This window comes from Angustibacter luteus (assembly GCF_039541115.1).
In the GTDB taxonomy this organism is placed as follows: Bacteria; Actinomycetota; Actinomycetes; order Actinomycetales; family Angustibacteraceae; genus Angustibacter; species Angustibacter luteus.
On sequence record NZ_BAABFP010000005.1, the window covers coordinates 228118 to 285604 of the forward strand.

46 protein-coding genes and 3 tRNA genes (2 of these 49 running past the window's edge) are annotated in these 57487 nt (G+C 72.5%); 25 read left to right on the forward strand and 24 right to left on the reverse strand.

From position 1 onward, the window contains the following. From acnA to ABEB17_RS10240, 5 genes are all read left to right on the forward strand, one after another. A protein-coding gene (acnA, locus tag ABEB17_RS10220) for an aconitate hydratase AcnA (protein WP_345716592.1) crosses the window boundary here: on the forward strand, window positions 1–2020 show its 3' portion. Its footprint begins 773 nt before the window's first position; the window shows 2020 of its 2793 coding nt (coding positions 774–2793); its start codon lies beyond the left edge, outside the window; the stop codon is at window positions 2018–2020. 398 nt (window positions 2021–2418) lie between these two features. Beyond that, the gene (locus tag ABEB17_RS10225) at window positions 2419–3486 is read left to right on the forward strand and encodes a sugar ABC transporter substrate-binding protein (RefSeq protein WP_345716593.1); all 1068 of its coding nucleotides are present in this window, start codon (window positions 2419–2421) and stop codon (window positions 3484–3486) included. 93 nt (window positions 3487–3579) lie between these two features. After that, window positions 3580–4452 carry an ATP-binding cassette domain-containing protein gene (locus ABEB17_RS10230; RefSeq protein WP_345716594.1) on the forward strand — a complete coding sequence of 291 codons (873 nt, stop codon included), beginning with the start codon at window positions 3580–3582 and terminating at the stop codon, window positions 4450–4452. 45 nt (window positions 4453–4497) lie between these two features. Then, entirely contained in the window at window positions 4498–5769 is a 1272-nt protein-coding gene (locus ABEB17_RS10235; RefSeq protein ID WP_345716595.1) for a sugar ABC transporter permease, read from the forward strand. Between the two features lie 49 nt (window positions 5770–5818). Next, window positions 5819–7138, forward strand: a complete 1320-nt coding sequence (locus ABEB17_RS10240) for an ROK family protein (protein WP_345716596.1) — start codon at window positions 5819–5821, stop codon at window positions 7136–7138. On the opposite strand, the gene ABEB17_RS10245 is transcribed toward ABEB17_RS10240, so the two are convergent. From ABEB17_RS10245 to xylB, 3 genes are read right to left on the reverse strand one after another with little or no spacing between them, the layout of a single operon-like run. Next, window positions 7111–8307 carry an ROK family protein gene (locus tag ABEB17_RS10245; protein ID WP_345716597.1) on the reverse strand — a complete coding sequence of 399 codons (1197 nt, stop codon included), beginning with the start codon at window positions 8305–8307 and terminating at the stop codon, window positions 7111–7113. The genes ABEB17_RS10240 and ABEB17_RS10245 overlap by 28 nt on opposite strands. A 16-nt stretch (window positions 8308–8323) precedes the next feature. Continuing rightward, window positions 8324–9487 (reverse strand): xylose isomerase, encoded by a 1164-nt coding sequence (gene xylA / locus ABEB17_RS10250; RefSeq protein ID WP_345716598.1) that lies wholly within the window; start codon window positions 9485–9487, stop codon window positions 8324–8326. Continuing rightward, window positions 9487–10890: a xylulokinase gene (gene xylB, locus ABEB17_RS10255; protein ID WP_345716599.1), complete on the reverse strand. Its 1404-nt coding sequence runs from the start codon at window positions 10888–10890 to the stop codon at window positions 9487–9489. Before xylB ends, xylA begins: the two co-directional genes overlap by 1 nt. 141 nt (window positions 10891–11031) lie before the next feature. Between xylB and ABEB17_RS10260 the strand changes: the two genes are divergently transcribed. From ABEB17_RS10260 to dxs, 3 genes are all read left to right on the forward strand, one after another. After that, window positions 11032–11331, forward strand: a complete 300-nt coding sequence (locus ABEB17_RS10260) for a hypothetical protein (protein ID WP_345716600.1) — start codon at window positions 11032–11034, stop codon at window positions 11329–11331. Next, entirely contained in the window at window positions 11328–11699 is a 372-nt protein-coding gene (locus tag ABEB17_RS10265; protein WP_345716601.1) for a hypothetical protein, read from the forward strand. Before ABEB17_RS10260 ends, ABEB17_RS10265 begins: the two co-directional genes overlap by 4 nt. Window positions 11700–11761: 62 nt before the next feature. Then, window positions 11762–13672, forward strand: a complete 1911-nt coding sequence (dxs, locus tag ABEB17_RS10270) for a 1-deoxy-D-xylulose-5-phosphate synthase (protein ID WP_345716602.1) — start codon at window positions 11762–11764, stop codon at window positions 13670–13672. 17 nt (window positions 13673–13689) lie between these two features. On the opposite strand, the gene ABEB17_RS10275 is transcribed toward dxs, so the two are convergent. The 6 genes from ABEB17_RS10275 to ABEB17_RS10300 all read right to left on the reverse strand — a co-directional run bounded on the left by ABEB17_RS10275 (window position 13690) and on the right by ABEB17_RS10300 (window position 21668). Next, entirely contained in the window at window positions 13690–14205 is a 516-nt protein-coding gene (locus ABEB17_RS10275; protein WP_345716603.1) for a putative immunity protein, read from the reverse strand. Between the two features lie 8 nt (window positions 14206–14213). After that, window positions 14214–15113 carry a hypothetical protein gene (locus ABEB17_RS10280; RefSeq protein WP_345716604.1) on the reverse strand — a complete coding sequence of 300 codons (900 nt, stop codon included), beginning with the start codon at window positions 15111–15113 and terminating at the stop codon, window positions 14214–14216. Between the two features lie 148 nt (window positions 15114–15261). Continuing rightward, window positions 15262–17307 (reverse strand): MDR family MFS transporter, encoded by a 2046-nt coding sequence (locus tag ABEB17_RS10285; protein ID WP_345716605.1) that lies wholly within the window; start codon window positions 17305–17307, stop codon window positions 15262–15264. A gap of 110 nt (window positions 17308–17417) precedes the next feature. Beyond that, a complete protein-coding gene (locus ABEB17_RS10290; protein ID WP_345716606.1) occupies window positions 17418–18167 on the reverse strand; it encodes a 3-hydroxybutyrate dehydrogenase in 750 nt (249 codons plus the stop codon). Window positions 18168–18267: 100 nt separating this feature from the next. Next, the gene (locus ABEB17_RS10295; protein ID WP_345716607.1) at window positions 18268–20424 is read right to left on the reverse strand and encodes a 3-hydroxyacyl-CoA dehydrogenase NAD-binding domain-containing protein; all 2157 of its coding nucleotides are present in this window, start codon (window positions 20422–20424) and stop codon (window positions 18268–18270) included. After that, window positions 20424–21668: a thiolase family protein gene (locus ABEB17_RS10300; protein ID WP_345716608.1), complete on the reverse strand. Its 1245-nt coding sequence runs from the start codon at window positions 21666–21668 to the stop codon at window positions 20424–20426. The genes ABEB17_RS10295 and ABEB17_RS10300 overlap by 1 nt, the downstream gene beginning before the upstream one ends. Window positions 21669–21811: 143 nt before the next feature. Between ABEB17_RS10300 and ABEB17_RS10305 the strand changes: the two genes are divergently transcribed. Then, window positions 21812–23260, forward strand: a complete 1449-nt coding sequence (locus ABEB17_RS10305) for a protoporphyrinogen/coproporphyrinogen oxidase (protein WP_345716609.1) — start codon at window positions 21812–21814, stop codon at window positions 23258–23260. A gap of 3 nt (window positions 23261–23263) precedes the next feature. Here ABEB17_RS10305 and ABEB17_RS10310 read toward each other — a convergent pair whose 3' ends face one another. The 3 genes from ABEB17_RS10310 to ABEB17_RS10320 form a co-directional block, all read right to left on the reverse strand. Then, window positions 23264–24502, reverse strand: a complete 1239-nt coding sequence (locus tag ABEB17_RS10310) for a ribonuclease D (RefSeq protein WP_345716610.1) — start codon at window positions 24500–24502, stop codon at window positions 23264–23266. An 81-nt stretch (window positions 24503–24583) separates the two neighbouring features. Continuing rightward, window positions 24584–25186, reverse strand: a complete 603-nt coding sequence (locus ABEB17_RS10315) for a response regulator transcription factor (protein ID WP_345716611.1) — start codon at window positions 25184–25186, stop codon at window positions 24584–24586. Between the two features lie 126 nt (window positions 25187–25312). Further along, on the reverse strand, window positions 25313–25903 hold the full coding sequence (locus ABEB17_RS10320) for a DUF3000 domain-containing protein (protein ID WP_345716612.1): 591 nt from the start codon (window positions 25901–25903) through the stop codon (window positions 25313–25315). Window positions 25904–25969: 66 nt separating this feature from the next. On the opposite strand from ABEB17_RS10320, the gene ABEB17_RS10325 reads away from it, so the two are divergent. Both ABEB17_RS10325 and hemE read left to right on the forward strand, forming a co-directional pair. After that, window positions 25970–26803: a DMT family transporter gene (locus ABEB17_RS10325; RefSeq protein ID WP_345716613.1), complete on the forward strand. Its 834-nt coding sequence runs from the start codon at window positions 25970–25972 to the stop codon at window positions 26801–26803. Window positions 26804–26845: 42 nt separating this feature from the next. Then, complete coding sequence (hemE, locus tag ABEB17_RS10330) at window positions 26846–27919, forward strand: uroporphyrinogen decarboxylase (RefSeq protein WP_378226935.1); 1074 nt, start codon at window positions 26846–26848, stop codon at window positions 27917–27919. Here the strand turns inward: hemE and ABEB17_RS10335 are convergent. Beyond that, window positions 27904–28881: a DUF4349 domain-containing protein gene (locus tag ABEB17_RS10335; RefSeq protein WP_345716615.1), complete on the reverse strand. Its 978-nt coding sequence runs from the start codon at window positions 28879–28881 to the stop codon at window positions 27904–27906. The genes hemE and ABEB17_RS10335 overlap by 16 nt on opposite strands. Window positions 28882–28989: 108 nt before the next feature. Between ABEB17_RS10335 and hemG the strand changes: the two genes are divergently transcribed. Beyond that, a complete protein-coding gene (gene hemG / locus ABEB17_RS10340; protein ID WP_345716616.1) occupies window positions 28990–30435 on the forward strand; it encodes a protoporphyrinogen oxidase in 1446 nt (481 codons plus the stop codon). Beyond that, entirely contained in the window at window positions 30432–31136 is a 705-nt protein-coding gene (gene hemQ / locus ABEB17_RS10345) for a hydrogen peroxide-dependent heme synthase (protein WP_345716617.1), read from the forward strand. The genes hemG and hemQ overlap by 4 nt, the downstream gene beginning before the upstream one ends. 115 nt (window positions 31137–31251) lie before the next feature. Here hemQ and msrB read toward each other — a convergent pair whose 3' ends face one another. The 3 genes from msrB to ABEB17_RS10360 all read right to left on the reverse strand — a co-directional run bounded on the left by msrB (window position 31252) and on the right by ABEB17_RS10360 (window position 36205). Further along, complete coding sequence (gene msrB, locus ABEB17_RS10350) at window positions 31252–31671, reverse strand: peptide-methionine (R)-S-oxide reductase MsrB (RefSeq protein WP_345716618.1); 420 nt, start codon at window positions 31669–31671, stop codon at window positions 31252–31254. A 108-nt stretch (window positions 31672–31779) separates the two neighbouring features. After that, window positions 31780–34152, reverse strand: a complete 2373-nt coding sequence (locus tag ABEB17_RS10355) for a lamin tail domain-containing protein (RefSeq protein ID WP_345716619.1) — start codon at window positions 34150–34152, stop codon at window positions 31780–31782. Window positions 34153–34297: 145 nt separating this feature from the next. Then, a complete protein-coding gene (locus ABEB17_RS10360) occupies window positions 34298–36205 on the reverse strand; it encodes an adenylyl cyclase (protein ID WP_345716620.1) in 1908 nt (635 codons plus the stop codon). A gap of 154 nt (window positions 36206–36359) precedes the next feature. On the opposite strand from ABEB17_RS10360, the gene ligD reads away from it, so the two are divergent. Both ligD and ABEB17_RS10370 read left to right on the forward strand, forming a co-directional pair. Beyond that, complete coding sequence (ligD, locus tag ABEB17_RS10365) at window positions 36360–37400, forward strand: non-homologous end-joining DNA ligase (protein WP_345716621.1); 1041 nt, start codon at window positions 36360–36362, stop codon at window positions 37398–37400. After that, window positions 37397–37996 carry a DUF1801 domain-containing protein gene (locus ABEB17_RS10370; RefSeq protein ID WP_345716622.1) on the forward strand — a complete coding sequence of 200 codons (600 nt, stop codon included), beginning with the start codon at window positions 37397–37399 and terminating at the stop codon, window positions 37994–37996. The genes ligD and ABEB17_RS10370 overlap by 4 nt, the downstream gene beginning before the upstream one ends. On the opposite strand, the gene ABEB17_RS10375 is transcribed toward ABEB17_RS10370, so the two are convergent. Continuing rightward, on the reverse strand, window positions 37997–38857 hold the full coding sequence (locus ABEB17_RS10375) for an amidohydrolase family protein (protein WP_345716623.1): 861 nt from the start codon (window positions 38855–38857) through the stop codon (window positions 37997–37999). After that, window positions 38854–39339 (reverse strand): hypothetical protein, encoded by a 486-nt coding sequence (locus tag ABEB17_RS10380; RefSeq protein ID WP_345716624.1) that lies wholly within the window; start codon window positions 39337–39339, stop codon window positions 38854–38856. Before ABEB17_RS10380 ends, ABEB17_RS10375 begins: the two co-directional genes overlap by 4 nt. A gap of 94 nt (window positions 39340–39433) precedes the next feature. Between ABEB17_RS10380 and ABEB17_RS10385 the strand changes: the two genes are divergently transcribed. From ABEB17_RS10385 to ABEB17_RS10395, 3 genes are read left to right on the forward strand one after another with little or no spacing between them, the layout of a single operon-like run. Then, the gene (locus ABEB17_RS10385) at window positions 39434–40507 is read left to right on the forward strand and encodes an ATP-dependent DNA ligase (protein WP_345716625.1); all 1074 of its coding nucleotides are present in this window, start codon (window positions 39434–39436) and stop codon (window positions 40505–40507) included. A 52-nt stretch (window positions 40508–40559) separates the two neighbouring features. Continuing rightward, window positions 40560–40949, forward strand: a complete 390-nt coding sequence (locus ABEB17_RS10390; protein ID WP_345716626.1) for a DoxX family protein — start codon at window positions 40560–40562, stop codon at window positions 40947–40949. Then, the gene (locus ABEB17_RS10395) at window positions 40946–42169 is read left to right on the forward strand and encodes an alpha/beta hydrolase (RefSeq protein WP_345716627.1); all 1224 of its coding nucleotides are present in this window, start codon (window positions 40946–40948) and stop codon (window positions 42167–42169) included. The genes ABEB17_RS10390 and ABEB17_RS10395 overlap by 4 nt, the downstream gene beginning before the upstream one ends. Here ABEB17_RS10395 and ABEB17_RS10400 read toward each other — a convergent pair. After that, a complete protein-coding gene (locus ABEB17_RS10400; protein ID WP_345716628.1) occupies window positions 42147–42878 on the reverse strand; it encodes a pyrimidine reductase family protein in 732 nt (243 codons plus the stop codon). The two genes, ABEB17_RS10395 and ABEB17_RS10400, sit on opposite strands and share 23 nt — an antisense overlap. Before the next feature lie 91 nt (window positions 42879–42969). On the opposite strand from ABEB17_RS10400, the gene zapE reads away from it, so the two are divergent. Continuing rightward, entirely contained in the window at window positions 42970–43941 is a 972-nt protein-coding gene (zapE, locus tag ABEB17_RS10405; protein ID WP_345717326.1) for a cell division protein ZapE, read from the forward strand. On the opposite strand, the gene treZ is transcribed toward zapE, so the two are convergent. Beyond that, the gene (gene treZ, locus ABEB17_RS10410) at window positions 43907–45694 is read right to left on the reverse strand and encodes a malto-oligosyltrehalose trehalohydrolase (protein ID WP_345716629.1); all 1788 of its coding nucleotides are present in this window, start codon (window positions 45692–45694) and stop codon (window positions 43907–43909) included. The two genes, zapE and treZ, sit on opposite strands and share 35 nt — an antisense overlap. Before the next feature lie 65 nt (window positions 45695–45759). Between treZ and ABEB17_RS10415 the strand changes: the two genes are divergently transcribed. Further along, window positions 45760–46710: a polyphosphate kinase 2 family protein gene (locus ABEB17_RS10415; protein WP_345716630.1), complete on the forward strand. Its 951-nt coding sequence runs from the start codon at window positions 45760–45762 to the stop codon at window positions 46708–46710. Between the two features lie 42 nt (window positions 46711–46752). Here ABEB17_RS10415 and treY read toward each other — a convergent pair whose 3' ends face one another. Together treY and glgX are read right to left on the reverse strand one after the other, a co-directional pair. Next, window positions 46753–49233: a malto-oligosyltrehalose synthase gene (gene treY / locus ABEB17_RS10420; RefSeq protein WP_345716631.1), complete on the reverse strand. Its 2481-nt coding sequence runs from the start codon at window positions 49231–49233 to the stop codon at window positions 46753–46755. Further along, a complete protein-coding gene (glgX, locus tag ABEB17_RS10425) occupies window positions 49230–51395 on the reverse strand; it encodes a glycogen debranching protein GlgX (RefSeq protein ID WP_345716632.1) in 2166 nt (721 codons plus the stop codon). Before glgX ends, treY begins: the two co-directional genes overlap by 4 nt. Window positions 51396–51614: 219 nt before the next feature. Here glgX and ABEB17_RS10430 point away from each other — a divergent pair, with 219 nt between their 5' ends. The 5 genes from ABEB17_RS10430 to ABEB17_RS10450 all read left to right on the forward strand — a co-directional run bounded on the left by ABEB17_RS10430 (window position 51615) and on the right by ABEB17_RS10450 (window position 54427). Next, window positions 51615–52769, forward strand: coding sequence for a YihY/virulence factor BrkB family protein (locus ABEB17_RS10430; protein WP_345716633.1), 1155 nt, complete (start codon window positions 51615–51617; stop codon window positions 52767–52769). Window positions 52770–52945: 176 nt separating this feature from the next. Further along, window positions 52946–54079: a ribosome small subunit-dependent GTPase A gene (gene rsgA / locus ABEB17_RS10435; RefSeq protein ID WP_345716634.1), complete on the forward strand. Its 1134-nt coding sequence runs from the start codon at window positions 52946–52948 to the stop codon at window positions 54077–54079. Between the two features lie 85 nt (window positions 54080–54164). Then, window positions 54165–54237: transfer RNA gene (locus ABEB17_RS10440), tRNA-Gly, on the forward strand. A 43-nt stretch (window positions 54238–54280) separates the two neighbouring features. Beyond that, window positions 54281–54351, forward strand: a tRNA-Cys gene (locus ABEB17_RS10445). Between the two features lies 1 nt (window position 54352). Continuing rightward, a tRNA-Val gene (locus tag ABEB17_RS10450) sits at window positions 54353–54427 on the forward strand. 79 nt (window positions 54428–54506) lie between these two features. Here ABEB17_RS10450 and ABEB17_RS10455 read toward each other — a convergent pair. Continuing rightward, window positions 54507–56549 carry a hypothetical protein gene (locus ABEB17_RS10455; protein WP_345716635.1) on the reverse strand — a complete coding sequence of 681 codons (2043 nt, stop codon included), beginning with the start codon at window positions 56547–56549 and terminating at the stop codon, window positions 54507–54509. Window positions 56550–56587: 38 nt separating this feature from the next. Then, window positions 56588–57487: the 3' portion of a glycoside hydrolase family 130 protein gene (locus ABEB17_RS10460; RefSeq protein ID WP_345716636.1), read on the reverse strand. 66 nt of this gene lie beyond the right edge of the window; only the last 900 of its 966 coding nucleotides appear in the window; its start codon lies off the right edge, out of view; its stop codon occupies window positions 56588–56590.

A 57487-nucleotide genomic window follows, 5' to 3' on the forward strand; every position in this document is an offset into this window, starting at 1 on the left:
CCCGGCCGGCGCGACCGCCACGGACGTCGTCCTGACCATCACCGAGCAGCTGCGCGAGCACGGCGTGGTCGGCAAGTTCGTCGAGTTCTACGGCGAGGGCGTCGCGGCCGTGCCGCTGGCGAACCGCGCGACCATCGGCAACATGAGCCCCGAGTTCGGTTCCACCTGCGCGATCTTCCCGATCGACGAGGTCACGCTGGACTACCTGCGGCTGACGGGCCGGGACGACGCCCAGGTGGCGCTCGTCGAGGCCTACGCCAAGGAGCAGGGCCTGTGGCACGACGCGTCCGTCGAGCCGCGGTTCAGCGAGCACCTCGAGCTGGACCTGTCCACCGTGGTGCCGAGCATCGCCGGCCCGAAGCGTCCGCAGGACCGCGTCGAGCTGTCCGCGGCCAAGGCCGGCTTCCGCGAGGTGCTGCCGGCGTACGTGTCGCAGCAGGCCGGCGACTCGGTCCTCGGCGACTCGTTCCCGGCGTCCGACCCGCCCACCCCGGACTCCGCGCAGCCGCAGAACGGCGCCCCGGTGCACGACGGCGACGTGGCGAACCGCGCATCGCGGCCGACCACCATCTCGCTGGACGGCCAGGACGTCGAGATCGACCACGGCGCGGTCGCGATCGCCTCGATCACCAGCTGCACCAACACCTCCAACCCGTCGGTGATGGTCGGCGCCGGCCTGCTGGCGAAGAAGGCCGTCGAGGCGGGCCTGGAGCGCAAGCCCTGGGTCAAGACGTCGCTGGCCCCCGGCAGCAAGGTCGTCACCGGCTACTACGACAAGTCCGGCCTGACGCCGTACCTGGAGAAGCTCGGCTTCCACCTGGTTGGCTACGGGTGCACCACCTGCATCGGCAACTCGGGCCCGATCATCGACGAGGTGTCGGCCGCGGTGAACGAGCAGGACCTGGCCGTGGTCTCGGTGCTGTCCGGCAACCGCAACTTCGAGGGCCGGATCAACCCGGACGTGAAGATGAACTACCTCGCGTCCCCGCCGCTGGTCATCGCCTACGCGCTGGCCGGCACGATGGACTTCGACTTCGAGACCGACGCCCTGGGCCAGGACCACGACGGCAACGACGTGTACCTGCGCGACATCTGGCCCGAGCCGGCCGAGGTCGACCGGGTCATCGCGAGCTCGCTGAACAAGGAGATGTTCACCCGGGACTACGCGGACGTGTTCGCCGGCGACGAGCGGTGGCAGTCGCTGCCGACGCCCACCGGCGACACCTTCGACTGGGACGGCGAGTCGACCTACGTGCGCAAGCCGCCGTACTTCGACGGCATGCAGGCCGAGCCGGATGCCGTCACCGACGTGTCCGGGGCCCGGGTGCTGGCGGTGCTCGGCGACTCGGTGACGACCGACCACATCAGCCCGGCCGGCTCGATCAAGGCGGACAGCCCGGCCGGTCGGTACCTGGCCGACCACGGCGTCGAGCGTCGGGACTTCAACTCCTACGGCTCGCGCCGCGGCAACCACGAGGTGATGATCCGCGGCACGTTCGCGAACATCCGGCTGAAGAACCTGCTGCTGGACGGCGTCGAAGGCGGCTTCACCAAGAACCTGCTGACGGGTGAGCAGGCGTCCATCTACGACGCCGCGCAGGCCTACGCGGAGCAGCAGATCCCGCTGGTGATCCTGGCGGGCAAGGAGTACGGCTCCGGCTCCAGCCGGGACTGGGCCGCCAAGGGCACCGCGCTGCTCGGCGTCCGCGTGGTCATCGCCCAGTCCTACGAGCGGATCCACCGGTCGAACCTGATCGGGATGGGCGTCCTGCCGTTGCAGTTCCCGGACGGCGAGTCGGCGCAGTCGCTCGGCCTGGACGGCACGGAGACCTTCGACGTCTCGGGGGTCACCGAGCTGAACGACGGCAGCACCCCGCGCACCGTGAAGGTCGTGGCCCGCAAGGAGTCGGGCGAGGACGTCGAGTTCGACGCGCGCGTGCGGATCGACACGCCGGGGGAGGCGGACTACTACCGCAACGGCGGCATCCTCCAGTACGTCCTGCGCTCGCTGGTGGGCTGAGCCAGGGAGTCGTTGCGGCACGGGGCCCGTGAGCGGACGCGCACGTCCGCTCACGGGCCTCGTGGTGTCGACGTGACACGCCGGCGCTGCCTGGTCTCGCGTTGAGACGCCAGCGAGACCGGATCGATACGGAGCACGAATGTGCGCTTGTGTCCCTGTATGCGCCCACGCTGAGTGAGTGGGAGCAGCGGTGCGTGATCGGGTTGTCCGATCTGCGCGTTCCATCATTACCGTGATCGGTCCGAGACCTATTTGTTGTCCCGAACCACTGGACGACACGACCTCCGGCCCATACGTTGTCGCTCACAACAATTACGCCCACGTAGCGTCAACGTGTCTAACACGTGACGGACGTGCGCCGGTCGAGGAGGCGGTCTGGAGTGGTAGGCAAGCGCTACGTGGCAGCGATTGGGGCCCTGGGTGTGGCTCTCGCGCTGACGGCATGTGGAAGCAGTGACGACAACGCATCGGGTGGCTCGAGCACCGCTGCGTCGAAGGGCAAGATCGGGGTCATCCTCCCCGACACCAAGTCGTCGGCTCGCTGGGAGTCGTCGGACCGTCCCGCGCTGGAGAAGGCGTTCAAGGACGCCGGGATCCCCGCGGTCATCGACAACGCCCAGGGTGACGCGACCAAGATGCAGACGATCGCGGACCAGATGCTGACCCAGGGCGTCACCGTCCTGGCGATCGTCAACCTGGACTCCGACTCCGGTGCGGCGATCGAGGCCAAGGCGAAGAAGCAGGGCGTCGCGACGATCGACTACGACCGTCTGACCCTCGGTGGCAGCGCGGACTACTACGTGTCGTTCGACAACTCGAAGGTCGGCACCCTGCAGGGTGAGGCCCTCGCGAAGTGCCTCGGCGACAAGCCGGCGAACATCGTCTACCTGAACGGCTCGCCGACGGACAACAACGCCACGCTGTTCGCAGCCGGTGCGCACAAGGTCCTCGACGCGAAGACCGAGTACAAGCAGGTTGCCGAGCAGGCCGTTCCCAAGTGGGACAACCTGCAGGCGGGCACGATCTTCGAGCAGATGTTCACGCAGCAGAAGGGCAAGATCGACGGCGTGCTCGCGGCCAACGACGGCCTGGGCAACGCGGCGATCGCCATCCTGAAGAAGAACCACCTCGAGGGCAAGGTCCCGGTGACGGGTCAGGACGCAACCGTCCAGGGTCTGCAGAACGTCCTCGACGGCAGCCAGTGCATGACGGTCTACAAGTCCGCGAAGGAAGAGGTCGGCGCTCTGGCTGACCTGGCCATCGCGATCACCAAGGGCCAGAAGGGCACCACGACCGGCACCGTTCACGACGACACGGGCAACCGCGACGTCCCCTCGGTGCTGCTGGACCCGAAGTCGATCACCGCTGACTCGGTGAAGGACGTCGTGTCCGACGGTGGCGCGAGCGCTGCTGAGGTCTGCACCGGCGCTTACGCCGAGCTCTGCACGAAGTACGGCGTCTCCTGACGCGCTGATCGAGATGGCTCCGGTGCCGACACCCGTGTCGGCACCGGAGCCGTTCGGTGGCACGATGCGTCCTGGTACTACAAAGGAGAGGTCATGACCGAGTCCGACGCGACCGACCAGCCAGCTCAGCCGGCTCAGCCCGCCCCTGCGGACCGTCCGTCCTCCCCGGGCAGCGCGAAGAGCGCCGAGCCAGGGACCCCGTTGCTCGAGCTGCGCGGGATCAACAAGAGCTTCGGTGCCGTGCAGGTGCTGCACGACGTCGATCTCAAGATCTACCCGGGGCAGGTCACGGCGCTGGTCGGTGACAACGGCGCGGGGAAGTCGACGCTGGTGAAGACCATCGCTGGCATCTACTCCGCGGACTCCGGCGAGTACCTGTTCGACGGCAAGCCGGTTGCCGTGCACGGACCCAAGGACGCTGCGGCGCTGGGGATCGAGATCGTCTACCAGGACCTCGCGCTGTGCGACAACCTGGACATCGTCGAGAACATGTTCCTCGGCCGCGAGACCCGGTCGGGCGTGCTGCTCGACGAGGCCTCGATGGAGGACCAGGCCCGCAAGACGCTGGCCTCGCTGTCCGTCCGCACCGTGAAGTCGGTGCGCCAGTCCGTCGCCAGCCTCTCCGGCGGCCAGCGACAGACCGTCGCCATCGCCAAGGCGGTGCTGTGGAACTCCAAGGTCGTGCTGCTGGACGAGCCGACCGCCGCCCTGGGCGTGGCCCAGACCCGTCAGGTGCTCGACCTGGTCCGCCGGCTGGCCGACCACGGTCTGGGCGTCCTCCTGATCTCGCACAACATGGTCGACGTGTTCGAGGTGGCGGACCGCATCACCGCGCTGTACCTCGGCCGCGTGGCGGCCGACGTCCCGGCCGCCGACGTCAACCACAGCCGAGTGGTGGAGCTCATCACTGCCGGGCGTTCCGGTGACCTGGGGATCTCCAAGGCCACGGCTGCCCAGTCGGCCTAACGCGCGACGCCCTTCAACTCAGCCCCACCCTGCGAGGAGCAGACGATGACGACGACGTCCAGCGACGAGGCCAGCGTCGCAGGCACCGACTTCAGCGGTGACCAGCGCGCGACGACGGTGGCGGGTGCGACCCGCGAGTACGTCGACAAGCTGCGCGGCGGTGACATGGGAGCCCTGCCGGCCGTGCTGGGCCTCATCGTGCTGTTCCTGGTGTTCACCATCCTGCGCCCGGACACCTTCCCGTCGTTCGGCAACCTGGCGAACCTGACGGTCCAGGCCGGCCCCATCTGCGTGCTCGCGATGGGCCTGGTGTTCGTCCTGCTGCTGGGCGAGATCGACCTGTCCGCGGGTGTGGCAGGTGGTGTGGCCGCCTGTGTGATGGCGATCCTGATCAACGACAAGGGCTGGAGCTGGCCGCTGGCCGTCGTCGGTGGCGTGGCGACCGGCCTGGCGATCGGTCTGGTCATCGGTCTGCTGGTGGCCCGCCTCGGCATCCCGTCGTTCGTCGTGACGCTCGCGTTCTTCCTGGGCCTGCAGGGCATCACGCTGCGGCTGATCGGTGAGGGCGGGACGGTCCCGGTGCGCAACGACGTCATCGTGGGGATCGCCAACAGCAACCTGCCCGTCGTGTGGGGCTGGATCCTCGCGGTCTTCGTGTCGCTGGCCTACGCCGCGATCCAGCTGCTGCGCCTGCGCATGCAGATCCGGCGTCAGCTCCAGCACCCGCCGTTCGCGCTCGTGCTGGCGCGGGTGATCTCGCTGGCGGTCGTCCTCCTGGCCTTCACCTACGTGCTGAGCGCCAACCGCGCGCGGGTGCCCACGGTCACGGTGGCGGGCATCCCCTACGTCGTCCCGATCGTCGGCATCCTGCTGGTGGTCTGGACCCTGGTCCTGGGGCGCACTGGGTACGGCCGGCACATCTACGCCGTCGGTGGGAACTCCGAGGCAGCCCGCCGCGCCGGTATCGACGTGCGCCGGATCCGCATCTCGGTCTTCGTGGTGTGCTCCTCGATGGCTGCCCTGTCGGGCATCATCGCCGCCTCGCGGCTGAACTCGGTGACGCCCGACGCCGGTGCGGGCAACACGCTGCTGTACGCGGTGGGGGCCGCCGTCATCGGCGGCACGAGCCTCTTCGGTGGCAAGGGCAAGGCGCGGGACGCCGTGATCGGTGGCCTGGTGATCGCGACCATCGACAACGGGCTCGGTCTGCTGGGTCTGCAGGCGTACGTCAACTACCTGGTGACCGCCGGGGTCCTGCTGCTCGCCGCCTCGGTCGACGCGATCTCGCGCCGCCGCCGCAGCGCGAGCGGTATCTGACCGGGGGCGGGCAGTGACGCGGGTCTACCTGCTGAGGGGGGTGTGAGACGTGGCGTCAGCTCGTCGTCCGGGAACGGGCACGAACCAGGAGGCGGTGCGTCGGCACAACCTGGGCACGGTGCTCGCGCACCTGCACCACGACGGTGAGCTCTCGCGGGCCGAGCTGACGTCGCGGATGGGTCTGAACCGCAGCACCATCGGCGCGCTGGTCGGCGAGCTCGTCGAGCTCGGTGCCGTCGTCGAGGCGACGCCGGGCGAGCGGCACGGCGGGCGTCGCCCCGCGGGCCGGCCTTCCCTGGACGTGCGGCCGAGCAGCGACTCCGTGTACGTCATCGCGGTGGACGTCGGGGTCAAGGTCCTGCAGGTGGCGCGGATCGGCCTCGGTGGCGAGGTGCTGCAGCGGGCCAGCGGCCGGACGCCGGTCTCGCACAGCCCCGCCGCTGTGGCCACCGCGGTCGTCCGGCTGATCCGGCAGATCGTGGCGTCGGCACCGGCTGACGGCGCCCTGCTGGGCATCGGTCTGGGCGTCCCGGGGGTGGTTCGCGAGCGGGACGGTGTGGTGCGGTTCGCGCCGAACCTGGGCTGGCACGACGTGCCGTTCGCCCAGCTGCTGCGCGAGCGCATGTCCCACTCGGTCCCGCTGCTGGTCGGGAACGACGCCGACCTGGGTGTCCTGGCGGAGCACACCCGCGGCGCGGGCGTCGGCTTCGACAACCTGGTCTTCCTGATGGGCGACGTCGGCCTCGGTGGTGGCGTCATCGTCGACGCCCACCCGCTGCAGGGCATCGGCGGCTACGCCGGCGAGCTCGGGCACCTCATCGTGAACACCCGGGGTCGGGTCTGTCGCTGCGGCAGTACGGGGTGCTGGGAGACCGAGGTCTGCCTGCCCGCCATCGCCCGGGCGCTGAGGGTGGACGACACCGAGCTCGACCGGGTGATGGACCGGCTGGAGCAGGTCGACCGGCCGTCGGCGGCGCTGCGCGAGGTGGGGCGCTACCTGGGGATCGGGTTGGGCAGCGTGGTGAACGTGCTCAACCCCGAGGTGATCGTCCTTGGCGGGATCTTCCGCGCGCTGTTCCCGGTGATCCAGGACCAGGCGCTGCAGGCGCTCACGGATGCGGCGCTCGAGGCACCGCGCGAGCAGGTGCACGTCGTCGTGCCGATGCTCGGCGGTGACGCCGTGCTGATCGGTGCCGCCGAGAAGGCCTTCGAGGAGCTGCTCGCCGACCCGGCGCGCGCGCTGTCCGACGTGTGCCGGGACGCCGTCGCGGCCACTGCCGCACCGGAGAACCGTTCCCGGGCCCGCGACGGACTCGTCGGCCAGGGCAGCGCGCCCGGCGATCAGGCCAGGGCGAGCGTCCCCGCGTAGACCTCGCCGAGGACGGCGGCGGCCGCGCCGGTGGATGCTGCGTGCAGTCCGAGCGTGCTGAGCGCGACCCGCGAGCTGCTGACCGCCGCGACCTGCTCGTCGACGACCGGCAGCAGCCAGTCCCCGAGCGGGACGAACGAGCCACCGAGCACGATGACCTCCGGGTCGAGGGTGGCCGCCAGCACGGCCAGACCCGTTGCGAGAGAACGCCCGAAGCGCAGGACGCCGGCCCGGACCGGTTCGTCGTCGGGGCACCGTTCCGCGATCCGCGACGCCACGGTGACCGGGTCGTGGCTGCCCAGCTCGGCGAAGGACGTGCCGGTCTCGCGCAGCAGCGCCAGCAGCCCGACGGCCGTCTCCCAGCAGCCGGTGCGGCCGCAGGCACAGGGTGCACCGGCCGCACCCAGGGGGGCGTGGCCGACCTCGCCGGCCAGCCCGTGCGCCCCCCGACGCAGCTCCCCGGCCACCACGACGCCGGCGCCGACGCCGACGGTCCCGGTGAGGTACAGCAGGTCCGAGCAGCCGCGGCCGGCCCCGAACGCGGCCTCGCCGGCTGCGGCGCAGTTCGCGTCGTTGTCCACCCGTACCGTGAGCTCGCCCAGGGCATGGTCGAGGTCGGCGGCGACGTCCCGGTCGTGCCAGTGCAGGTTGGGCGCCTCGATGACGCGCCCGGTGTCCAGCTCGACCTGGCCCGGGACCGCGAGGGTCAGCCCGAGCACCCGGTGCCCGTCCGCGGTGAGCCGGGCCAGGCTGTCCTCGGCCAGGGCCAGGACGCCGTCGAGTCCAGCTCGGTCGGACTCGAGCGGGACTTGGCTGCTCAGCACCACCCGGCCGGACAGGTCGAGTGCGGTCGCGGCGAGGTAGCCGACGTTGACCTCGAGGCCGAGGCCGACGGTGTCCCGGCCGTGCAGCCGGACCGGCCGCCCAGGGCGCCCCGAGCGGCCGGTGGGTGCGACGTCCGGCTCGGCCGGGCTCTCCAGCACCGCGCCGGCGCTGGAGAGCTCGGCGACGATCGCCGAGACGGTGGCCTTAGCCAGGCCGGTGCGCTGGGCGATCGCGGCCCGGCTCGCCGAACCGTTGTCCCGCAACGACCTGAGCACCAGTGCGGTGTTCTCGCGGCGCAGCCGGTCGGTGGCCGCCGGGGCGCCCGTCGGACCGGGCGACGTCATGGCGACGGCGCCGCGCTCAGCCGCGAACGCCGTAGAGGTGCTCGAGCGCCAGCTGGTCCAGGTGCTCGAACGCCATGCCGCGAACGGCCAGCTCCTCGGGGTCGGCCAGGTCGGCCTGCTCCAGGGCTCGCCAGTCCTCGCCCTCGGCCAGCGTCGGCACCGCGAGCTCGTCCAGGCGCGAGGCGAGCAGCGCCTCCTGCACCTCGGGGTCGGCCCGGAACGCGAGGGCCTTCTCGCGCAGGATCAGGTAGTTGCGCATGCAGGCCGCGGCGCTGACCCAGACCCCGGCGTCGTCCTCGGTCCGGGACGGCTTGTAGTCGAAGTGCACCGGGCCGTCGTAGCCGCCGATGAGCAGCGTGTCCACGATCCAGAAGGCGCCGCGCACGTTGCCCGCGCCGAACCGCAGGTCCTGGTCGAACTTCGGGCCGTTCTGGCCGTTGAGGTCGATGTGGTAGAGCTTGCCCTGCCAGAGCGCCTGCGCGTACCCGTGGGCGGCGTTGACGCCGGCCATCTCCTCGTGGCCGATCTCGGGGTTCACCCCGACGAGCTCGGGCCGGTCGAGGGTCTCGATGAACGCCAGGGCGTGCCCGACGGTGGGCAGCAGGATGTCGCCGCGGGGCTCGTTGGGCTTGGGCTCGATCGCGAACCTCAGGTCGTACCCGCGGTCGGTGACGAACTCGCCGAGCAGGTTGAACGCCTCCTGGTAGCGGTCGAGCGCGTTGGGGATGTCCTTGGACGCGCCGAACTCGGCGCCCTCGCGCCCGCCCCAGCAGATGTAGGTCTCGGCGCCGAGCTCGGCGGCCAGGTCGATGTTGCGCATCACCTTGCGGATCGCGTAGCGGCGGACGTCCCGGTCGTTGGAGGTGAAGCCACCGTCCTTGAACACGGGGTGGGTGAACAGGTTCGTCGTCGCCGTGGTCACGACCAGTCCGGTGTCGGCCAGGCCCTTGGTGAACCGGTCGATGATCCGCTGGCGCTCGGCCTCGTCGACGCCGAACGGGATGACGTCGTTGTCGTGGAAGTTGACGCCGTAGGCACCGAGGGCGGCCAGCTCGTGCAGCGAGCGGACCGGGTCGAGCGGCGCGCGGGTGGGCTCACCGAAGGGGTCGCGGCCCTGGTAGCCGACGGTCCAGAGACCGAACGAGAACTTGTCGGAGGGGGCGGGGGCGGGGATCTGCATCAGGAGCTCCAGTCGTCGGTGCGATCGCGGAGCCTGGCGTAGGCCTCGCGGACGTGCGGGGTGGGTTCGGCGTCGAACGTGAGGGGATCGGGCAGGGACCAGGCCGGCGCGGTGTCTGCGCCGGACAGCGCCCAGGCGGCCTGCCGGGCGGCGCCGAGGGCCACGTACTGGGCGTCGCCAGGGACGACGACGGACCGGCCGAAGACGGCCGGGGCCAGCTCGCGCACGGCCTGGCTGCGGGCACCGCCGCCGACCAGGACGATGCGGCCGACCTCGAGGCCGGTGACCTCGACGAGCCGGTCGACGGCGTCGGCGAGCGAGCAGAGCAGGCCCTCGACGGCGGCCCGCGCCAGGTGCTCCGGTCCGGTCGCCGTGGTCAGGCCGTGCAGGGTGCCGTGGGCGTCGGGGCGGTTGGGGGTGCGCTCGCCGTCCAGGTAGGGCAGCAGGGTCAGTCCGCCGGCCCCGGCGGGCGCGGACAGCGCTAGCGAGGCAAGGCCCTCGTGGTCGGTGCCCAGCAGCCGGGCCGTGGTGTCCAGCACCCGTGCGGCGTTCAGCGTGCAGACCAGTGGCAGGAACGCGCCGGTGGCGTCGCAGAAGCCCGCGACCTCGCCGCTGGGGTCGGCGCACGCCGCGCCGGCGACGGCGGACGCGACACCGGACGTACCGATCGAGACCGCGACATCCCCGGGGCGCAGGCCCAGGCCCAGCGCGGCGGCCATGTTGTCGCCGGTGCCGGGCGCGACCAGCGCGCCAGTCGACGTCCGGCCGACCACCTCGGCCGGTGCGGCCACCCGGGGGAGTGCGAACTCGTGCCCGAGGGCGTCCGCGGCGAGGTCGGGCCGCCACGCGTCGTCCGCGGGCGAGAAGTATCCGGTCCCCGAGGCGTCGCCGCGGTCCGTGGTGGGGTCGTCGGCCCGTCCCCCGAGGTGCCAGGTGAGCAGGTCGTGCGGGAGCAGCACGCGGCGGACGCGCTCGGCGCGCTCGGGCTCGAAGTCGCGCAGCCAGCGCAGCTTGGTCGCCGTGAACGAGGCGACCAGCAGTGAGCCGACCGCGTCGGCGGTAGCCTGCGGGCCGCCCCACTCCTGGATGAGCTGGCCAGCCGCGTCGGCGGACCGGACGTCGTTCCAGAGCAGCGCGGGGTGCACGGCGGTCTCCGTGGCGTCCAGCGCCACCATGCCGTGCTGCTGCGCGCCCACGGCCACGGCGGCGGCGCGGGGGAGCAGGTCGGCGGTGACGGCGTCCAGCGCCTCCAGCCAGGCCCGCGGGTCGACCTCGGTGCCGTCGGGGTGCGCGGTGGTGCGTTCGTCGACCAAGCTGCCGTCCGCGGCGCGGACGAGCAGCGCCTTGACGGACTGGGTCGAGGAGTCGATCCCGAGCACCAGGTCGTCGGACGTCGTCGTCATGGGAAGCATCTTCGTTCGAGTCGTGAACTAAGTCAAGACCACGGGGCGGGGAGAGCGCGCCGAGACGAGGGAAGAGGGGCGCCCGTGGGGCCTCGAGTGCCCCACTCCGCTGACCTGGACGTCCGCGGGCAGGATGGGTCCGTGCCCGTGCAGCTGCTGGACGCCGATCCCGACCCCGAGGTCGTGGACGGCCTCTCTGACGTGCTCGTCGACTGCGTGGCCGGCGGTGCGAGCGTCGGGTTCCTAACCGGTCTCACGGCGGACGCCGTCGGGCTGGGCCGCACGCTGCTGGTCCTGGACACCGAGACCGGCAGCGACGCCGAGTCGCTGTACGCCCGCCGGGGGTGGCGTCGAGTCGGGTCGATCGAGGACTTCGCGCTCACGCCGGACGGCGCGCTGTCCGGCACCACGATCTTCAGCAAGCGGCTGGACACCCCGTGACCGACGCCCAGCTGCCGCCGGGCTGGCCAGCGGCGGTCCGCCCGCCCGGCACTCCCGGCTGGCAGCACACCGCCACCGGCTGGCTGCTCGACCAGTGCCCGTCGGAGTACCGCGCCCACCCCGTGCTGCGTCAGCAGCCCGTCGCCCTGGCCTGGCTGGCGCTGCGACACGTCACGGCCCAGGGGCAGGCGAACACGGCCGCCCGAGCCGAGGGCCGCGCCGACCTGCGTGAGCACCTCGACCCGGCGGCCCTGGACGCGTTCCTGGTCGCGCTCGACCACGAGCACGCCCGGCTGCTCGAGCTGCACCGCGCCGTCCGCCTCGTCGGCGACGCGCTGCGCGGCCTGCGGTACGTGCCGAGGTTGTGAAGACCGCCACGCTCCGGGTCGCCGTGCGCGACGCGAGCGCGGCCCGCACCTAGACTGGCCGGATGCTCCTCGAGACCATCAAGGGGCCGCGCGACGTGCAGCGGCTCAGCCGCGACGAGGCCAAGGCGCTCGCCGGTGAGATCCGCACCTTCCTGGTCAGCGCCGTCGCCCGGACCGGTGGTCACCTCGGCCCCAACCTCGGGGTGGTCGAGCTCACGATCGCGATCCACCGCGCGTTCGACTCCCCGCACGACACCGTCGTGTGGGACACCGGCCACCAGTCCTACGTGCACAAGCTGCTGACCGGCCGGCAGGACTTCAGCGGGTTGCGCAGCGCCGGCGGGCTGTCCGGCTACCCCTCGCGGGCCGAGAGCGAGCACGACGTCGTCGAGAACTCGCACGCCACGACGTCGCTGTCCTGGGCGGACGGCATCGCCCAGGCGTACCGGCTGCGCGGGGAGCACGACCGGCACGTCGTCGCCGTCATCGGGGACGGCGCGCTGACCGGCGGCATGGCCTGGGAGGCGATCAACAACATCGCCGCGGACAAGACCCTGCCGCTCACCATCATCGTGAACGACAACGAACGCTCCTACGCTCCCACCACCGGCGGCCTCGCCCAGCACCTGGCCACGCTGCGCACCACCCGCGGGTACGAGCGGTTCCTCGCCTGGGGCAAGCAGACCCTCGGCCGCACCCCCGTCGTCGGCAGCGCCATGTACGACACGCTGCACGGGGTCAAGAAGGGCCTGAAGGACATCGTGGCCCCGCAGGGCATGTTCGAGGACCTCGGGCTCAAGTACGTCGGCCCCGTGGACGGTCACGACATCGAGGCAGTGGAGAAGACGCTGCGCCAGGCGCGGACCTACGGCGGCCCGGTGCTCGTCCACGTCCTCACCCAGAAGGGGCGCGGCTACGCGCCGGCGCTCGCGGACGAGGGTGACCGCTTCCACGCGGTCGGCCCGATCGACCCCGAGACAGGTGAGGCCGTCGCCAGCTCCGGCGTGCCGTGGACCGACGTCTTCGAGGACGAGCTGGTCCGGATCGCCCGCCGCCGCCAGGACGTCGTCGGCATCACCGCCGCGATGTGCATCCCGGTCGGCCTGGCAAAGTTCCAGGCCGAGTTCCCGCAGCGCGTCTTCGACGTCGGCATCGCCGAGCAGCACGCCGCCACCAGTGCGGCCGGGATGGCCTTCGCCGGGCTGCACCCCGTGTTCGCGGTCTACGCCACGTTCCTCAACCGCGCGTTCGACCAGCTGCTGATGGACATCGCACTGCACAAGGCCGGCGTCACCTTCGTGCTGGACCGGGCCGGTGTCACGGGCCCCGACGGCGCCAGCCACCACGGCATGTGGGACCTCTCGCTCCTGCAGGTCGTGCCCGGCATCCACGTGGCCGCGCCGCGCGACGCCGCCCGGGTCCGCGAGGAGCTGCGCGAGGCGCTGGACGTCGCCGACGCCCCGAGCGTGCTGCGCTACTCGAAGGGATCCGTTCCGGCCCAGGACATCCCGGCGGTCGAGCGGGTGGGCGGCGTCGACGTCCTGCACCGCAGCGCGTCCGCCGACGTCCTCGTGGTGACCGTCGGGCCGATGGCCGGCATCGGCCTGGACGTCGCGCACCGGCTGACCGCGCACGGCATGGCCGCCACCGTCGTCGACCCGCGCTGGGTGCTGCCCGTCGACCCGGCCCTGGTCGAGATGGCCGGCCAGGTGCGGCTGGTCGTCGTCATCGAGGACGGGTCGAGGGTCGGGGGTGTCGGCTCGCGGCTGGCCCAGGAGGTCACCGACGCCGGTCTGGGCACGCGCGTGGTCGCATTGGGTATCCCGCCGCACTTCCTGGACCACGGCGACCGAGGCGCCATCCTGGCGAGCCTCGGCCTGACCGGTCAGGACGTGACCCGCCGGGTCGTCGAGGAGCTGGCCCGGCTGGAGCCGGCGATGGACGGCACCCCGGTCGTCGAGGACAGCCAGTAGCCAGCAGGCGAGTCGGCTCAGCAGTCGAAGACCGACCAGCAGATGTCGTTCCGCAGACGCTGGTCGTCGAGCACGAGGTCGCGGATCGCTGCGGGGAGCTGGTCGCGCTGCCACCGGCACTCCAGCCGTCCGGCCCTCTCGCCGTCCCCGGCCGGCGCGGCCGCCCGGGCGGCCTTGATGGCGTAGGCGGCCGCACCGAGCTCGTGGGCGGCGACGTGGGCGACGACGGCCGCCTGGCCGGCCGCGTAGGCGGCGTGGCGGGGCGCCCCACGCAGGTCTCGGGCGGCGCCCATGGCATGGCCACCGGCGGTCCGAGCCTGGGTCATGGTGATCTCGCCGTGCGCCCAGGCCCGCGCCTGCTCGATGGCCTGCCGGGGGCGGTCGTCCTGCGGCCGGGCCGACTCGAACCGGACCAGGACGTGCTCGGCGCAGGTGGCCGCCCAGAGGGCGAGGAGGTGGTGGTCCGGGTCGGTCAGCGTCCCACCGCGGCGGATCGTCACGAAGCGCGGGTCGCGGACCTTCGGGAGGATCACAGCGGGGGTCAGCGGTAGAGCACGTTGCGTTCGTGGTGCGGCTGCGTCCCGACGGAGTCGGCCAGCGACGTCCTCGCCAGCTGCTCGGTCGACAGCAGGGACGCCGCCAGCCCGACCTCGTGGGTGGTGACCAGCAGCGGGCGCTGGACGCCGCGCAGCTCCGACTCCGTCGCGGCCGCGGCTGCCCCGACGAACGCCGGGTCGATCCGGGCCAGGTCGAACCAGCCGCGAGAGCGCATCGGGACGGCGAGCGCGCGCATCCCGATGCCGTCCTCGGTGGCCAGGTGCTTGCGCAGCCAGTGGCCGCTGAGCAGGGTCAGGACGTCGCAGCCGCCCACGGGCCGCAGCGTGCCGCCGCCGTCGGCCTCGAGTCGGGCGGCCGCGAGGACGGCCATCTCCTCGCGGTGCTTGGCCAGGTCCTTCCACCAGCGGCTGGTGTCGACCCCCGCCGCGCGAGCCGCTCCCGGCGGCAGCGGGACGGCGAGCTGCTCGTGCTGGGCCTCGTCCGGTGGCTGGCGCAGCCCGATGCCGACGTCGAGCACGCCGCCGAGCACCCGCTCGACCACCCACTCGGGGCCGGGGTGCAGGGCGTGGCCGGCCGGCAGGGCCAGCGCGATCGTGCGGCTGGGCCGGGCCGGGCCGAGACCGTGCAGCGTGGGCAGCTGAGCCAGCGAGATGTACGCCCGCAGCCAGTCGCGCAGGCGCAGCCGGCCCGGCAGGGACTCGGGGTCGGCCCCGGCCAGCGCGCCCTCCAGGTGCTGCCAGCCGACCGACGTCCAGGCGTCGCGCTCGTCCCACTGGGACCCCACGAGGACACCGTCAGCGCGGGCCTCCAGCGGGATGTCGTGCAGCACGCTCGCCGCGAGCGTGCCGCGGCGCAGCGCACCGGCGTTCGACGGGTTCTGCACAGGTAGACGGTACGGGTCGCAGCCCCGCCGGGGCACACCGACAGGCACGGTTGTGACGGGTGGGACGTACTTCACGCCGAACGGCTCAGAGCGGCATCACCGCGTACCGGGCGATCACGCACCGTGCCCGGCTGCGTCATCTCAACCGTCAGCGGCCGGCGACCGCCAGCGGTCCGTCCACGCCGCGACCCGAGGCGCTCTCCTCGTCCAGCAAGCGACTGGTCATCCGGTGCAGCGCGGTGTCGAGCAGCTGGACGTCGGCCGCCGAGGGCTGGTCGGACGTGCCCAGGTGCAGCAGCAGCCAGCCCTTGAGCTCGGCGGTGAACAGCTCCCACTGCTCGTCCGCCAGCGCGGTCGTCGCCCAACCGCTCGGGTCACCCGTCAGGTAGCCGCCGTCCTGGGTCTGCACGAACGCCGGCAGCAGCACGCTGGCCGGCACCCTGGTCCCGGCGGCGATGGCGTCCAGGTCGGCTGACACGCCGTGCCGGTTGCGCAGCAGCACCTGAGCGACGCACCAGGTCTCGGCGCCGCCCAGCTCGGTGCCGGAGGCCACCCGGATCGCCGGCAGCTGACGCCGCCCCTCCCGACCCATCAATCGGGCCATCACGGTCTCCAACGTGCGTTCGGAGTCGGCTCCCTCGGTCATCCCGAAGCCCTCACCGAGGTCGGTGGCACCCGCTCGGGCGGCGTCGCGCAGCGGCACCTGGGGCAGGAACAGGGCGAGGATGAACGCGACGACGCCCACCGGCGCGGCGTAGAGGAACACCGAGTGCAGGACGTCGGCGTAAGCGCTGACCACCGGTGCGATGACGTCGGCGGGGTGGCTGTGCAGGGCCGCGGGTGAGGTGACCTCCGCCGGCGGCAGTCCGGAAGCGATGACGGCCGGCGGCAGCGCCTTCTCGAGGTGCCCGGCGTAGATGGCGCCGAAGACGGCGGCCCCGAAGCAGCTGCCCAGGGTCCGGAAGAACGTCACTCCGGAGGTCGCCACGCCCAGGTCGGCGTAGTCGCTGGTGTTCTGCACGATGATCACCAGGATCTGCATGCACAGCCCGAGTCCGACGCCCAGCACGATCATGAACAGCGAGATCCGCAGGAAGCCCGTGTTCTCGTCCATGGTCGACATCAGCAGCAGGCCGACGGTCAGCAGTGCCGAGCCGACGATGGGGAAGATCTTGTACTTGCCGGTCCGGCCGACGATGGTGCCGGACGCGATCGAGGCCGTCAGGAGTCCCAGCACCATGGGCAGGGTGCGCAGACCGGACGACGTCGCCGAGACCCCGTGCACGTACTGCAGGTACGTGGGCAGGAACGTCAGCGCGCCCAGCATGGCGAAGCCGACGACGAACGAGATGATCGAGGACAGCGAGAACACCGCGCTCTTGAACAGGTGCAGGGGCAGCATGGGCTCCGCCGCGCGACGCTCGGCGACGATGAAGGCCACGATTCCCAGCGCGCTGGCGACGAAGAGACCGAGGATGAACGTCGACGTCCAGTCGTACTCCGTGCCCCCCAGGCTGGTGGCGAGCACCAGACCGCCGGCGCCGACCGAGATCGCAGCGATGCCGGCGTAGTCGATGACCGGCTTGCCGGTCGATCGGACGGACGGCATGGTCTTGGCGGCGATCGCGATGACCAGGATGCCGATCGGTAGGTTCACCAGGAAGCACCAGTGCCAGGACAGGTGGTCCGTGAACAGGCCGCCGAGCAGCGGGCCGATGACGGTCGTGACCCCGAACACCGCCCCGAGCGCACCCTGGTACTTGCCGCGCTCGCGCAGGGGGACGACGTCCGCGATCAGGGCGGTGGCGGTGACCATGAGGCCGCCGGCGCCGACCCCCTGCACCGCACGCCAGCCGACCAGCCAGGACATGCTCTGCGCGAGCGCGCACATCGCGGAGGCGCCGACGAAGATGCCCGCGCTCAGCTGGAAGATCAGCTTGCGCCCGAACAGGTCGCCGAACTTGCCGGCGAGCACCGTCGCGATGGTGTCGGTGATCAGGTACGCCGTCACCACCCACGACACGTGCGCGGCGCCGCCCAGGTCGCCCACGATGGTCGGTAGCGCCGTCGAGACGATGGTCTGGTCCAGGGCGGCCAGCAGCATGCCGAGCAGGATCGTGGCGAAGACGACGTTGATCTGCCGGCGGGTGAGTGTCGGTGCCGGTGATGTGCAGGGGGAGACCTGCGTGGCCACGGCGCGGCTCCAGACCGCCTCGACCCCTCCCGGGAGGTCCCCGGCTCACGCGAGGCACCACGCAGTATGCCGTTTTCGAGACGGTTGCACGAGGGCAACGACCGGCTAGGTCAGTGGGCGGTCCAGCCGCCGTCCAGGGCGAACGACGAACCGGTGATGGACGTCGCGGCGGGTCCGCACAGGTACGCGACGAGCTCGGCCACCTCGGCCGGCTCGACGAGGCGCTTGAGGGCGACCGGCTCGAGCAGCACCTGCTCGAGCACCTCGTCCTCGCTGATGCCGTGGCTGCTCGCCTGGTCCGCGATCTGCTTCTCCACCAACGGAGTTCGCACGTAGGCGGGGTTGACGCAGTTGCTGGTCACGCCGTGCTCGGCTCCCTCCAGCGCAATGACCTTGCTCAGGCCCTCGAGGCCGTGCTTGGCCGTGACGTAGGCGGACTTGAACGGCGACGCGCGCAGCCCGTGCACCGACGACACGTTCACCACACGACCCCAGCCGCGCTCGTACATGCCCGGCAGAGCGCGCCGGACCAGCCGGAAGGGCGCCTCCAGCATCACGGTGAGGATCTGGTGGAACACCTCCGGCGGGAACTCGTGCAGGGGAGCGACGTGCTGCAGGCCCGCGTTGTTGACCACGATGTCGACGTCCACGTCGAGGCCGTCGACCGCGTCCAGGTCGGACAGGTCGCAGGTCAGCGCGGTCGCGCCCAGCCGGTCGGCCAGCTGCTGCAGCGGCTCCGCGGCCAGGTCGACGAGCCGCAGGGACGCCCCCGCGGCGGCGAGCCGTTCGGCGCAGGCCGCGCCGATCCCGCTGGCGGCGCCGGTGACCAGGGCAGTTCGTCCGGTGAGGTCGGTCGTCATGCGATCGAGGCTAGGGCGGTTCGTCAGATGACGCAGATGGGGCACCCGACCGACGTCAGGTGCCCCATCTGCGACCACTCAGCGGCGGCCCGGCGACGGCTCAGGCCGGGACGCTCGCGACGCCCGGGGCAAGGAACCGCCCGCCGGCCGCCCGCTCGGCGACGCCGGTGCGGTCCAGCAGGGGCGTGAGCCCGCCGTTCCAGAACGAGAAGCCCGCTCCGGTGATCATCGCCAGGTCGAGGTCCTCGGGGGCGACCACCACGCCCTCGTCGAGCATCCGCCGGGCCTCGTCGGCCAGGGCCGTGAGCACCTGCTCGCGCACCTGCTCACGGGTCAGCACGACGGGCTCCGCGGGCTCGTCGAACAGGGCGGCGACCTCCGGGTCCAGGCTCGGCTTCGGACCGTCCCAGACGTAGAAGCCGGGCTTGCCGGCCGCCACGACGCGGCGCAGGTTCTCCGAGACGTAGAACCGGTCGGGGAACGCCCCGGCGAGCGTCTCGGAGTTGTGCAGCGCGATGGCCGGGCCGACGAGTGCGAGCAGCACGAACGGTGGCATCGGTGCGAACCCGGCGAACGCGCTGTCCGCGACCTCGAGCGGGGTGCCCTCGTCGGTGACCCGTCCCACCTCGCCCATGAACCGGCCGAGCAGCCGGTTCACGATGAACGAGGGGGAGTCCTTGACCCCGATCGTGGTCTTGCGCAACGTCTTGCCGGTCGCGAACGCGGTGGCCAGCGTGGCGTCGTCCGTCTGGTCACCGCGCACGATCTCGAGCAGGGGCATGATCGCGACCGGGTTGAAGAAGTGGAACCCGACGACCCGCTCCGGGTGCTCGAGCTTCGAGGCCATCTCGGTGATCGACAGCGACGAGGTGTTCGTGGCCAGCACGCACTCGGGCGAGACGATGGCCTCGACCTCGGCGAACACCTGCTGCTTGACCGACATCTCCTCGAAGACGGCCTCGATGACGAAGTCGGCGTCCGCGAAGCCGTCCTTGGACGTCGAGCCGGTCAGCAGCGCCTTGAGCCGGTTGGCCTTGTCCGGGCCGATCCGGCCCTTGCCGAGCAGGCCGTCGATCTCGCCGTGCACGTACGACACGCCCTTGTCGACCCGAGCCTGGTCCAGGTCGGTCATCACGACCGGCACCTCGAGCCGCTGGGCGAACAGCAGCGCGAGCTGGCTGGCCATCAGCCCGGCCCCGACGATGCCGACCTTCGTGACCGGACGGGCCAGCGCCTTGTCCGGCGCGCCGGCGGGGCGCTTGGCGCGGCCCTGCACGAGGTTGAACGAGTAGACGCCGGAGCGGAACTCCTCGCTCATGATGAGGTCCGCCAGCGCGGCGTCCTCGGCGGCGAAACCGGCGTCCCGGTCGGCGGTCCGCGCGGCCCGGACGATCTCGATCGCCCGGTACGGCGCTGGTGCGACGCCGCCGGTCTTCATGTCCGCGAACGCCTTGGCCGCCGCGAGTGCGCCCTCCCAGACCTGCTCGTCGCGCTCGATCTCGGCGCGCTCGACGACGACGTCGCCGCGGACGACGGCACCGGCCCAGCGCAGCGACTGCTCCAGGAAGTCGGCGGGCTCGAACATGGCGTCCGCGATGCCGAGCTTGTACGCCTGCGGCCCCTTCAGCATCCGGTTCTGGCTGAGCGGGTTCTCGATGATCACCTTGAGGGCGTTCGTGACGCCGACCAGGTTCGGCAGCAGGTGGTTGCCGCCCCAGCCGGGCACCAGCCCCAGGAAGGTCTCGGGCAGCGCGACCGCGGGCACCCCGGACGAGATGGTCCGGTAGGTCGCGTGCAGCGCCACCTCGACGCCGCCACCCATGGCCGCGCCGTTGACGAACGCGAAGGACGGCACGGCGAGCTCGCCCAGGCGGCGCAGGGTGTCGTGGCCGAACCGGGCGATGGTCAGCGCCTGCTCGCGGTCGCTGAGTGCACCGACGTCCTTCAGGTCCGCGCCGACCGCGAAGATGAAGGGCTTGCCGGTGATGCCGACCGCGACGATCTCGCCGGAGTCGGCGCGGGCGGACACCGCGTCGAGCGCGGCGGACAGGTTGAGCAGCCCGCGCGGGCCGAGCGTCGTCGGCTTGGTGTGGTCGAAGCCGTTGTCCATGCTGATCAGCGCCAGCGTGCCCGGGCCGCCGGGCAGGGCGACGTCGCGGACGTGGAAGGACGTGACCCGCTCGTCGGAGCCCGCCTCGGCGAGCGCCTGGACGTCGGCGATCACCTGGGCAGTGTCGTGGCCGGTGGTCGTGGTCATCAGGCTGCCGTCCCCTCGGTCGAAGCGTCCTGGGCGTCGTCCTTGCCGTAGTCGGCGTGGTGCGGGTTCTCCCAGATCACCGCGCCGCCCATGCCGATCCCGATGCACATGGCGGTCAGGCCGTAGCGGACCTGCGGGTTCTCCTCGAACTGCCGGGCCAGCTGGGTCATCAGCCGGACGCCGGACGAGGCCAGCGGGTGACCGGTCGCGATGGCGCCGCCGTACTGGTTGACCCGGGCGTCGTCGTCCGCGATCCCGAAGTGGTCGAGGAAGGCGAGCACCTGGACGGCGAACGCCTCGTTCAGCTCGAACAGGCCGATGTCCTCGATGGTCAGGCCGGCCTGCTTGAGCGCCTTCTCGGTGGCCGGCACCGGGCCGATCCCCATGACCTCGGGCTCGACTCCGACGAAGGAGTAGGCGACCAGGCGCATGCGGGCCGGCAGACCCAGCTCGTCGGCGGTCTCGGCGGAGGCCAGGATGCAGGCGGTGGCGCCGTCGTTGAGCCCGGCGGCGTTGCCCGCGGTGACCCGGCCGTGCGGGCGGAACGGGGTCTTCAGGGCGGCCAGGTCCTCAAGGGTGGTGCCGGGGCGCGGCGGCTCGTCGGCCGTGGACAGGCCCCAGCCGAGCTCGTCGTGCCGCGTCGCGACCGGCACCAGGTCGGGCTGGATCTTGTTGTCCGCGTAGGCCTGGGCGAGCTTGTCCTGGCTCCCGACGGCGAACCGGTCCGAGCGCTCCTTGGTGATCTCCGGGAACCGGTCGTGCAGGTTCTCGGCGGTCGAGCCCATCACGAGCGCGGACGGGTCGACGAGCTTCTCGGCGACGATCCGCGGGTTGGGGTCGACGCCCTCGCCCATCGGGTGGTGGCCCATGTGCTCGACGCCGCCGGCGATGACCACGTCGTAGGCGCCGAACGCGATCCCGGACGCGGTGGTGGTGACGGCCGTCATGGCGCCGGCGCACATCCGGTCGATGGAGAAGCCCGGCACCGTCTTCGGCAGGCCGGACAGCAGCGCCGCCAGCCGGCCGATGGTCAGTCCCTGGTCGCCGATCTGGGTGGTCGCGGCGATGGCCACGTCGTCCACCCGCTCCGGCGGCAGCTGCGGGTTGCGCCGCACCAGCTCGCGGATGCAGTTGATGACCAGGTCGTCGGCGCGGGTCTGCGCGTAGACGCCCTTCTGGCCGGCCTTGCCGAACGGGGTGCGGACACCGTCGACGAAGACGACGTCGCGTAGCGCGCGGGGCACGATTCCTCCCAAGCGGGACGGGGTGGTGGCGCCCGATCCGGGGTCGCCAGGACTGACCTGCTGATGCTACTCGCCGGTAACCTGGAGCGGCAGTCGCACCCGTGTGACACCACTCACCCCGACTGGCTCTAGTCTGACCCGTCATGGCCGAGCAGGGGGTTCAGCCCCAGTCCGTCGACCTCGTGGTGCTGGGTGCCGGCATCTCGGGGCTGACCGCCGCGCGCCGCGCCGCGGCCCGTGGGCTGTCGGTGCTGGTGCTGGAGCCCGAGGAGCAGGTGGGGGGTCGGTCGGCCAGCTTCGACGTCGCGGGCGTGCAGGTGGACGTCGGTGCCCGCCGGCTGCCGTCGACACTCGACCCGGACGTGCTCGAGCACCTGCGCGGGCTGCTGGGTGACGACCTGCAGACCCGCCCCCAGCGCGGCCGGCTGCGGGTCGCCGGCCAGTGGATCAGCTACCCGCTGCGGGCCAGCGACCTGGCGGCTCGCATGCCGCGCCGGCTCACCCTGTCCGCCGCGCGCGGCGCGGCGCGCGGACCCGCCCGGCGCCGGCACGACGACACCTACCAGGGTGTGCTGCGCTCGGGGCTCGGCCCCGCCCTGTACGACGCCGTGTTCGGGCCGTTCGCGCGCAAGCTCTACGGCCTCGAGGGTGCCCAGCTGGACCCCGAGCAGGCGCACCGGCTGCTCGCCTCGGAGCGTCCGACCCGGTCCGCCGGCCAGGTCCTGCGCCGCTCGCGCAACCGCGAGGTCGTCAGCCCGGCGGCGTTCCTGTACCCACGCGGCGGCTTCGGGCAGATCCCGGCAGCGCTGGCCCAGGCGGCAGCCGACAGCGGCGCGCGGCTGGTGACCGGTGCACCGGTGCGCACGCTGCACGCCCGCACGGACGGGGTCCGGGTGATCTGGGACGGCGGCGAGGTGCACGCCGCGCAGGCGTTCTCGACCGTCCCGCTGACCGACCTCGGCCGGGTCGCCCGGCCCGCGCCGTCCGCCCAGGTCGTGCAGGAGGCGGCCGGGCTCACCTACCGGTCCATGCTGCTGGTGTACCTCGTGCACGAGGGTGGCCGGTGGACGTCCTACGACACCCACTACCTACCCAGCCTGGACACCCCGGTCGCGCGGCTGAGCGAGCCGGCGAACTTCCGGACGAACCCCGAGGACCCCGCCGACCGGACCGTGCTGTGTGCCGAGATCCCGTGCACCCTCGGGGACGACCTGTGGGAGAGCCCGGACGACGTTCTCGCCGAGACGGTGGTGGCCACCATCGCCGCGCTCGGGCTCCCGCCCGTCCGCCTGGGTGGGGTGCGGGTGCGCCGGCTCCCGAAGGCCTACCCGGTGTACGCGCTGGGCTACCACCAGCGGCTGTCCGGCCTGAGCGCCTGGGCGGAGCGGCTGGCCCACGTCACGGCGTTCGGGCGGCTCGGCCTGTTCGTGCAGGACGACACCCACCACGCCCTGCGCATGGGCTGGGACGCCGCGGACTGCTTGCAGCTCGACGGCGACGTCGCGTCGCCGGACCACGTCGTGTCCCTGGACCACGTGGCCTGGCAGGCGGCGCGGGACCGGTTCCGCCAGCACGAGACCCAGCAGGACTAGCGCTCAGGCGTCTGACGCCTCGGGTTCCTCCGTCACCGGGGCCTTGGCCAGCTGGCCCAGCGCGTCGCGCAGGATCGGGGCGAGCAGCTCGACCTGCCAGGGCCGGGCGCGCAGCACCGCGAGCCGGTCCTCGAGGTCGTCCGGTGACGGCGGGTCCCAGAGGACCCGGCGGACCGTGTCCGGCGTCATCAGGTTCTCCACCGGGATGGCGAGCCGCTCGGACAGCTCGGCGATCGCGGCGCGGGCGAACGTCAGCCTGGCGGCCGCGTCGGCGTCCCGGTCCGGCCACGCGCGGGGCGGCGGCGGCGCGTCGCTCGGCAGCGACTGCAGCGGCAGCTCGTCCTCGGCGACGTGCCGACCGCGGGCCAGCGCCTCGAGCCAGCGCTTGCCGTGCCGCCGGGCCGCCGGACCGGTGAAGCCCGGCAGCACCACGAGCTCGTCCAGGGTGCGCGGGTTGCCGGTGACGGCCGAGATCATCGCCGCATCCGGCAGCACCCGGCCGGGTGAGACGTCGCGCTGGCGGGCCAGGGCGTCCCGGCTGTTCCACAGCTCGCGCAGCATCGCGAGCTGGCGGCGGGTGCGCAGCTTGTGGGTGCCGCTGGTGCGCCGCCACGGGTCGACGCGGGCCGGTGCGGGGGGCGCGGCGACCAGGGCCGCGAACTCCTGCTCCGCCCACTCCAGCTTGCCCTGCTCCTCGAGCAGCCGGGCGATCTCGTCCCGCAGGTCCACCAGCACCTCGACGTCCAGCGCGGCGTAGCGCAGCCAGTCCTGCGGCAGCGGGCGGGTCGACCAGTCCACCGCCGAGTGCTCCTTGGCCAGGGTCAGCCCGAGCAGCTCCTCCACCACGGACCCCAGCCCGACCTTCGCGAGCCCGGCCAGCCGCGCGCCCAGCTCGGTGTCGAACAGCCGGGTCGGCCGCATCCCCACGTCCGCCAGGCACGCCAGGTCCTGGGACGCGGCGTGCAGGACCCACTCGACCCCGCGCAGGGCCTCGTCCACCGGCGACAGGTCGGGGACGGCGGCCGGGTCGATGAGCCACGAACCGGCGCCCTCGCGGCGCAGCTGCACCAGGTAGGCGGCCTGGCCGTAGCGGTAGCCGGAGGCGCGCTCGGCGTCCACGGCGACCGGACCCGTGCCCGCGGCGAGCGCATCGGCCGCCTCGACCAGCCGGCGCTCGGTGATGACGACGTCCGGGATGCCGTCGCGCGGCTCCACCAGTGGCGTGGGGGCGGCTTCGGTCACAAGGGCCACCGTACGCGTTCTGGCGATGGCAGTCGGTGACCGCCGGTCGGTCCGGCGTGGCTCGGCGAGCGAGCAGGGGGCTTAGTGGATGACGCCAGCGCGCAGCGACAGCATGACCATCTCGGCGCGGTCGCCGGTGCCCACCTTGCGGGCGATCCGGGCCAGGTGGCTCTTGACGGTCAGCGCGGACAGGCCCAGCGCAGCGCCGATCTCCTTGTTGGAGCGGCCGTTCGCCACGTGCTGGAGCACCTCGACCTCGCGCTCGGAGAGCTGCTCGGCCAGGCCGCGTGAGCCGTGGTCGGTGGGGGAGGCGGCCGGTCGTCCCGAGACGAGGAAGCAGCGCACGCCAGCCGTCAGCGCGCCACGCACCGTGTACGCGTCGTCCATCGTCGAGACGACGACGCCGCGCTGCCAGCCGAGAGCGCGCAGGTCCCGCAGCAGGGCGACGCCGGAGCCGTCCGGCAGGACCACGTCGGTCACGCACAGGGCGTGCGGCCCCAGCAGGCGAGCCCGACGACGGGCCTCCTCGATGGTCCCGGCCTGCACGACCTCACGGGCACCGAGCGAGCGCATCATGCGGCTCACGGTGTCGCGGGCCCCCTGTGGTCCGATGACCACCAGGGCGGCGAACCGACCAGGGCGGGACAGGGGAACGCCCGCAACACGCTCGGCGACCGCAGCCACTAGCGCCTCCTTGATCCGTCCGCACCGGTCCACCCGGTCGGCACCTGAGTTTCCCGACGGGTGCTACATCGGCAGGCGATCCGTCGTCCTTGACAAGAACGAGAGAAAACCTCGTCAACGTCGACGTCAGCGTCGGCGGGCCGGCAGCGCGGTCACGCCGTCCGGCAGCGGCGGCAGGCCGGCCACGGTGCACAGCAGGTCCGTCCAGGCGCACAGGTGCGCCGCCACGTCGTCGTCCGTCGGGGTCCACGAGGCGCGGATCTCGATCTCCACGCCCGACGGGCGGTCCGCGAGCGCCGCAAAGCTCTCCGACACCACCCGGGTCACCGTGCCGCCCTCGCGGGTGTACTCGGCACCGCGCAGGCCCAGCGCCTCGACGAGCCAGGACCAGCCCACCTCGCCAAGCAGGGGGTCGGCGCCGAGCTCGGGCTCGAGGTCGGCGCGCACGAACGTGACGGCGCGGAAGGTGCCGTCCCACGGTTCGGGTCCGGTGGGGTCGTAGAGCAGCACGAACCGTCCGGTCGCGAGCTCCTCCAGGTCACCGCCCGGGCGGCGGTCCACGACGTCGGCCGTCAGCGCGACGGAGTACGGCGCGATGCGGCCGGGGGAGGGTGCCTCGGTCAGCACGACCTCGGGGCGGACCATGGCGCTCTTCAACGCTACGAGCGCCCGCTGGAAGGGTTCCGGGGCGTCGTCGGGCAAGGTCCTGGCGACCATGAGGGAAGCGTACGTCCGCGCGGGGCGGTCACCAGCGCGGCGCGCCGGTCTGGCTAGCCTTCGACCGTGGCCGTCCTCCTCGCTCTGCTGTCCAGCGTCATGTGGGGCAGCTCCGACTTCCTCGGCGGCCTGCGCTCGCGAATCCGGCCGGCGATGGCGGTGGTGGGCGGCTCGCAGCTGTGCGGGCTGATCGCCATCGCCCTGGTCGCACTGGTGACCGGTGCGTGGCACGGCGACGCCGGGTGGGTGGGCTGGGCGGTCGCCGCGGGCCTGTCCGGCACCGGCGGGCTGGTCTGCTTCTACGCCGCGCTGGCGGCCGGGACGATGGGCGTGGTCTCGCCGATCGCCGCGTTGGGCGCGGTCGTGCCGGTGATCATCGGCATCGTGTCCGGGGAGCGGCCCAGTGCCCTGAGCGTGACCGGACTGGTCGTGGCGCTGCTCGGCGCGGTGCTGGCCAGTGGCCCCGAGCTGCGGGGCGGCGCCGGGGCGCGGCCGGTGGGGCTGGCCGCGCTGGCCGGGGTCGGCTTCGGCCTGGCCCTGGTGTTCATCGAGCGCGGTGCCCGCTTCGACTCCGTCATGACGCTCACCGGGATGCGGGTGACCAGCGTCGCGGTGTTCGCCGTGGTGGCGATCAGCCTGCGCAGCATCGGCGGGCTGCGCCCCTCGGACGTCGTCCCGCTGGCTGTCGTCGGGCTCGGGGACGTCGGCGCCAACCTGCTCTACGCGCTGGCCACCCAGCGCGGCCTGCTCAGCATCACCGCGGTCGTCGGCTCGCTGTACCCGGTCGTGACGGTGCTGCTGGCCCGCTTCGTGCTGCACGAGCGGCTGGCCAGGATCCAGCAGATCGGAGTCGGGGCCGCCCTGGTCGGCGTCGCCCTGGTCGCCCTGGGTCGGGTGTGACGTCCCTGCGCGGGTGAGGACGTCGGCTCGCTGCGTGCGAGCATGGACGTCGTGACGACCGCCAGCCCGAGCGCGCCCGCCCCCGACGCGGCAGCCCTGCACGACTCCGCGTTCCTGCGGGCCTGCCGGCGCGAGCCGGTCGAGCACACCCCCGTGTGGTTCATGCGCCAGGCGGGCCGGTCGCTGCCGGAGTACCGCAAGGTCCGCGAGGGCATCTCGATGCTCGACTCGTGCGCCCGACCTGACCTGGTCGCCGAGATCACCATGCAGCCGGTGCGCCGCTACGGCGTGGACGCGGCCATCTTCTACAGCGACATCGTGGTGCCGCTCAAGGCGATCGGCGTCGACCTCGACATCGTGCCCGGCGTCGGGCCGGTGGTCGCCGAGCCGTTCGCCAGCCGCGCCGACCTGGACCGGCTGCCCGAGCTGACCGCGGCCGACGTGCCGTACGTGAGCGACGCGGTGCGCCTGCTGGTCGCCGAGCTGGGCGCCACCCCGCTCATCGGGTTCGCCGGCGCGCCGTACACGCTCGCGTCGTACCTGGTGGAGGGCGGCCCGTCGAAGAACCACGAGCGCACCAAGGCGCTGATGTACGGCGACCCCGAGCTCTGGCACGCCCTCGCCGGTCGCCTCGCGGCGATCGCCGGTGCGTTCCTGCGGGTGCAGGTGGAGGCCGGCGCGAGTGCCGTCCAGCTGTTCGACTCCTGGGTCGGGGCCTTGCCGCTGGCCGACTACCGCGAGCTCGTGCAGCCGCACTCCGCGGCCGTGCTGGACGCCGTCGCCGACCTCGGCGTGCCCCGGATCCACTTCGGGGTGGGGACCGGTGAGCTGCTGGGCGCGATGGGCGAGGCCGGCGCGGACGTCGTGGGGGTGGACTTCCGGGTGGCGCTCGACGAGGCCAGTCGCCGGGTCGGTCCGCAGCGCGCCGTCCAGGGCAACCTCGACCCGGCCCTGCTCTTCGCGCCGGCTCCCGTGCTCGAGCGCCGGGTGCGCGCCACGGTCGAGGCCGGGCGCCGCGCCCCGGGCCATGTGTTCAACCTGGGGCACGGCGTCCCGCCGAACGCCGACCCGGCGGTGCTGAGCCGGGTCGTCGAGCTGGTTCAGGGAGCCGGCTGAGGGTCCGCACCCCGGCGGCGGGCCCACACCACGACCGGCACGGCGACCAGTGCCGCGATCACCAGGAACGGCAGCAGGGCACCGAGCACGGTGAGCACGATCGTCACCGAGGCACCCAGTGCGGTCCAGCCGGCCGAGAGGCCGGTCAGGAAGCCGCTGTCGTCGTCCTCGGGCGTGGTGGTCGCCACGACGACCGGGGTCAGGCTGACGGTGAGCGTGGACAGGCTGGTCTGGTTGTCCAACGCCTTGAGCTGCGCCTCGAGTGACTCCAGGTCGGCCTCGCGGCGGGACAGCTCGCCCTCGATCTGCACGACCTGGCCGAGGCTGGTCGCCTTGGTGAGCAGCGCGCGCACCCGTTCGACGCTGGCTCGCTGGGTCTTCACCCGGCTGCTGGTGTCCACGTACTTGGTGGTCACGTCGTCGCTGGACTGGGTGCGGCTGAGCACCGCGCCGCTCCGCGCTACCGCGGCCATGACCGTGTCCAGGGACTCGTTCGGCACCCGAGCCGTCAGCACCGACTCGGTGTAGGCCCCCGTGGTGTCCTGCGCTGGGTCTGTCGAGGTGTCCTCGGCCGGCATCGGCTCCTTCGGGCTGCTGCTGGTCTTCTCGTCCGCGATGAACCCCTTGGCCTGCTCCACGGCGGTTCGCACCGCCGCCGCGGCCCGGTCGACGTCCTTGGCCTGCACGGACATGGCGGCGGTCTTGATGATCTTCTGGTCGGTGACGACCGGTGCGGCCTGGCTGCTGACGCCGGCCCCGTCACCACCGTCAGCGTCCGATGCCGCGTCACCGGCCGACGGCTCCGCGGCCTTCTCGCCGCCGACCTGGGACTGCGCCGGTCCGTCCGCGACCGCGGCAGAACCGGAGGCGGAGTCACCGCTGTCCGCGGCCCCCCCGCAGCCGGTCAGGACGAGGACGCTGAGCAGCGCCGTGGCTGCCAGTGCGCGTCGGGTGGTGGTCATGGCAGCTCCTTCGTCGAAGATCAGCGGGCAGTGCTGGGACGTCGCCCGTCGGCGCGGTCGTTCCCACCCGGGCGTCTCGATCAGGTCACGGTCTGCGAACCTTTCGCCATGCTGTCCGTCGCGGTCGTCGGAGCCGGGATCACCGGCCTCTCCGCGGCGTGGGAGCTGACCTCGCGTCGTCCGGACGTGTCGGTCGTGCTGTTGGAGGCCAGCTCCGCGGTGGGCGGGAAGCTCGCGCTCGGTGCGGTCGCCGGGCTGGACGTCGACCTGGGGGCCGAGTCGGTGCTGGCCCGTCGCCCCGAGGCGGTGGACCTGGCCCGCGAGGTCGGCCTGGGCGCGGACCTGGAGGCGCCGCGAGCCATCGGGGCGTCGGTGTGGAGCGCCGGTGCGCTGCGCGCCCTGCCCGCCGGGACGTTGATGGGCGTGCCGGGCCGGCTCGACACGCTCACCGGACTGCTCAGCGCGGCCGAGGTCGCCGAGGTCCGGGCCGAGCCTGCGGGCACCTGGGCCCCGCTCGAGGGGGACGTGGACGTCGCGTCCTTCGTCGCGCAGCGGGTCGGCCCCGCCGTGGTCGAGCGGCTCGTCGAGCCGCTGCTGGGCGGGGTCTACGCGGGGAGCGCCGCGAACCTGTCGCTGCGCGCCACCGTGCCCGCGCTGTGGCGGGCCGCCGTCGCGGGCACCTCGGTCGTGGACGCCGCCCGGGCCGCCGCGGCCGCGGGCGTGGCCACCCGGGGAGCTGGCCCCGGTGAGCAGGCCGCCCCTGTGTTCGTCGGGGTGCGCGGCGGCGTCGGCCGCTTGCCCGTCGCGGTGGCCGCCGCCCTGCGCGGCCGCGGGGTCGACGTCCGGCTCGGGGTCACGGTCCGTGAGCTGGGTCGCCGTGAGCGCGGCTGGCGGTTGGTCACCGGACCGACCACGGACCCCGAGGCCCTGGACGTCGACGCGGTCGTGCTCGCCGTGCCGGCGGCCCCGACCGCTCGGCTGCTGCGCGACGAGGCACCGTTGGCCGCTGCCGAGCTCGCCGCCGTCGAGGCGGCGAGCATGGCGATCGTCACCTTCGCGTTCCGCCGCAACGAGATCCGCGGACTCCTCGGCTCCGGCGTGCTCGTGCCGCCGGTGGACGGTCGGTACGTGAAGGCGGCCACGTTCTCGTCGGCCAAGTGGGGCTGGCTGGACGAGGCTGCCGGTGAGCACGTCGTGCTGCGGGCCTCTGTCGGGCGGCACGGCCAGGTCGCGGACCTGCAGCGTCCCGACGACGAGCTGGTGCAGCGGGTGCTGGCCGACCTGCGCGCACTGCCGGGCGCGGTCCTGCCCGAGCCCGTCGACCACCGGGTGACCCGCTGGGGTGGCGGACTGCCGCAGTACGCCGTGGGGCACGTCGGCGCGATGGCGCGGGTCGCGGACGCCGTCGCGGGGCTGGGCGGGCTCGAGCTGGCCGGGGCGACGTACGAGGGTGTCGGCATCCCGGCGTGCGTGGCGTCGGGTCGGGCCGCCGGGGCCCGGGTCGCGACCCACCTGGACGGTCGCGCCGTCGGGTACGGGACACTGGGCGGATGAGCGAGGAGAGCGGCAGGGTCAAGGCCCGCGAGGCGAACGAGACGGTCCGCTACGCGATGTGGTCCGTGTTCGCCGTCCGGGACGGTCTGGGCGACGGGGACCGCGAGAAGCTGGTCGCCGAGGTCGAGCAGGCGCTCGCCGACCTGGCGGGTGAGGACCTGACGGTGCGCGGCTGGTACGACGTCGCCGGCCTGCGCGCCGACGCCGACCTGATGGTCTGGTGGCACGCACCGACCGTGGAGACCGTGCAGGCCGCCTACCAGCGGCTCCGCCAGACCGGTCTCGGCCGGCACCTGGCACCGGTCTGGTCGAACGTCGCGCTGCACCGTCCGGCCGAGTTCAACAAGAGCCACATCCCGGCGTTCATGGCCGGTGAGCCGGCCCGCGGCTACATCTGCGTGTACCCGTTCGTCCGTTCCTACGAGTGGTACCTGCTGCCCGACGAGGAGCGGCGTCGCATGCTCATGGAGCACGGCCTCGCCGCTCGCGGGTACCCGGACGTGCGGGCCAACACGGTGTCGTCGTTCGCGCTGGGGGACTACGAGTGGGTGCTGGCGTTCGAGTGCGACGAGCTGCACCGGATCGTCGACCTGATGCGTGACCTGCGGGCTACGGACGCGCGGCGGCACGTCCGCGAGGAGGTCCCCTTCTACACGGGGCCCCGCGTCGAGCTCGCCGACCTGGTCACCCGCCTCCCCTGACCCCCCGCACACCCACGCTTCCGCCACCCAGTCCGGTTTCCGCCACTCAAGCCGGTGGCGGCGGGTGCAAAACCGGTCTGGGTGGCGGAAAGCGGCTTGGTGGCGGAAGCGTGGGTCAGGCCTTGGGCTGCAGGGTCAGGCTGATGGAGTTGATGCAGTACCGCTGGTCGGTCGGCGTGTCGTAGCCCTCGCCCTCGAAGACGTGGCCCAGGTGCGAGCCGCACGTCCCGCAGCGCACCTCGACCCGCTTCATGCCGAGCGTGACGTCCTCGATGTACTCGACGCGGTCCTGCGCCAGCGGGCTGTAGAACGACGGCCATCCGCAGTGCGAGCTGAACTTGTGGTCGCTGCGGAACAGCTCGGCCCCGCAGGCCCGACAGGCGTAGACGCCCTCGGTCGTGGTGTCGGTGTACTCGCCGACGAACGGCGCCTCGGTGCCCGCCTCGCGGAGCACGTGGAACTCCTTGGCGCTGAGCTGCTCGCGCCAGGCGGCGTCGTCCTTGGTGATCTCGTAGCTGCGGCCGGTGGGCTGCATCGCACGTCCTTTCCAGGGAAGTCTCACGCCCACATAACACCGAGCCGGCCGGGGAACGTTCCCCGGCCGACCGGTGATGAGCGCGACGTCACAGCCGCGTAAGAACTGCTAGCGGACGTCGAGCCGCACGACCTGCGGGTCGTGGTCGCTGTCCTGGTCGAAGAACTCCGAGTTGGTGTGCACGGCGTCGTACTCGTACAGCTTCGTGCTGCCGTCCTTGGCCAGCGAACCGCTGATCAGGATGTGGTCGAGCACCTGGCTGTTGCCGTCGAAGACGTACGTGTAGCGCTCCTTCTTCGGCAGAGTCCGCGGCAGGTCGACCAACGGGTTGATGCCACCCACCAGCAGGTCCGCCGTCTGCGAGAACTCGAAGTCGTTGATGTCACCGAGCACGATGATCTTCGCCGACGAGTTCGCCTGCTGCAGGTTCGCGACGAACTGGTGCACGAGCTGCGCCTGCTGGTGGCGCTGCACCTCGCTGGACCGCACCGGCGGCTGGTAGCGGCCGAACACCGCGTTGTCGCCACCCTTGGAGTTCAGGTGGTTGGCGATCACGAACAGGGGCTGCCCGTTCCACTTGAACTGTCCGACCAGCGGCTTGCGGCTGGCGTTCCAGGCGGTGTTCGCGGGGTCGATGCGGCCAGGGCTGACGGACAGGTGGGTCTTGGCGCCGACCCCCTCGACCGTCACCGGGGTGGTGGACGTCCCGCCGTCGCGCTGCACGAAACCGAGGCCGCGGTCAGTGCGGTAGAGGAAGACCTGCCGGATGTTGCCACCCGGCTGCCCGCCGTCCGCGCCGTCGACCGGGTCGATCGACTGCGACTTGTACTTCGGTCCGCCGGCGGCGCGGATCGCCGCGACCAGCTTGCTCACCGTGAGGTCGCTGGCGACGGTGCCGTCGTTGGTGGCGCCGCTGTTGTCCTGGATCTCCTCGACGGCCAGCAGGTCGGGGGAGCGCAGGTTCGTGACGATCTGAGCGGCCAACCGGTCGAACTTCGTCTGTGGGTCGGCCGGGGCGAGGTTCTCCACGTTGAACGTGGCCACCGCCAGCTGGTCCGCGGACGGCGCGTCGGTGACCTCGCGCTGCAGGCCCAGCCGCTTGACGGTCGGCGCTGCGGTGAGGTTCAGGTGGAAGTTCGAGAAGTCGTAGTCGAGGACGCCGACCGCCTGGTCCTTGATCTTGTCGCCCACGTTCATCGCGGTGACCGATCCGGCGGGCAGCAGCTGGTCGTCCATGATCAGCCGGGCGCCGTTGGGGTGGTCGTAGCCGGAGTACACGACGCCGCCGCGCGCGCTGCGGATCACATCAGGGCTGCCGCCGGGGATGATCGGCGTCTCGCCGAACCCGGTGTTCGTCGGGCCGACCGCGACCGGCTTGGCCACCGCGACCCGCATGCCTTCCAGCGACTCGTCGAAGTCCATGGCGTCCGTGGTCGGCGAGAACGGCACGCCGGCCGCCTGGACGTCGCCCGGAGCGCCGCTCTTGATCGTCTGGGCCGGCGCGACCCGGTCGACGCCCAGCACGACGGGCGCGGGCAGCGAGTTGCCCGACGAGGCCACGGCGACCGTCGGTCGGGTCAGCTCGGTCGTGCTCAGACCGCCGGCGCCCGGGAAGAACTCGGTGACGGTGGCGTCGACGCTGACGGCGTCGCCGACCGCGACGGCCGGCGCGCTGCTGGTGAACACGTACACGCCGTCGCTGGTCGCGTCGTCCGCGTCCGGGGTCGTCGACTGGAACCAGAAGCCCCGGGGTCCCTTGGCGGTCACGACGCCCTGGACGTCGGTCACCAGCTGGTCCTTGAGCGGCGAGGTGTGCGTCGCGCCCTGGATCTGCTCGATCGTGGCGGGCTGACCCGTGGGAGGCGCGGCCGTGCAGGCGGGCGTCGCGGTCGCCGAGTTCTCGGGGGCCGGTGGCGCGGTGGCGAAGTCGGCCGCGTTGTTGTCCGTGTCCGTGCAGGGCGCGTTGCGCACGACCGCGGTGGTGTTGGACGGCGCCGGGGCAGGTCCGCTGCCCTCGAAGGTGGTCGCGGTGGTGCCGAAGCCGACCCGGTCGACGAGCTGCTGGACGTCGTTGAAGACGTCGATGCGCCCGGCGGTGCCGCTGATCAGCGCCGCGCCGACGGCGTCCGGGGTGGGCAGGTCGGCCGTGCCGCCGGCCCCGGCGGCCATCTGCACCAGGTAGCTGTGGCCGGCGGCGATGGTGCCGCTCAGGGTCGTGAGGCTCGCGGCGGGTCCGGTGCTGGTGGCCGGGAAGTACCCGATGGTCCAGCCGGTGACGTCCACCGGGCTCGTCGAGCCGTTGAACAGCTGGACGAAGTCGTTCTTGTACGTGGCGCCGGCGTTGCCGCCACCCCCGTACACCTGGCTGATCACGACGGACGACGACACCGCGTTCGCGGGGGCCGACGCGACGACGGCGGTGGCGCCGACGACGAGCAGGACGGCGGAGCCGGCGACGAGCCGGCGGGGAGTTCGTGGCATGCGGGCGCTCCTGACAGAAGGGACGAATGGTTTCTACCAGGAGGTTTCGCCGGACAACAGGGGCATCCGGGCCACAAGCAGACGAAATGTCGGTGGCGAACCGGTGGGATCTGCCGAGCGCGCTGCCCGCCGGGGCGGTCGAGGGTCAGGGGTAGCTGACCACGAAGCTCGCCGTGCCGGTGGCGCCAGTGGGGACGCCGGTGTCGTTGACGACGTGGTCGAGCGTGCCGGCCCCGAGCTGCACCGTCAGCAGGTCGTGCAGTCGCACCCCCGGTCGGTCGGGGACCTCGAACCCGTGGCTGGCGTGGATCGTCGGGTCGACGTTCGTGTAGACGTAGCTCCCGCCACCCCACAGCTCGTGGGTGCGTACCGAGCCGGCCACCTTGTAGCCCGCGTAACCCAGCACACCGTCGTGCTGCCAGGCCGCCTGGTTCGGGGCGTCGTACGGCAGCTCGTTCTGGAAGAACACGGTACGCCCGCGCTCACCGTTCCAGACGACGTTGTCCTTCTGGTAGTGCTCGACGAACAGCCCGGTGGCGGTCACGTCGTCACCGTTCACGACCAGGCCGTGGTCGGCCGTGTTGACCGTCCAGCCGACGCCCTGCCCGTGGTCGGCGCGCCACGACCAGATGTCGTCGAGCAGGACGTGGTCGCTGTTCACCTCGAGCGCGACCACGGCCTTCCCGGCGTGCGGGCCACCGACCCGGAAGAACACGTCCTGGACGCCGGTCGGGTCCGCTGCGCTGCTGCTGCCGGGCCGGCCGCGCTGTCCGGGCTGACTGCCGTGCCCGTGCCGGGTGCCGACGCGCATCAGCGCGGGGGAGCGCACCGGACCGGCGTCGATCATCAGCCCCGCGACGTCGACGCCCTTGACGTCGCCGACGACCAGCGGCACGGCACCGCGGGCCGCGGTGAGCGTCGCCATCCCCAGACCCAGCACGACGGTGTCGGCCCGCTTGACCTCGATGCTGCGGTCGACGTCGTACACCCCCGGGGTGAGGAGCAGGTTCTTGCCGCGGGCGAGCTGGGCGTTGATGGTGCGCACCGAGTCGGAGGGGCGCGCCACGAAGAAGTCGGACAGCGGGAGGGAACGTCCGGCGGTGGGCCCGTTCTCCCAGGTCGTGCCGGACGAGTCCCGTCGCGGGGCCGGCACCAGCACCCGGTAGCGGCCGGCGGGGTCGAGGTACAGGAACGGCTTCTCCCGGCTGGCCGGGGTGGTGGCCAGGGTCGTGTAGGTCGGGTCCGGGAAGGACTGCGCCGGGGCACCCTGCACACCGGCGAAGACCTGGTTCCACACGCCGTTCGACCAGCTGCCGATCCTGCTGTCGCGGACCAGGAACTGCTGCTGGGAGCCGTTGATCACGTCCCCGGTGCGGGAGTCGGAGATGAAGCCACCGCTTGCGTACTGCGGCCCCGCGGTGCAGTAGTCCATCAGCGTCAAGGTGCCTCCGGTGATGTTCACCCGGCGCATCGGAGCCGCCTGCGAGACGGCCCAGAACTCGCCCGAGGCGCGGCAGTCGGTGCCGCCGGCCACGTTGATCGTGAGGTTGGAGACGGAGCGCCAGAAGTTGTCGAGCGCGATGCAGTTGTCGGCGGTGAGGCACCGGTTGTACACGTCCACGTGACCGTTGATGACGACGTCCGTCGGCGAGGCGCCCAGCCCGGCGACCTCGGTGTAGTAGCCGACCTGGAAGACCAGCGGGTGATCCACCGAGCCGTACGTGCCGGGCTTGAACAGCAACGTGTACCGTCCGGTCCCCATCTCGTCGTCGATCTGCTGTGCCGCAACGGCATCCACGGTTGCCTGGACCTCGGCGAGTGGCATGGACGGGTCGAGCACCGTGACGTTCGGGCCGAGGTCGGGCGGGCTGGGCTGGTGGTGCCCCGGGTGCGCGCCCGCCGCGCCGGACGTTGCCGCCGCCGGCGCGCTCACGCCGAGGAGCGCGATGCCGACCACGGTCGCCAGGACGACGAGCAGCGACGCGGGTCGCGGACGCCGCCGCCGCGCGGCGGTGGGTGGGAGCGCTCTCGCATCGGTGTGCTGACGAGACATCAGGTTCCTGCCCTTCGGGGAGGCCGCGACCGGCGTTCGGGACACTAGCCCCGGAAAAGGGTCTGGTCCAGACATGTGTCGCATCCTGGTCATACCACCGATTCGGTGCGGCGCTGCGGGCGCATGTCGCCGGGACCGCGTACGTTCTGGAGCCATGGCGGCTGCAGCAGAGACGGTGGAGGTCGACGGGCCGGACGGCGTCCGCGCGGTGCGCCTGTCCAGCCCGGACCGGTTGGTCTGGCCGCAGGTCGGCATCACCAAGCGCGAGCTCGCCGACTACGTGGTCGCGGTCGGTCCGGCGCTGCTGCGCCACATCGGCGACCGACCGGTCACGCTGCAGCGGTTCCGCGGCGGCATCGACGGCGAGATGTTCTACTCCAAGAACCCGCCGAAGGGCGTGCCGTCGTGGGTGCGGGCCGTGCCCGTGACCTACCCGAGCGGGCGCAGCCACGACCAGCTCGTGATCGACGAGCCGGCGGGGGCGGTGTGGGCGGTGCAGATGAGCACCGTCACGTTCCACCCGTGGCCCGTGCGGACGACGGACCTGGACCAGCCGGACGAGCTGCGCATCGACCTCGATCCGCAGCCCGGCCGCACCTTCGCCGACGTCGTGCGAGCCGCGCAACTGCTCCGCACGCTGTTGGACGAGCTCGGCCTGACCGGCTGGGTCAAGACGTCCGGCAACCGCGGCCTGCACGTGTTCTCCAGGATCACCCCGGACCGCGAGTTCCTGGACGTCCGGCACGCCGTGATCGGGATCGGCCGCGAGCTGGTCCGGCGGGACCCCGACCTGCTCACCATGGAGTGGTGGAAGGAGCAGCGCGGCGAGCGGATCTTCGTCGACTTCAACCAGTCGAACCGGGACCGGACGATCGCGTCGGCGTACAGCCCGCGGCCCCTGCCGCACGCGCCGGTGTCGACCCCGCTGCGCTGGGACGAGCTGGACGACGTCGACCCCACGGCGCTGACGGTCCGGACCGTGCCGGCGCGGCTGGCCGAGGTCGGTGACGCCTGGGCGGGCATCGACGAGGCGGTGGGCTCGCTGGACGCCGCCGCCGACCTGTGGCGGGCCGACGTGGAGGAGCGCGGGCTGGGCGAGCTGAACTTCCCGCCCGACTACCCCAAGATGCCGGGCGAGCCGCCGCGGGTGCAGCCCAGCCGCAAGAACGAGGCGAACTGGACGGACGACGCGTGAGCGCGATCGATCCCGGCCGGCTCGACCCGCGGGTCGGTGCCTACATCGAGCCGCTTCCGCGGTGGCAGCAGGACATCTGCCGCAGGGTGCGCGAGCTGGCCCTGGCCGCCGACCCGGAGGTCATCGAGACGGTCAAGCGGCGGGTGCAGCCCTACTACGTGCTCGACGGCAACGTGTGCGCCCTGCTCGCCGCCCGGGGCTGGGTGAACGTGTTCATCTACAACGGGGCGCTGGTGGACGACCCGACCGGGCTGATCACCGGGGGCCGGCGGAACGTGTCGGGCCGGACGATCGCCGTCCACGAGGGCGACGTCCTGGACGAGCCGGCGCTCACCGCGATCCTGCGGCAGGTGATCGCCAACAACCGCGCCGGTCGCAAGGTCCGCCCGACGGGCGGCGCGCGCCGCGAGGTCGCCGTCTCGGCTCAGCTCGCCACCGACCTGGCCGAGGCGGGGCTCGCCGAGGCGTTCGACGAGCGTCCCTACTACCAGCGCCACTACTGGGTCGAGTCGATCACCTCGGCCAAGCGGGTCGAGACGCGGCAGCGCCGGCTCGACGTGATGCTCGAGCACCTGCGCACCGGTTCGGCGCCGTAGTCAGCCCATCCTCAGCAGGCGAGCGGGGGTGTCGTGCAGCACGGACTGCAGGAACGGCTCGCCCAGCCGCTCGTCCGCCGCGGCCCACGACTCGATCGCGGCCAGCTGCTCGGCGTACGGGTAGGGGATGTTGGGGAAGTCCGAGCCGAGCGCGACCCGGTCGGACACGTCGACCAGCCGGCTCGCCCAGTCCGTCGGCAGCGGCGCCATCCGCTGGCTGAACGCCGTCCCGACCATCGTGGTGTCCAGGTGCAGCAACGGGTGCGCGGCCATCAGGTCGAGGGCGCCGGCGAAGTCCGGCATGCCGGCGTGCGCGAGCACCGCCACCAGCCGCGGGTGCGCGGCCAGCACCTCGGCGAACACCGCGAGCCCGGTGAACCGGCCCGGGATCGGGCCGTCCCCGCAGTGCACCACCACGGGGACGCCGGCCTCTGCGAGCAGCCCCCACGCGGGCGCGAGCAGCGGGTCCCGCGGGTCGAAGCCACCGACCTGCACGTGCACCTTCGCGCAGCGCGCTCCCGCGTCCAGCGCCGCGGCGAGGTACGTCGAGACCGACGGCTCCGGGTAGATCGTCGCCGTCGGCACGGCGCCCGGCGTGCGCTTCCCGAAGTCCACCGCCCACTCGGTCAGCCACTGCGCCATGCCCGGGCGGTGCGCGTAGACCAGGGGAGCGAACCCGGTGACGCCCTGCTCGGCCAGCCACGCGAGCCGCTCGGACTCGGTGCCCTTGTAGTGCACGGGCCAGGCCGTCCCGTAGTGCTGCTCGGCCCCGTCGAAGTAGGCCCAGACCTTGCGCAGCACCTGGTCCGGCATGAAGTGGACGTGCAGGTCGACCAGCCCGCCCGTCGGCTGGAAGCTCACCCCAGGAAGGTGGTGCCCGCGTAGACGTGCAGCACGGGCACACCCAGCTCGTCGCGAGCGCGGCTGGCCCAGTCGCGGTGGAACGTGTCCTCCATCGCGTGCGGTCGGGTCACCACGACGACCTCGCGGGCCCCGAGCGTGTCGATGGTCTGCTGCACCGCCGGCAGCGGGTCGTCGGCGGTGACCTCGCCGTCCGCCTCGACCCCGGTGCCGCGAAGCGCGGTCAGGGACACCTCGAGGGCGTCGGACGCCGACGTGCGGGCCTGGTCGTCACTGGGCTCACGGCCGCGGACGGCGTCCAGGGCCTTGCGCAGCTCGAGCATGCTCAGGTGGTCGATGACGTCGACCAGCAGGTTGCGCTCGGTGTCCGCGGGGACGAGCACGTGGTAGCGCAGCTCCTCCCCGTCGTGCAGCGCGACGATGCGCTGGGCGTCGCCGTCGCCGAGCGCCTGCTCGGAGAGGATCACGATGAGGTCGGCCACGGCTGGCTCCTGGTCTGCGAGCGGTCACGAACGGTCGGGACGATCCTGGCACGTCCGGCTTCCGGCTGTCGGTGGGGTCGGCTTGAATGGCCGGATGCAGCTGCCCGTGATGCCGCCCGTCCCGCCGATGCTGGCCAAGCCGGCCAAGCAGATCCCCGGTGGGGCCATGAGCTACGAGCCGAAGTGGGACGGGTTCCGGTCGATCATCTTCCGCGACGGTGACGAGGTCGAGATCGGCAGCCGCAACGAGAAGCCGATGACCCGCTACTTCCCCGAGCTCGTCGAGGCCGTGCGGCAGAACCTGCCTGAGCGCTGCGTCGTGGACGGCGAGATCATCGTGGTCGGTGAGTCCGGCGACCGGCTCGACTTCGAGGCGCTGCAGCAGCGGATCCACCCTGCCGTGAGCCGGGTGACGATGCTCTCGCAGAAGACCCCCGCCCGGTTCGTGGCGTTCGACCTGCTCGCGCTCGGTGACCAGGACTGGACGTCGCGCCCGTTCGTCGAGCGGCGCGCCGCCCTGGTCGAGGCGCTGGCCGGGGCGCAGCCTCCGATCCACCTGACGGCCGCGACCACCGACCCGGGCACGGCGGAGCAGTGGTTCCACCAGTTCGAGGGCGCTGGGCTCGACGGGTTGGTCGCCAAGCCGCTCGACGGCACGTACCGGCCGGACAAGCGCACCATGACCAAGATCAAGCACGAGCGGACCGCGGACGTCGTGGTGGCCGGCTACCGGGTGCACAAGAGCGGGCCGGACGCGATCGGCTCGCTGCTGCTCGGCCTCTACGGTCCGGACGGCATCCTGGCCAGCGTCGGCGTCATCGGGGCGTTCCCGATGGCCCGCCGGCGCGAGCTGCTCACCGAGCTGCAACCGCTGGTCACGACGTTCGACGACCACCCCTGGGCGTGGGCAAAGCAAGAGGAGGGCACCCGGACTCCGCGCAACGCCGAGGGCAGCCGGTGGGCCGCCGGCAAGGACCTGACCTTCGTCCCGCTGAGACCAGAGCTCGTCGTCGAGGTGCGGTACGACCACATGGAGGGCATCCGGTTCCGGCACACCGCGCAGTTCGTGCGCTGGCGGCCCGACCGTGAGCCGACCTCGTGCGGGTACGACCAGCTCGAGGAGCCGGTCAGCTTCGACCTCACGGACGTCCTCGGCGCCCGTGGTTAGCGCGCCCGGGGTCAGGGCGTGCACTGCCAGGCACTCGTGGCAGGATCCCGCCATGCCGTCATGGGGGTGGAAGCCGCTCGCCGCGCTGCTGGCGACGTCCGGGGCGCTGCACTTCGCCCGTCCGCGTCCCTTCGAGAGCATCGTGCCCCGCCAGCTCGGTGACCCGGGGCCGTGGGTCGCCGTGTCCGGAGCCGCCGAGCTGGCCTGCGCGGCCGGGCTGGCGCTGCCCAGGACCCGCCGCTGGGCCGGGCTGGCCACCGCCGCCCTCTTCGTCGGGGTGTTCCCGGCCAACGTGCAGATGGCCGTCACGGCGCAGCGCAGCGCGCGGGCCAGCCGCGGCTACCGCGCCGGCACGCTCGCACGGCTGCCGCTGCAGGCACCGCTGGTGGCCTGGGCCCTGGCCATCGCGCGGACCCCGCGGCCCGACGAGCCCGGTCGATGACGTCGCGTGCCCGCCGGCTCGGACGGACCGGCCTCGCGCTGGCGGCTCTCGCCACCGCCGCCGCCGCCGCGGTAGGGGCGCTCGCGACGTACTTCACCCGCAAGGTGGTCACGCCGGACCACGTGAAGCCGGACGACGTCGAGGTGCTGGACGTCGACCTCGTCGCGCAACCACCCACGATCACCCTGGCCCGGACGCCGGAGACGCAGGTCCAGGGACGGTACGGCCTCTGGTGGGACCACCGCGGTGGCCACGCGCGCCTGGGCGAGGTCCTGCAGATGGACGACCAGTCCGTGGTCCGCCACCTGCTCGCGGTCGAGGAGGGCACGCCCCAGCCCGGGCCGGCCCGGTGGAACCAGTACTACTTCAGTGGGCCGCCCGCTGCCAGCCTCGGTCTGGCCCACCAGGACGTCGAGTTCGACACGGACCTCGGTCCCATGCCCGCGTGGTTCGTCCCGAGCGAGCTCGGTCCGTCGGCTGAGCGCGGCACCTGGGCCGTCCTGGTGCACGGGCGGGGCGCGACGCGCGAGGAGTGCCTGCGTGCTGTCCCGCCGCTGCACGCCCTCGGGCTCCCCGTGCTCGTCCCCTCCTACCGCAACGACCTCGACGCTCCCAGCGACCCCAGCGGGCGGTACCACCTGGGCGACAGCGAGTGGCGCGACGTCGAGGCCGCCGTGCTGTGGGCGCTCGCCCGCGGTGCCCGTGACGTCGTCCTGGTCGGGTGGTCGATGGGTGGCTCGATCGTGCTGCAGGCCGCCACCCGCTCCTGGGTCTGTGACCGCGTCCGGGCCGTCGTCCTGGACGCGCCGGTGGTGGACTGGCACGACGTGCTCGAGCACCAGTCCCGGGTGAACCGGCTGCCCAGCGCGATCGGGCGGCTCGGTTACCCCCTCCTCCGGCACCCGTGGGGGCGTCGCCTCGTCGGTCTCGAGCACCCGCTCGACCTGCACCGGCTCGACTGGGTCACGCGGGCCGCCGAGCTGCGGCTGCCCATCCTGCTCATCCACAGCGACGACGACGAGTTCGTCCCCAACGGCCCCTCCCGCGCCCTGGCCCGGGCCCGCCCCGACCTCGTCCGGGTGGAGCCCTGGCACGAGGCCCGGCACACCAAGGAGTGGAACACCGATCCCGAACGGTGGGACCGCGTGGTCACCCGGTTCGTCCGCGAGCAGCTCGCGCACCCGCAGGCGGTGGCGGTCAGCGACGCGTCCACCGGGTGAGCAGGGAGCCGTCCGAGCGCAGCGCGTGCGCCAGGTGCATGCGGGTCCGCAACGGTGCCCCGGCCGAGATGCGCGGTCCGTGCCCGCCGACCAGCAGCGGTGCGACGGTCAGGCAGAGCTCGTCGACCAGCTCGGCGCGCGCCAGGTCGTTCATCAGCTGCGGGCCCCCTTCGCAGAGGATCCGCCGCAGTCCCCGGCCGGCCAGGCTCTCCGTCGCGGAGACGAGGTCGACGCTGCCCCGCCCGGACTGCAGGACGTTCGCCGCGCCGATCCTTCCGGTCAGCGCGGCGAGCGACTGCGGGTCCGCGTCCTCGGTGGTCAGCACCAGGAGGCCGCCCGCCTCCGGGACGTCGTCCAGGACCTTCTCGGGCAGCTCCAGCGAGCGGCTGACCAGCACCAGCAGCGGGTGGTGCGCGAGCCCGTTCGCCTCGCGCACCGCGCTCCAGGCATCGGGCGTGCCCAGCCGGCCGTAGCCCTCGTCCCGCGCGGTGCCGGCCCCGATCAGCACGGTGTCGCACAGCGCCCGGAGCGCCGCGAACACCCGGTGGTCGGCGTCGTCGTTGATGCTGCCGGACCGGCCGTCGTCGCCGGTGGCCGAGCCGTCCAGGCTCGACACGAAGTTGGCTCGCACGACCGCCCGCTCGCCCGAGCCCGGGTAGGCGTAGAGGTCGGCCAGCTCGTCGTCGCTCAGCTCGTCGATGTGCTGCACCCGGCCGAGTCTGCCAGCGGGCAGGACGTAGGGTCGTGCCGTGACGGGACGACTCGCCGATCGTGACCCACGTCCCGATCCGCAGCGGTTGATGGACGAGCTCGTCCCCCCGCCGCACTTCACCTCGGTGACCTTCGACTCCTACCGACCCGACCCCGGTCAGCCCAGCCAGGCCGCCGCGGTGGCCCGGCTACGCCAGTTCGCCGACGACCTCGGCCGCACCGGACGGTCGGGACGGTCGGGACGGTCGTTGCTGCGGCGAGCCCCACGGGCGAGCGGTCCGTCGGGGATCTACCTGGACGGCGGCTTCGGCGTCGGCAAGACCCACCTGCTCGCCGCACTCTGGCACCAGGCACCGGGGCCGAAGACGTTCGGCACGTTCGTCGAGCTCACCCACCTCGTCGGGGCGTTGGGATTCGGGCCGGCGGTGGAGCGGCTGTCGACGCGGCGGCTGGTGTGCATCGACGAGTTCGAGCTCGACGACCCGGGGGACACGGTGCTGATGTCCACGCTGCTGACCCGCCTGGTGCAGGCGGGCGTGCGGGTGGCGGCGACGTCCAACACGCTGCCCGACGCCTTGGGGGAGGGGCGCTTCGCGGCCGAGGACTTCCTGCGCGAGATCCAGGCGCTGTCGGCGCACTTCGAGGTCCTGCGGGTGGACGGCGAGGACTACCGGCACCGCGGGCTCACCCGAGCGCCGGACCCATTGAGCGAGAACGCGTTGCGCGGCTGGGTGGGCGCCGACGACACCCGCACCTACGACGCGTTCGACGACCTCTGCACCCACCTGGCAGCGGTGCACCCGAGCCGGTACGGCGCCCTCGTGGACGGCGTCGCGGGGGTCGCGGTCGCCGGGCTGCACCCGGTGAGCGACCAGAACGTGGCGCTGCGGCTCGTCGTCCTCGCCGACCGGCTCTACGACCGGGACGTCCCCGTCGCCGTCTCCGGCAGTGCGGTCGACGAGCTGTTCACCGCGGAGCTGCTCGCGGGCGGCTACCGCAAGAAGTACCTGCGGGCGCTGTCCCGGCTCACGGCGTTGGCGCGCTCGGCTGCGCAACCCTGACGACCGCGACCGCGTGCGGGCCGAGCTCGACCGTCGACTCGTGCAGGGTCGTGGTCGCTGGGTCCCAGACGGCCACCGCGTCCAGCGGCTCGGCGTCCACCGGGACGTGCTGCCCGTGCTCGGCGAGGTTGCAGACGACGCGCAGGTCGCCTCGGCGCACGCACAGCCACCAGGCGTCCTCGTCGTACTCCACCTGGACCCCGGTCAGCCGACCGTCACGCAGCGCAGGTTCCTTGCGCCGCAACGAGATGAGGTCGTGGTACCAGTCGAGCATCCGGGCGTGGTCGCCGTGCCGCATCTCGTCCCAGCGCAGCACCGAGCGGTCCCTGGTGGCCCGGTCCTGCGGGTCCGGCACCTGCTCGGCGGACCAGCCGTGCTCGGCGAACTCGCGGCGCCGGCCGTCCCGGACCGCGCCGGCCAGCTCGACGTCGGGGAACTCCGTGAAGTACAGCCACGGCGTGGACGCGGCCCACTCCTCACCCATGAACAGCATCGGGGTGAACGCCGAGGTCATCACCACCGCCGCCCCGATGGCCTGCTGCCCGGGCGTGAGCAGCGCGCCGATCCGCTCGCCGACCGCGCGGTTGCCGATCTGGTCGTGGGTCTGCAGGTAGCCCAGGAACCGGCGCCCGTCGTGCTTCTCGGGGTCGACCGGGTGGCCCCAGTCCTGACCGCGGAAGGACGACCACCCGCCGTCGTGCCGGAACACCCGCGTCAGGCAGTGCGCGAGGACCGGCAGCGACCCGAAGTCCCCGTAGTACCCCTGCCGCTCACCCGTCAGGGTCGCGTGCAGCGCGTGGTGCAGGTCGTCGCTCCACTGCGCGTCCATGCCGAGCCCGTCGTCGGTCGTCGCCGAGACCGTGCGGGGGTCGTTCAGGTCGCTCTCCGCGATCAGCTCGAGCGGGCGCCCCAGCGCGTGGGACAGGATCCGCGTCTCGTCGGAGAGCTGGGCGAGCACGTGCGTGGGGGAGTCGTCGCGCAGCTCGTGCACGGCGTCCAGTCGCAGCAGGTCGACGTGGAAGTCCCGGAACCAGCGCAGCGCGTTGTCGATCAGCCAGCGGCGTACCGCCATGTTGCCCTGGCCGTCCAGGTTGAGCCCCTGGCCCCACGGCGTGTGGTGGTCGTCGGTGAAGTACGGGCCGAACCTGGCCAGGTAGTTGCCGCTCGGGCCGAGGTGGTTGTAGACGACGTCCAGTCCCACGGCCATGCCGCGGCCGTGGCAGGCGTCGACGAAGCGCTGCAGCGCCTCCGGTCCGCCGTAGGCCTCGTGCACCGCGTACGGGTGCACGCCGTCGTAACCCCAGCCGGACTGCCCGTCGAACGCGGCGACCGGGAGCAGCTCCACGACGTCCACGCCGAGCCCGGCCAGGTGGTCCAGGTGCTCGACCGCGGCGTCCAGCGTCCCCTCGTACGTGAAGGTGCCGACGTGCAGCTCGTAGACGACGCCGCCCAGGACGCCCTTGCCGCAGCGCGTCCCGCGCCACGCGTCGTCGTGCCACGTGTAGTGCTCGGGGTCGAAGACCCGGCTCGGTCCGTGCACGCCGTCCGGCTGCCACGCGCTGCGCGGGTCGGGGGTCAGCGGTCCGCCGTCCACCGTGAACCCGTAGTCCGTGCCGTGCTCGCCCCAGGGGCCGTCGTAGCGCCACCAGCCGCCCTCCGAGCGCACCAGCGGGAGGGTGACGGGATCCGTCTGCGGGTCGGTGACGAGGTCGACGCGTCCGGCATGCGGCGCCCAGACGGCGTAGCGGTGCATGGGTCCGAGCCTGTCACAGCAGCGTCCGCCTGGCCCACTTGGGTGCGCCCTGCCATGATCGGCCGATGTCGAGCCGAAAGCAGCAGGTCGCGCCCCGCAAGAAGGACGTCAAGGAGGCTGCCGCGCTGCGCAAGGCGCTCACGTCGGCCGAGCAGGCGGTCGAGGACGAGATCCAGTCGACGGACCCGCGCGTCGACCAGCTGCTCCGCGTCGACCAGGGCTTCCGGCTGGCGGACGTCGACCCGCGGGCGACGCCGGGGTTCGCCGGCGGGAAGCCGGCCGGGCGCGCCGCGCTGGCGGCCGGCGTCGACCAGTTCTCCCAGCTGCAGGAGCGGCTGTTCGCGGAGAGCCGGGGCGGCGGTCGGCGATCGCTGCTGCTGGTCGTCCAGGGGATGGACACGTCCGGCAAGGGCGGCATCGTCCGGCACGTCGTCGGTGCGGCCGACCCGCAAGGTGTCCGGCACACCGCCTTCAAGGCGCCGACCAAGGACGAGCGGGCCAAGGGCTTCCTGTGGCGGATCCGGCGGGCGCTGCCAGAGGCCGGAGAGATCGGCGTCTTCGACCGCTCGCACTACGAGGACGTGCTCATCGCTCGGGTGCACGAGCTGGTGCCCCGGGCGACCTGGTCGAAGCGCTACGCGACCATCAACGACTTCGAGCGGCGGCTGGTCGAGCGCGGCACGACGGTGGTCAAGGTGATGATGCACGTCTCCCGGGACGAGCAGAAGGAGCGGCTGGCCGAACGGCTGGAGCGCCCCGACAAGTACTGGAAGTACAACCCCACCGACATCGACGAGCGCGAGCACTGGGACGCCTACCAGGAGGCGTACCAGGTCGCCCTGACGCGCTGCTCGACGCAGGCGGTGCCGTGGTTCGTCGTCCCGGCCGACCGCAAGTGGTACGCCCGCTGGGCCGTCCAGCAGCTGCTGATCCAGCACCTGGAGCGGATCGACCCGCAGTGGCCGCCGGCGGACTTCGACGTGGACGTCGAGAAGGGCCGGCTGGCCGCCAGCTGACCGCAGGTCCGGGACGCTAGGTCCGGACGCTAGGTCCGGACGCTAGGTCCGGATCAGCAGAGCGACGGGGAGCGGGTCGAGCAGCTCGGACAACGCCACCGCCCCACCGTCGACCTCGCGCCCGGTGAGCTCGTCGCGCCAGCGGCCCTCCGGCACGCTCACCGTGTGCGCCCGCCACCCCCCGTACGCGGCCAGCGACTCCGTGAGCCGGGTCGCCACCGCGACGACCTGCACGGACTCGCCCGGGCCACGGCCGAAGGCCAGCGCGTTGCCGGTGCTCGTGCCCAGCGGCGCATAGCTGGCCTCGGGCCCCACGAACCAGGCCGGGTTGTCCCGGCGCAGCCGCAGCGCCCGGGAGGTGACCAGCAGCTTCTCGTCGTCGAGGTCCTGCGGCGCGGCGCCCGAGTCGAGGCGCTGCAACCGCTGCACCCGGTCGAGGTAGTCGACCGGGCGGCGGTTGTCGGGGTCGACGAGGGACTGGTCCACCAGCTCGGTGCCCTGGTAGACGTCCGGGACGCCGGGCGCGAGCAGCTGCAGCAGCTTCTGGCCGAGCACGCCGACGCGGAACCCGTCGTGCGTCGCGGCGGCCCAGGCGGCCAGCGGCTCCAGCACGGTCTCGTCGCCGAGCACGCCGTCCACGAAGTCGTGCAGCGCGCTCTCGTAGACCTCGTCGGGCGACGTCCAGCTGGTGTGCGTCTTGGCCTCGCGCACGGCCTTCTCGACGTACCCGTGCAGCCGCTCGGCGCCGATCGGGCCGTCGGACGCCGACCAGGTGCCGACGAGGGTCTGCCAGACCAGGTACTCGGTCGCGCCGTCGAGCGGGGCCTGGCGCAGCCCGGCGGACCGCTCGTGCAGGGTCCGCACCGTGCTGGCCCACTCGGCGGGTCGCTCGGAGAGCACGGCCAACCGCGCCCGCACGTCCTCGGACCGCTTGGTGTCGTGGGTGGACAGCGTGGTCATGGACGTCGGCCAGGTCCGCTGGAGCCGGCCGAGGAACGCGTGCAGCTCCTCGGTCGCGACGCCGAAGTGCTCGGGGTCGCCGCCGACCTCGTTCAGCCCGACCAGCCGGAACCAGCGGTAGAACGCGGTGTCCTCGATGCCCTTGGCCATCACCGGGCCGCAGGTCTGCTGGAACCGGACGACGAGCTCGGCCCGCCGGGGGTCGGACCGGGTCGGCGCCGGGCCGAGCCCCAGCACGAGGTCGCGCACCACGTCGAGGGTGTCGTGCTCGTGCTCGGGCAGGTGCGCCCGCGCCCGGCCGACGGCCGCGTCCAGCACGGCGACGGACTCGGGCAGCGGGTCCGCGCCGGTGTCGGTGTCGGTGGGGACGACGTACGCGCGGTAGCGGTCCATCGCGACCAGCAGCTCGGTGACCGCGTCGTGCAGGCCGCGGCGGGTGTGGTCGCGCAGGTGCACGTCGTCGTGGCAGATGCCGGCGAGCAGCTCGACCAGCCGGTGCACCTCGGCGTACTGCCCGCCGGCCACGACCTCGCGCTTGGCCTGCTCGACGACGGCGTCCAGCCCGGTGGCGTCGCCGGTGAGCTCACCCAGCAGCGCCGACAGCGGAGCGGCGCCGGCGGGATCCACGAACACGCCGCCGATCCGCTGCAGCACGTCGTAGCCGGTGGTGCCGGCGGTCCGCCAGTCCCGCGGCAGCCGCTCGTCGCCCTCCAGGATCTTCTCGACCACGACCCAGGCGTCGCCGGTCGCGTCGGCGAGCTGGGACAGGTAGCCGGCCGGGTCGGCCAGACCGTCGGGGTGGTCGATCCGCAGGCCGTCGACCGCGCCGGAGGCCACCAGGTCGAGCAGCAACCGGTGGGTTGCCTCGAAGACCTCGGGACGCTCCACCCGCACCGCGGCGAGCGTGTCGACGTCGAAGAACCGCCGGTAGTTCAGCTCCTCGTCGGCGACCCGCCAGTGCGCGAGCCGGTACCACTGCCGGTCGACGAGCTCGGCCAGCGGCAGGTCCGCGGTCCCGGGGCGCAGCGGGAACTGGTGGTCGTAGTAGCGCAGCACGAGCTCGTCGCCGTCCGGCCCGCCCGTCGGGTCGAGGGACAGCTCACCGGCGTCCAGCACCTGGCCGATCCGCTGCCCGAGCACGGGCATCAGCACGGCCCGGTCGGGCACCGACCAGTCGACGTCGAACCAGGTGGCGTACGGCGAGCCCGGGCCGTCCCGCAGCACGGACCACAGCTGGGCGTTCAGGTACGCGGGGGTCGGGACCGCCATGTGGTTCGGGACGACGTCCACGACCGTGCCGAGGCCGTGACCCTGCAGGCCCGCGCTGAGCCGGTCGAACGCCGCCCGGCCGCCGGCCGCCTCGTTGAGCCGGGAGTGGTCGACCACGTCGTAGCCGTGGGTCGACCCCGGCGCAGGCTGCAGGATCGGCGACAGGTAGGCGTGCGAGACGCCCAGCCGGGCCAGGTACCCGGCCTGCTCGGCCGCCGCGTCGAAGCCGAAGCCCGCATGCACCTGCAGGCGGTACGTGGACGTCGGCACCGGGCGAGCGGTGGACTCGCTCACGACGGGGGCCGCACGCACCGCAGGACGACGACGCTGCGGGACTGCACGAGCAGCTCGCTGTAGGGCTCGTGGCCCTCGGTGCGGGGCGCGCCCTTGCTGTCCGGCAGGTGCCCGCGCAGGGACGGGTCGGCCGTGTCCAGCTCGGCCTGCCAGAGCTCGCCGTACTCCGGCCCGGGCAGCGTGAAGTCCATCGGCTCGTGGTGCCCGTTGATGACGAGCAGGAACGAGTCGTCCACGATCGGGGCGCCGCGCCGGTCCGGCTCGGGGATGGCCGAGCCGTTCCAGAAGACGGTGAGGGACTTGGCGTAGCCGTTGCGCCAGTGCTCGTCGCCCATGTGCTCGCCGGTCGGGGTGAACCAGGCGATGTCGCCCAGCTCGCTCTCGCCGCCGTGGTCGGCGCTGCCGGCGAAGAACCGCCGACGCCGGAACACCGGGTGCTCGGTGCGCAGCCGCACCAGGCGGCGGGTGAACTCGAGCAGCTCGAGCTGGGAGTCGTCCAGGTCCCAGTCCACCCAGGCGGTCTCGTTGTCCTGGCAGTAGACGTTGTTGTTCCCGCCCTGGGTCCGGCCAAGCTCGTCGCCGTGCGCGATCATCGGCACGCCCTGCGAGAGCAGCAGGGTGGCCAGCAGGTTGCGCTGCTGGCGCAGCCGCAGCGCCTTGATCTCGCGGTCGTCGGTCTCGCCCTCGATCCCGCAGTTCCAGGAGCGGTTGTGGCTCTCGCCGTCGTTGCCGTCCTCGCCGTTGGCCTCGTTGTGCTTGTCGTTGTACGAGACCAGGTCGCGCAGCGTGAAGCCGTCGTGCGCGGTGACGAAGTTGATGGACGCGATGGGCTTGCGGCCGGAGTGCTCGTACAGGTCGCTCGAGCCGGTCAGCCGGGACGCGAACTCACCCAGGGTCGAGGCCTCGCCACGCCAGAAGTCGCGCACGGTGTCGCGGTACTTGCCGTTCCACTCCGTCCACAGCGGCGGGAAGTTGCCGACCTGGTAGCCGCCGTCGCCGACGTCCCACGGCTCGGCGATCAGCTTGACCTGGCTGACCACCGGGTCCTGCTGCACCAGGTCGAAGAACGCGGACAGCCGGTCGACCTCGTGGAACTGGCGGGCCAGCGACGACGCGAGGTCGAACCGGAACCCGTCGACGTGCATCTCGGTCACCCAGTAGCGCAGCGAGTCCATGATCAGCTGCAGCACGTGCGGGTGCCGCATCAGGAGGCTGTTCCCGGTGCCGGTGGTGTCGTAGTAGTGCGCGAGGTCCTTGTCGACCAGCCGGTAGTACGCGTTGTTGTCGATCCCGCGGAATGCCAGCGTCGGGCCCATCTGGTTGCCCTCGGCGGTGTGGTTGTAGACGACGTCCAGGATGACCTCGATGTCGGCCTCGTGCAGCGCCTTCACCATCGCCTTGAACTCGGTCACCTGCTGGCCGCGGGTGCCGTAGGCCGCGTACGCGTTGTGCGGCGCCAGGAAGCCGATGGTGTTGTAGCCCCAGTAGTTGGACAGCCCCTGGCTGAGCAGGTGCGAGTCCTGCACGTACTGGTGCACCGGCATCAGCTCGAGGGCGGTGACGCCGAGGTCGGCCAGGTGCTCGATCACGGCCGGGTGCGCGATGCCTGCGTAGGTGCCGCGGATCTCCTTCGGCACGTCCGGGTGCAGCTGGGTCAGGCCCTTCACGTGCGCCTCGTAGATCACGCTCTCGTGGTACTCGTGCCCCGGCGCGCGGTCCTGCCCCCAGTCGAAGAACGGGTTGGTGACGACGGACAGCATCGTGTGCCCGAGCGAGTCCATCGAGTTCTTGGGGGCGTCGCCGTTGGCGTCGGCGTCCTTGAACTTGTACGAGAAGAGGGACTCGTCGCCGTCGATCTGGCCGTCGATGGCCTTCGCGTAGGGGTCGAGCAGCAGCTTCGCGGGGTTGCACCGGTGGCCGCTCTTCGGGTCGTACGGGCCGTGCACGCGAAAGCCGTAGCGCTGGCCGGGCTGGATCCCGGGGACGAACGCGTGCCAGACGAAGCCGTCCAGCTCGGGCATGTCGACGCGCGTCTCCTGGCCGGCGTCGTCGATCAGGCACAGCTCGACGCGCTCAGCGACCTCGGAGAACAGGGCGAAGTTCACTCCGGTGCCGTCGAACGTCGCGCCGAGGGGGTAGGGCTTACCGGGCCAGGTCTGCATCACGATCTTTCTGCGGGAGGGCAGGAACACGACGTCGGCGTCGTAGCGGCCACCGCCGCGGGAAACGGCTTGGGGGCGCGCACCGATTGTGCCGGACGTCGGGCCTCCCCGCGCCCGGCGACCCGCAACTGAGCGCTGGAGGTGACCGGACTGACACCGTACGGCGCGATCGAGCCGTGTCGCAGCGGCTCCGCGAAGTCACCCGGTTACCGTGGGTGCGTGAGCAGCGCGTCGTCCATCGCCGCGGGTGTGCGATCCCGCGTGGGCGCCGTCCGCCGCTCACCGGCGGCCCTGGGGCTGTGGTCCCTGACCCGCGAGACGGTCTCGGTCTGCATGCGGTACCGGGTTACCGGCCTCGCGGCGGAGGCCGGCTTCTTCGCGCTGCTGTCGCTGCCGCCGCTGATCCTGGGGCTGCTGGGTGGGGTCGGCTACCTCGGCAACGCGCTCGGCCCGGACACGGTGACGCAGGTCAGCGACCAGATGGAGACGTACGCGCAGCGCATCTTCACCGCCCAGACCGTGTCCAGCCAGATCACCCCGACCATCGAGGACGTGCTGAACCGCGGTCGGCTGGACATCATCTCGATCGCCTTCGCCCTGTCCCTGTGGTCGGGCTCACGGGTGCTGAACGTCTTCATCGACACCATCTCGATCATGTACGGCCAGGGTGGGCGCCGCGGGATCATCCGGACCCGCGCGCTGTCCTTCTCGCTGTACACCGGGGCGGTGCTGATCGGCGCGATCCTGTTGCCGCTGGTGCTGCTGGGGCCCTCGTTGCTCAGCGAGATGCTCCCGCCGAACGTCGACTTCCTGCTCAAGCTGTACTGGCCCGTGATGACGCTGGCGACGGTGGCCAGCATCGCCACGCTCTACCACCTGGCCACCCCGCACCGGACGTCCTGGCGGCGCGACGTGCCCGGCGCCGTGCTCGCCCTGGTCATCTGGGTGGGCGCCTCGATCATGGTCCGCAAGGTGATCGGTGCCTCGGTCGGCGGGACGTCGATCTACGGGCCGCTGGCGGCCACCATCATCGTGCTGATCTGGCTCTACTTCCTGGCCATCGCCGTGCTGATCGGGGCCGCCCTGAACGCGGCCAGCCGCGAGCTGTGGCCGATCAAGGGGGAGTCGAAGTCCCCGCTCGCCAAGCTGGAGCGGCGCCGGCACCCGCTGACCCCGATCCGGGAGCCGGACGACGCGATGCCGGGCACGCACGGGCTGATGGACCTGAGCCGCGAGGACCTGGCCGACCACATCCAGGCCACCGACCCGCCCGGGCCGCCCGGGCCGATCGAGGACGACGAGGACGACGGGCAGGCGGACGACGGGCACCGGGACGCGGATAACCAGGTGACGAGGCCGGGGCAGTCTGCCTAACCTCGTGACGTCGGGCCGTCGGGGCCCGAGATGGTCGACGACGCGGAGGTGAGGTCTCGATGAGCTCCGAGTACCTGCACGCCATCGCCTCGGCCCGATCCGGGGCGCTCCTTCACCGCTGAGCCCGTGCTCGTCGCCCGACGAGCGCCGCTCGGCACCTTCGAAAGGCCCTCGACATGTCGCACGACCCCCTCGCGTCCGGTCCTCAGCTCGGGGACGCGGACCAGCTCGTCCAGCTCGGCTTCGACAGCGCCTGGAGCGCGTCGTTCGACGCCACCGACACCATCACCGTCCCGGGAGCCCCGGCCTTCCCCGCCCGGGTCACCCGCACCGACCGCGGCGCCTGCGACACCCTCGGCGCGGCCGGACCCGTCCGCGCGACCTGGGGGGCGGACGTCGTCGCCGCCGTCGCGGACGACCCGCAGGCCGTCCCGAGCACGGGGGACTGGGTGCGGCTGCAGACCTGGCCGGACGGCAACCACACCATCGAGGCCGTGCTGCCCCGGCGGACCAGCGTGGTCCGGGCCCAGGTCGGCGGGACGTCGTCCGGGCAGGTGCTCGCCGCCAACGTCGACACGGTGGCCGTCGTCGAGGCGCTCTACCCGGACCCGGACCTCGGCCGGATCGAGCGCTTCATGGCCCTGGCCTGGGAGAGCGGCGCGCAGCCCCGGCTCGTCCTGACCAAGGGCGACCTGGGCTCGGACGCCGCCGAGCTGGCCGCCGAGATCGGCGCGCAGGTCGCGGCCGGCTGCCCGGTCGACGTCACGGTCGCCCAGGACGGTGAGGGGCTCGAGGGGTTGCGGGCGCTGCTGGCCGACGGGGCCACGGTGGCGCTGCTGGGCGCGTCCGGGGTGGGCAAGTCCACGCTGCTGAACGCCCTGCTCGGGCGCGAGGCGATGCGCACCCAGGCCCTCGGTGCCGTCCAGAAGGGTCGGCACACGACCGTCACCCGCGAGCTGCACCTCGGGCCTGACGGCGGGGCGGTCATCGACACCCCGGGCCTGCGGTCCGTGGGGCTGCAGGGCACCGACGGGCTGGCCGAGGTCTTCGCGGACGTCGACGAGCTGGCCCAGGAGTGCCGGTTCCACGACTGCGCGCACGACACCGAGCCCGGTTGCGCCGTCCGGGCCGCCATCGAGTCCGGTGACCTCGCCGAGCGCCGGCTGGTGAGCTGGCAGAAGCTGCAGCGCGAGGCGGCCTACCAGGCTCGACGGGTCGACGCGCGTCTGCGGCAGGCCGAGCTCGCCGTCTGGAAGCAGCGCACGATGGAGTACCGCCGGTCGGTCAAGGACGGCCACCGGCCCCGGTAGACGCGGCCGATGGGGGATCCGGTTTGGTTCTGGTGCGCGGCATCGGATACTGTTTCTCAGGCGTCGGGTGAGCAACCTGGTGCATGCGGACGTGGCTCAGTTGGTAGAGCATCACCTTGCCAAGGTGAGGGTCGCGGGTTCGAATCCCGTCGTCCGCTCGGAGGCTCTCGCCTCGTGGAGCCCGCTTGCGGGCTCTGGCACGGTGGAGTGGCCGAGAGGCGAGGCAACGGCCTGCAAAGCCGTGTACACGGGTTCGAATCCCGTCTCCACCTCGGGCGATTGGCGCAGTGGTAGCGCGCTTCCTTGACACGGAAGAGGTCACTGGTTCGAACCCAGTATCGCCCACCAAGCACACCTCAGGTCAGAGGCCCGACCCCCACCAGGGGACCGGGCCTCATCGCATCTTCCGACGCCGACGCTCGATGGACTACCCGGCGAGGACGACGGTGAAGCCGGACGGCGGGACCGTCGCCTCCACCCGGCCCCGGTGACCGGACGCGGTGCCGACGAGGCGGCCCTGCCGGTCGTACGCGTACGCGGTGACCCGGCCGCTGCCGACGCTCACGAGCTTGTGCCGAGTCGTGGGCGAGAAGCTGCGCAGCAGCGCGGTTCCGTGTGCGCCCGACCCGCCGAGGACGACCCACTCGAGCTCCGGCTGCAGGAGCGCGCCGTCGACGCGGGCCGGCCGTCCGTCGCCGACGTAGGTCACGGTGAGCCGGTTGGCGCCGGCGCCGACCACTGCCGCGGTCGGTTGCGACCCGACGTCCAGGAAGCCCGGGGCGGTGCTCACGCCCTGGGCGCCCGCGCCGCCCTGGTACTGGACGCCGGCCGGGACCCGACCGAGGGCGAGCCGCGTTCCGACCGAGCGCAGCGGCGCGATCTGCCGGTCGAAGACCGGCATCACGACGTAGCGGTCCCTGGTCGGCAGCTGGACCGGGATGCTCACCTGACCCCTTGGGCCCAGCGAGACGTAGTGGTCGCCGCTCCACTGCGACTCGCCCGTCCACGACTCCGTGGGCCTGACGACAGCGGCGTCGCCCGCCAGCTGCCCGGACTCCGCCTCGGCGTACGACCAGCTCACGCGGTCGCTCACGTCAGCGGTGCGTGCCAGCGCGGCGACGTCCGGCGCGGCGTCCAGGGCCAGCATCGACAACACGCCGTGGATGGTCGACTCGGCCCCGGAGTTCAGGTTGATGTCGCCGTCCGGGCTGATCCCGTCGTTCGTGATCCCGGTGGCCGGGTCGTACATGGGTGCGTGGGCCGGGTTGTTCCCGAAGTACCAGCTGCCGGCGACACCGGCGAGCTGCCGGAACGACGTGCGGTGGGTGGCGCCCGCGGTGCTCAGCAGGTTGCGCAGCGTCACGTCCGCGCCGTAGGCGATCTGGTCCCGGTAGATGGGGGCCGGCAGCCACTCGTTGTCGGGCCCGCCCTGGACCAGCAGGTGGGGGGTGAACTGGGCCGTCTCGCCGACCGCCGTCCGGGTCCACTCGCCGCGGCCCAACGCGGATCCGGCGGCGGCCAGCGCACCGGCCATCTCGCTGCCCCACGGGTGCCACAAGGATCGGGAGCCGGTCCACGGCAGCAGCGCCCCGTAGGGCCACCCGGGTGTCGTCATCGCGGCGACACCGGTGGCCAGCTGGGACAGGTCACGTCGGGCCCGCGGGTCACCGCTGGCGCGGTAGTAGGCGACCAGGCCCAGCATGGCTTCCGACGAGCTGTCGGCGCCTCCCGCGATGAGCCACGAGGGCCAGCGCAGGCCGTCCACGACCTGCCACGTCCCGTAGGTCGTGAGGTCCTGCCGCTCGACGGCGTCCAGCGCGAGCATGAGCCGGTCGTGCAGGAAGTGGGCGAACGCCGGGTCCGCCGTCTTGAACGCGGCGTAGCCGGTGCCCAGGGCCCAGATGGTGCGCCCCAACCAGAAGGACGAGTCGGAGTCGGAGGGGTCAGGTTCCTCGGCGGGCTTCGCACTGGGGTTCAGGGTGCCGTCGGGCTGCATCCACAGGACGACGTTCCCCGCGTTCGGGCCGGACGCGTCCTGCAGGTACGTCAGCCCGCGCAACAGCTGGAAGGCGTGCTCACGCGCCCGGACGTCGCCGAGCTGCTTCCAGGCGGTCAGGTAGGCGACCGCCGCGCGACTGATGTCGTCGGCGTCGTAGGCGCCCTGTCCGTACGTGTTCGTCGCCGCGTCGTAGTCACCGCCGCCGACCCGTAGGAAGCTGCCGTCCGCTTGGTGGTTCGCGTAGACCCACAGCACCCCGACGGCTGGTTCCTGCGCCAGGCGATAGGTCGTGTGGTCCGGCTGGGCCGGCGGCTCCACGGTGCTCGTCAGGAAGTCGAGGTGTGCGAGGTTGGTCAGCCTGGCCGGAGCCGGCGGGTTCGTCGCCTCGGCGCTCGAGCCGGCCAGCCCGGTGGCCGCCGGAACGCTGATCAGGCTCGCGGTGACGAGGGCGACCAGCCATCCTTTTCGCATGGTCCTTCGCACGGGGTGCCTCCTCGGCAGCGCTGGGGTCAGGCCTGCAGGTCGGAGAAGCGGTCGCCGGGACGGAACGCGGCGACGCCCAGGGTGGAGTCGGACTGCCCGTAGTAGGCGAGCCAACGACCCTGGAACCAGACGAGCGCCTCGACGAAGGTCACGTTCGAGACGAGGCCGTTCAGGTCCTCGTAGGTGGTGGGTTCGATCCACGGCCGGGTCAGCTCGGCGAGGATCTCGGTCGGCCGCTGGGGGTCGAAGAGCAGCTGGCCCGCGGTGTACCGGACGCTGCCGTCGGGGTTCTTGGTCGCGGCGTTGTGGACGAGCAGGATGAGCCCGTCGTCCGTGACCAACGGCGGTGGGCCCACCTCGACGAGGAAGTCGCTGAAGGTGCCGGGCCGCGGCGCCATGATCGGCGGCTCGTCGTCCCGGGTCACCGGGGTCCAGTGCAGGAGGTCCGGCGACGTGGCCGCCCAGATCGACCCTTCACCGAAGTACATCAGGTACGTCCCGTCGACCGGCTGAGCCAGGATGCCGCCGGCCTTGGACCAGGGGCCCGGCTCACCGTGACCGCCGGGCTGGAACGTGTCGAAGTCCGGGAACATCGGCCCGTGCTTCGTCCAGGTGCGCAGATCGGGGGAGGTCGCCAGGCAGAGCAGCGCCGTCCGCCGGTCCCAGCCGGAGTACGTCAGGTAGTACGTGTCGCCGACCCGGGTGACCCGTGGGTCCTCGACGCCGTAGCGGTCGTAGTCCTCGCTCGGTGACAGGACGGGGTCCGGCTCGCGGTGGAACGTGATCCCGTCGTCGCTCCAGGCCAGCCCGACGCGGGAGACGATGTCGTCGGAGTGCGCCCGGTACAGCAGCGCCACCCGGCCGTCGACGACGACCGCGGCCGGGTTGTACACGCTGCCGGACTCCCACCCGTCGCCCTGGGGCGT

Coding starts and splice junctions, on each gene's coding strand:
- ABEB17_RS10390 (WP_345716626.1), top strand. CDS start 40,560: ATGCCGTCATGGGGGTGGAAGCCGCTCGCCGCGCTGCTGGCGACGTCC.
- xylB (WP_345716599.1), bottom strand. CDS start 10,890: ATGACGACGACGTCCGACGACCTGGTGCTCGGGATCGACTCCTCGACC.
- ABEB17_RS10455 (WP_345716635.1), bottom strand. CDS start 56,549: ATGCGAAAAGGATGGCTGGTCGCCCTCGTCACCGCGAGCCTGATCAGC.
- ABEB17_RS10335 (WP_345716615.1), bottom strand. CDS start 28,881: ATGACCACCACCCGACGCGCACTGGCAGCCACGGCGCTGCTCAGCGTC.
- ABEB17_RS10290 (WP_345716606.1), bottom strand. CDS start 18,167: ATGACGACCGACCTCACCGGACGAACTGCCCTGGTCACCGGCGCCGCC.
- glgX (WP_345716632.1), bottom strand. CDS start 51,395: ATGCAGACCTGGCCCGGTAAGCCCTACCCCCTCGGCGCGACGTTCGAC.
- treZ (WP_345716629.1), bottom strand. CDS start 45,694: ATGCACCGCTACGCCGTCTGGGCGCCGCATGCCGGACGCGTCGACCTC.
- hemQ (WP_345716617.1), top strand. CDS start 30,432: ATGAGCGAGGAGAGCGGCAGGGTCAAGGCCCGCGAGGCGAACGAGACG.
- msrB (WP_345716618.1), bottom strand. CDS start 31,671: ATGCAGCCCACCGGCCGCAGCTACGAGATCACCAAGGACGACGCCGCC.
- ABEB17_RS10395 (WP_345716627.1), top strand. CDS start 40,946: ATGACGTCGCGTGCCCGCCGGCTCGGACGGACCGGCCTCGCGCTGGCG.
- ABEB17_RS10230 (WP_345716594.1), top strand. CDS start 3,580: ATGACCGAGTCCGACGCGACCGACCAGCCAGCTCAGCCGGCTCAGCCC.
- ligD (WP_345716621.1), top strand. CDS start 36,360: ATGGCGGCTGCAGCAGAGACGGTGGAGGTCGACGGGCCGGACGGCGTC.
- ABEB17_RS10355 (WP_345716619.1), bottom strand. CDS start 34,152: ATGCCACGAACTCCCCGCCGGCTCGTCGCCGGCTCCGCCGTCCTGCTC.
- xylA (WP_345716598.1), bottom strand. CDS start 9,487: ATGCAGATCCCCGCCCCCGCCCCCTCCGACAAGTTCTCGTTCGGTCTC.
- hemE (WP_378226935.1), top strand. CDS start 26,846: ATGGACGTCGTGACGACCGCCAGCCCGAGCGCGCCCGCCCCCGACGCG.
- rsgA (WP_345716634.1), top strand. CDS start 52,946: ATGTCGCACGACCCCCTCGCGTCCGGTCCTCAGCTCGGGGACGCGGAC.
- ABEB17_RS10320 (WP_345716612.1), bottom strand. CDS start 25,903: ATGGTCGCCAGGACCTTGCCCGACGACGCCCCGGAACCCTTCCAGCGG.
- ABEB17_RS10415 (WP_345716630.1), top strand. CDS start 45,760: ATGTCGAGCCGAAAGCAGCAGGTCGCGCCCCGCAAGAAGGACGTCAAG.
- ABEB17_RS10245 (WP_345716597.1), bottom strand. CDS start 8,307: ATGACGTCGCCCGGTCCGACGGGCGCCCCGGCGGCCACCGACCGGCTG.
- ABEB17_RS10385 (WP_345716625.1), top strand. CDS start 39,434: ATGCAGCTGCCCGTGATGCCGCCCGTCCCGCCGATGCTGGCCAAGCCG.
- ABEB17_RS10235 (WP_345716595.1), top strand. CDS start 4,498: ATGACGACGACGTCCAGCGACGAGGCCAGCGTCGCAGGCACCGACTTC.
- ABEB17_RS10295 (WP_345716607.1), bottom strand. CDS start 20,424: ATGACCACGACCACCGGCCACGACACTGCCCAGGTGATCGCCGACGTC.
- ABEB17_RS10360 (WP_345716620.1), bottom strand. CDS start 36,205: ATGTCTCGTCAGCACACCGATGCGAGAGCGCTCCCACCCACCGCCGCG.
- zapE (WP_345717326.1), top strand. CDS start 42,970: ATGGACGAGCTCGTCCCCCCGCCGCACTTCACCTCGGTGACCTTCGAC.
- dxs (WP_345716602.1), top strand. CDS start 11,762: ATGCTCCTCGAGACCATCAAGGGGCCGCGCGACGTGCAGCGGCTCAGC.
- ABEB17_RS10305 (WP_345716609.1), top strand. CDS start 21,812: ATGGCCGAGCAGGGGGTTCAGCCCCAGTCCGTCGACCTCGTGGTGCTG.
- hemG (WP_345716616.1), top strand. CDS start 28,990: ATGCTGTCCGTCGCGGTCGTCGGAGCCGGGATCACCGGCCTCTCCGCG.